This window comes from Clostridium zhoujianii, from assembly GCF_051590805.1.
Classification (GTDB): domain Bacteria; phylum Bacillota; class Clostridia; order Clostridiales; family Clostridiaceae; genus Clostridium.
In genome coordinates this window covers 57672-115342 of record NZ_JBPUTF010000004.1, presented here as the reverse complement: position 1 = coordinate 115342, position 57671 = coordinate 57672, and the positions used below count along the sequence as shown (strand labels likewise).

49 protein-coding genes, 1 riboswitch and 2 other annotated features (1 of these 52 only partly in view) are annotated in these 57671 nt (G+C 31.4%); of the genes, 11 read left to right on the top strand and 38 right to left on the bottom strand.

Features of this window, described 5'->3' with window-relative positions:
* Window positions 1-124 precede the first annotated feature (124 nt).
* The 3 genes from ACSYT2_RS16450 to metG (ACSYT2_RS16440) form a co-directional block, all read right to left on the bottom strand.
* The gene (locus ACSYT2_RS16450; protein ID WP_438385238.1) at window positions 125-565 is read right to left on the bottom strand and encodes a DUF2383 domain-containing protein; all 441 of its coding nucleotides are present in this window, start codon (window positions 563-565) and stop codon (window positions 125-127) included.
* 488 nt (window positions 566-1053) lie between these two features.
* Window positions 1054-2682, bottom strand: coding sequence for a methionine--tRNA ligase (metG, locus tag ACSYT2_RS16445; protein ID WP_430857886.1), 1629 nt, complete (start codon window positions 2680-2682; stop codon window positions 1054-1056).
* Between the two features lie 54 nt (window positions 2683-2736).
* Complete coding sequence (metG, locus tag ACSYT2_RS16440; protein ID WP_430857887.1) at window positions 2737-4665, bottom strand: methionine--tRNA ligase; 1929 nt, start codon at window positions 4663-4665, stop codon at window positions 2737-2739.
* Between the two features lie 61 nt (window positions 4666-4726).
* Window positions 4727-4975, bottom strand: a binding site (T-box leader).
* Between the two features lie 119 nt (window positions 4976-5094).
* Between metG (ACSYT2_RS16440) and ACSYT2_RS16435 the strand changes: the two genes are divergently transcribed.
* Both ACSYT2_RS16435 and ACSYT2_RS16430 read left to right on the top strand, forming a co-directional pair.
* Window positions 5095-5661, top strand: a complete 567-nt coding sequence (locus ACSYT2_RS16435) for an FUSC family protein (protein ID WP_438385212.1) — start codon at window positions 5095-5097, stop codon at window positions 5659-5661.
* A gap of 112 nt (window positions 5662-5773) precedes the next feature.
* Complete coding sequence (locus ACSYT2_RS16430) at window positions 5774-6229, top strand: DUF5680 domain-containing protein (RefSeq protein WP_430857889.1); 456 nt, start codon at window positions 5774-5776, stop codon at window positions 6227-6229.
* A 70-nt stretch (window positions 6230-6299) separates the two neighbouring features.
* Here ACSYT2_RS16430 and ACSYT2_RS16425 read toward each other — a convergent pair whose 3' ends face one another.
* The 8 genes from ACSYT2_RS16425 to ACSYT2_RS16390 form a co-directional block, all read right to left on the bottom strand.
* Window positions 6300-8012 carry a Na+/H+ antiporter NhaC family protein gene (locus ACSYT2_RS16425; protein ID WP_430857890.1) on the bottom strand — a complete coding sequence of 571 codons (1713 nt, stop codon included), beginning with the start codon at window positions 8010-8012 and terminating at the stop codon, window positions 6300-6302.
* A 138-nt stretch (window positions 8013-8150) separates the two neighbouring features.
* Window positions 8151-8326: riboswitch (Lysine riboswitch) on the bottom strand.
* An 84-nt stretch (window positions 8327-8410) separates the two neighbouring features.
* Window positions 8411-10030, bottom strand: a complete 1620-nt coding sequence (locus tag ACSYT2_RS16420) for an ABC1 kinase family protein (RefSeq protein WP_438385211.1) — start codon at window positions 10028-10030, stop codon at window positions 8411-8413.
* A 67-nt stretch (window positions 10031-10097) separates the two neighbouring features.
* The gene (locus ACSYT2_RS16415; protein WP_438385210.1) at window positions 10098-10424 is read right to left on the bottom strand and encodes a phasin family protein; all 327 of its coding nucleotides are present in this window, start codon (window positions 10422-10424) and stop codon (window positions 10098-10100) included.
* Between the two features lie 72 nt (window positions 10425-10496).
* The gene (locus ACSYT2_RS16410) at window positions 10497-11744 is read right to left on the bottom strand and encodes an aminopeptidase P family protein (RefSeq protein WP_438385209.1); all 1248 of its coding nucleotides are present in this window, start codon (window positions 11742-11744) and stop codon (window positions 10497-10499) included.
* A gap of 290 nt (window positions 11745-12034) precedes the next feature.
* Complete coding sequence (locus ACSYT2_RS16405) at window positions 12035-13666, bottom strand: putative ABC transporter permease subunit (RefSeq protein WP_438385208.1); 1632 nt, start codon at window positions 13664-13666, stop codon at window positions 12035-12037.
* The gene (locus ACSYT2_RS16400; protein ID WP_430857895.1) at window positions 13653-14384 is read right to left on the bottom strand and encodes an ABC transporter ATP-binding protein; all 732 of its coding nucleotides are present in this window, start codon (window positions 14382-14384) and stop codon (window positions 13653-13655) included. The genes ACSYT2_RS16405 and ACSYT2_RS16400 overlap by 14 nt, the downstream gene beginning before the upstream one ends.
* A gap of 61 nt (window positions 14385-14445) precedes the next feature.
* The gene (locus ACSYT2_RS16395) at window positions 14446-14967 is read right to left on the bottom strand and encodes a spore maturation protein (protein ID WP_438385207.1); all 522 of its coding nucleotides are present in this window, start codon (window positions 14965-14967) and stop codon (window positions 14446-14448) included.
* A 12-nt stretch (window positions 14968-14979) separates the two neighbouring features.
* The gene (locus ACSYT2_RS16390; RefSeq protein ID WP_438385206.1) at window positions 14980-15555 is read right to left on the bottom strand and encodes a nucleoside recognition domain-containing protein; all 576 of its coding nucleotides are present in this window, start codon (window positions 15553-15555) and stop codon (window positions 14980-14982) included.
* Between the two features lie 109 nt (window positions 15556-15664).
* On the opposite strand from ACSYT2_RS16390, the gene ACSYT2_RS16385 reads away from it, so the two are divergent.
* Window positions 15665-15850, top strand: a complete 186-nt coding sequence (locus ACSYT2_RS16385; protein WP_430857898.1) for a hypothetical protein — start codon at window positions 15665-15667, stop codon at window positions 15848-15850.
* Window positions 15851-15915: 65 nt separating this feature from the next.
* Here ACSYT2_RS16385 and ACSYT2_RS16380 read toward each other — a convergent pair whose 3' ends face one another.
* The 4 genes from ACSYT2_RS16380 to ileS all read right to left on the bottom strand — a co-directional run bounded on the left by ACSYT2_RS16380 (window position 15916) and on the right by ileS (window position 22214).
* Window positions 15916-17298 carry an MATE family efflux transporter gene (locus tag ACSYT2_RS16380; RefSeq protein WP_430857899.1) on the bottom strand — a complete coding sequence of 461 codons (1383 nt, stop codon included), beginning with the start codon at window positions 17296-17298 and terminating at the stop codon, window positions 15916-15918.
* A gap of 3 nt (window positions 17299-17301) precedes the next feature.
* Window positions 17302-17745 (bottom strand): MarR family winged helix-turn-helix transcriptional regulator, encoded by a 444-nt coding sequence (locus ACSYT2_RS16375; protein ID WP_430857900.1) that lies wholly within the window; start codon window positions 17743-17745, stop codon window positions 17302-17304.
* A 189-nt stretch (window positions 17746-17934) separates the two neighbouring features.
* Window positions 17935-18933, bottom strand: coding sequence for a LacI family DNA-binding transcriptional regulator (locus ACSYT2_RS16370; protein ID WP_430857901.1), 999 nt, complete (start codon window positions 18931-18933; stop codon window positions 17935-17937).
* 167 nt (window positions 18934-19100) lie between these two features.
* Window positions 19101-22214: an isoleucine--tRNA ligase gene (ileS, locus tag ACSYT2_RS16365; RefSeq protein ID WP_438385205.1), complete on the bottom strand. Its 3114-nt coding sequence runs from the start codon at window positions 22212-22214 to the stop codon at window positions 19101-19103.
* 101 nt (window positions 22215-22315) lie between these two features.
* Window positions 22316-22564 (bottom strand) — a binding site (T-box leader).
* A 306-nt stretch (window positions 22565-22870) separates the two neighbouring features.
* Here ileS and ACSYT2_RS16360 point away from each other — a divergent pair.
* Window positions 22871-23410 carry a 50S ribosomal protein L25 gene (locus ACSYT2_RS16360; protein WP_430857903.1) on the top strand — a complete coding sequence of 180 codons (540 nt, stop codon included), beginning with the start codon at window positions 22871-22873 and terminating at the stop codon, window positions 23408-23410.
* Window positions 23411-23660: 250 nt separating this feature from the next.
* Window positions 23661-23876, top strand: a complete 216-nt coding sequence (locus ACSYT2_RS16355; protein WP_430857904.1) for a (2Fe-2S)-binding protein — start codon at window positions 23661-23663, stop codon at window positions 23874-23876.
* A gap of 128 nt (window positions 23877-24004) precedes the next feature.
* Here the strand turns inward: ACSYT2_RS16355 and ACSYT2_RS16350 are convergent, their stop codons facing one another.
* Both ACSYT2_RS16350 and ACSYT2_RS16345 read right to left on the bottom strand, forming a co-directional pair.
* On the bottom strand, window positions 24005-25399 hold the full coding sequence (locus ACSYT2_RS16350; RefSeq protein WP_438385204.1) for a methyl-accepting chemotaxis protein: 1395 nt from the start codon (window positions 25397-25399) through the stop codon (window positions 24005-24007).
* 222 nt (window positions 25400-25621) lie between these two features.
* The gene (locus tag ACSYT2_RS16345) at window positions 25622-26932 is read right to left on the bottom strand and encodes an aspartate kinase (RefSeq protein WP_438385203.1); all 1311 of its coding nucleotides are present in this window, start codon (window positions 26930-26932) and stop codon (window positions 25622-25624) included.
* A 185-nt stretch (window positions 26933-27117) separates the two neighbouring features.
* On the opposite strand from ACSYT2_RS16345, the gene ACSYT2_RS16340 reads away from it, so the two are divergent.
* Window positions 27118-28293: a class I SAM-dependent rRNA methyltransferase gene (locus ACSYT2_RS16340; RefSeq protein ID WP_438385202.1), complete on the top strand. Its 1176-nt coding sequence runs from the start codon at window positions 27118-27120 to the stop codon at window positions 28291-28293.
* A 40-nt stretch (window positions 28294-28333) separates the two neighbouring features.
* On the opposite strand, the gene ACSYT2_RS16335 is transcribed toward ACSYT2_RS16340, so the two are convergent.
* The 6 genes from ACSYT2_RS16335 to ACSYT2_RS16310 all read right to left on the bottom strand — a co-directional run bounded on the left by ACSYT2_RS16335 (window position 28334) and on the right by ACSYT2_RS16310 (window position 33002).
* Complete coding sequence (locus tag ACSYT2_RS16335; protein WP_438385201.1) at window positions 28334-28669, bottom strand: hypothetical protein; 336 nt, start codon at window positions 28667-28669, stop codon at window positions 28334-28336.
* A gap of 101 nt (window positions 28670-28770) precedes the next feature.
* On the bottom strand, window positions 28771-29217 hold the full coding sequence (locus ACSYT2_RS16330) for a hypothetical protein (protein ID WP_430857909.1): 447 nt from the start codon (window positions 29215-29217) through the stop codon (window positions 28771-28773).
* 153 nt (window positions 29218-29370) lie between these two features.
* Complete coding sequence (locus tag ACSYT2_RS16325) at window positions 29371-29967, bottom strand: DUF1643 domain-containing protein (protein WP_430857910.1); 597 nt, start codon at window positions 29965-29967, stop codon at window positions 29371-29373.
* A gap of 231 nt (window positions 29968-30198) precedes the next feature.
* Window positions 30199-30912, bottom strand: coding sequence for a 2-phosphosulfolactate phosphatase family protein (locus ACSYT2_RS16320; protein WP_430857911.1), 714 nt, complete (start codon window positions 30910-30912; stop codon window positions 30199-30201).
* 20 nt (window positions 30913-30932) lie between these two features.
* Window positions 30933-31859 carry a tRNA modification radical SAM protein MnmL/YtqA gene (gene mnmL, locus ACSYT2_RS16315; protein ID WP_430857912.1) on the bottom strand — a complete coding sequence of 309 codons (927 nt, stop codon included), beginning with the start codon at window positions 31857-31859 and terminating at the stop codon, window positions 30933-30935.
* Between the two features lie 78 nt (window positions 31860-31937).
* Window positions 31938-33002, bottom strand: a complete 1065-nt coding sequence (locus ACSYT2_RS16310) for a hypothetical protein (RefSeq protein WP_438385200.1) — start codon at window positions 33000-33002, stop codon at window positions 31938-31940.
* A 132-nt stretch (window positions 33003-33134) separates the two neighbouring features.
* Here ACSYT2_RS16310 and ACSYT2_RS16305 point away from each other — a divergent pair, with 132 nt between their 5' ends.
* Window positions 33135-34196 (top strand): YkvI family membrane protein, encoded by a 1062-nt coding sequence (locus ACSYT2_RS16305; protein WP_430857914.1) that lies wholly within the window; start codon window positions 33135-33137, stop codon window positions 34194-34196.
* A 62-nt stretch (window positions 34197-34258) separates the two neighbouring features.
* Window positions 34259-35170: a radical SAM protein gene (locus ACSYT2_RS16300; protein WP_438385199.1), complete on the top strand. Its 912-nt coding sequence runs from the start codon at window positions 34259-34261 to the stop codon at window positions 35168-35170.
* 95 nt (window positions 35171-35265) lie between these two features.
* On the opposite strand, the gene ACSYT2_RS16295 is transcribed toward ACSYT2_RS16300, so the two are convergent.
* From ACSYT2_RS16295 to murI, 7 genes are all read right to left on the bottom strand, one after another.
* Window positions 35266-36588 (bottom strand): peptidoglycan-binding domain-containing protein, encoded by a 1323-nt coding sequence (locus ACSYT2_RS16295; RefSeq protein WP_438385198.1) that lies wholly within the window; start codon window positions 36586-36588, stop codon window positions 35266-35268.
* Window positions 36589-36655: 67 nt separating this feature from the next.
* On the bottom strand, window positions 36656-40234 hold the full coding sequence (locus ACSYT2_RS16290; RefSeq protein WP_438385197.1) for a S8 family serine peptidase: 3579 nt from the start codon (window positions 40232-40234) through the stop codon (window positions 36656-36658).
* A 91-nt stretch (window positions 40235-40325) separates the two neighbouring features.
* Window positions 40326-41015 (bottom strand): helix-turn-helix domain-containing protein, encoded by a 690-nt coding sequence (locus ACSYT2_RS16285; RefSeq protein WP_438385196.1) that lies wholly within the window; start codon window positions 41013-41015, stop codon window positions 40326-40328.
* A gap of 3 nt (window positions 41016-41018) precedes the next feature.
* Window positions 41019-41384 carry a DUF3783 domain-containing protein gene (locus tag ACSYT2_RS16280; RefSeq protein WP_430857918.1) on the bottom strand — a complete coding sequence of 122 codons (366 nt, stop codon included), beginning with the start codon at window positions 41382-41384 and terminating at the stop codon, window positions 41019-41021.
* A gap of 14 nt (window positions 41385-41398) precedes the next feature.
* The gene (locus ACSYT2_RS16275; RefSeq protein WP_430857919.1) at window positions 41399-41920 is read right to left on the bottom strand and encodes a peptidylprolyl isomerase; all 522 of its coding nucleotides are present in this window, start codon (window positions 41918-41920) and stop codon (window positions 41399-41401) included.
* 246 nt (window positions 41921-42166) lie between these two features.
* Entirely contained in the window at window positions 42167-42439 is a 273-nt protein-coding gene (locus ACSYT2_RS16270; protein ID WP_430857920.1) for an STAS-like domain-containing protein, read from the bottom strand.
* 165 nt (window positions 42440-42604) lie between these two features.
* Entirely contained in the window at window positions 42605-43387 is a 783-nt protein-coding gene (gene murI / locus ACSYT2_RS16265; protein WP_438385195.1) for a glutamate racemase, read from the bottom strand.
* 282 nt (window positions 43388-43669) lie between these two features.
* Here murI and ACSYT2_RS16260 point away from each other — a divergent pair, with 282 nt between their 5' ends.
* Both ACSYT2_RS16260 and ACSYT2_RS16255 read left to right on the top strand, forming a co-directional pair.
* Window positions 43670-45571, top strand: coding sequence for a type I glutamate--ammonia ligase (locus ACSYT2_RS16260; RefSeq protein ID WP_438385194.1), 1902 nt, complete (start codon window positions 43670-43672; stop codon window positions 45569-45571).
* A gap of 132 nt (window positions 45572-45703) precedes the next feature.
* Window positions 45704-46813, top strand: a complete 1110-nt coding sequence (locus ACSYT2_RS16255; RefSeq protein WP_438385193.1) for an HD-GYP domain-containing protein — start codon at window positions 45704-45706, stop codon at window positions 46811-46813.
* A 26-nt stretch (window positions 46814-46839) separates the two neighbouring features.
* Here ACSYT2_RS16255 and ACSYT2_RS16250 read toward each other — a convergent pair whose 3' ends face one another.
* From ACSYT2_RS16250 to ACSYT2_RS16240, 3 genes are all read right to left on the bottom strand, one after another.
* The gene (locus tag ACSYT2_RS16250) at window positions 46840-47094 is read right to left on the bottom strand and encodes a hypothetical protein (protein WP_430857924.1); all 255 of its coding nucleotides are present in this window, start codon (window positions 47092-47094) and stop codon (window positions 46840-46842) included.
* A 207-nt stretch (window positions 47095-47301) separates the two neighbouring features.
* Window positions 47302-50505 (bottom strand): carbamoyl-phosphate synthase large subunit, encoded by a 3204-nt coding sequence (carB, locus tag ACSYT2_RS16245; protein ID WP_430857925.1) that lies wholly within the window; start codon window positions 50503-50505, stop codon window positions 47302-47304.
* A gap of 12 nt (window positions 50506-50517) precedes the next feature.
* Complete coding sequence (locus tag ACSYT2_RS16240) at window positions 50518-51567, bottom strand: carbamoyl phosphate synthase small subunit (protein ID WP_438385192.1); 1050 nt, start codon at window positions 51565-51567, stop codon at window positions 50518-50520.
* Window positions 51568-51984: 417 nt separating this feature from the next.
* Here ACSYT2_RS16240 and ACSYT2_RS16235 point away from each other — a divergent pair, with 417 nt between their 5' ends.
* Window positions 51985-52713, top strand: coding sequence for a phosphatase (locus tag ACSYT2_RS16235; protein WP_438385191.1), 729 nt, complete (start codon window positions 51985-51987; stop codon window positions 52711-52713).
* A 50-nt stretch (window positions 52714-52763) separates the two neighbouring features.
* Here ACSYT2_RS16235 and ACSYT2_RS16230 read toward each other — a convergent pair whose 3' ends face one another.
* The 5 genes from ACSYT2_RS16230 to feoB all read right to left on the bottom strand — a co-directional run.
* Window positions 52764-53369 carry a peptidoglycan-binding domain-containing protein gene (locus ACSYT2_RS16230; RefSeq protein ID WP_430857928.1) on the bottom strand — a complete coding sequence of 202 codons (606 nt, stop codon included), beginning with the start codon at window positions 53367-53369 and terminating at the stop codon, window positions 52764-52766.
* 142 nt (window positions 53370-53511) lie between these two features.
* Complete coding sequence (locus ACSYT2_RS16225; RefSeq protein WP_438385190.1) at window positions 53512-54051, bottom strand: putative ABC transporter permease; 540 nt, start codon at window positions 54049-54051, stop codon at window positions 53512-53514.
* 113 nt (window positions 54052-54164) lie between these two features.
* The gene (locus ACSYT2_RS16220) at window positions 54165-54989 is read right to left on the bottom strand and encodes a Cof-type HAD-IIB family hydrolase (protein ID WP_438385189.1); all 825 of its coding nucleotides are present in this window, start codon (window positions 54987-54989) and stop codon (window positions 54165-54167) included.
* 11 nt (window positions 54990-55000) lie between these two features.
* Complete coding sequence (locus tag ACSYT2_RS16215) at window positions 55001-55783, bottom strand: SDR family NAD(P)-dependent oxidoreductase (RefSeq protein WP_430857983.1); 783 nt, start codon at window positions 55781-55783, stop codon at window positions 55001-55003.
* A gap of 115 nt (window positions 55784-55898) precedes the next feature.
* Window positions 55899-57671, bottom strand: partial view of a ferrous iron transport protein B gene (gene feoB / locus ACSYT2_RS16210; RefSeq protein WP_438385188.1) — the 3' portion only. It continues 360 nt past the right edge of the window; 1773 of the gene's 2133 nt are visible here — the last part of the coding sequence; the start codon falls outside the window, past its right edge; its stop codon occupies window positions 55899-55901.

Here is a 57671-nt window from a genome sequence, read left to right as displayed (position 1 = left end):
AATATTATACACTAGGTTATTACTAATTCAAAAAAGCAGAATTGATATTTAACCACCAATTCTGCCTATCTCAAGATTATAATGCTAGTTTAAATACTATATTCTTTATTGATTACTGATATTTTTACATCTCTTTAAGCTTTCTTAAATGATTATCGTAATCTTTAACAACACCTTCTATATCTTTAATTAAACTCGGCTCTAAGTCCTTGTGCTCTTCTAAGAACTTATTTGCATTTTCAATTCCCATATCCATTGCATTTATCCCATGTTCTAAGACCTCTTTGTCCGTATCTACAGGAATCATTTTTATCTTTTCAAAAAATTCGCCCATCATTCCCATTATACCTACTGAATCTGCTGCATTTCCTCCTAAAGCTTCAATTCTATGGGTAATTGCCTCTTCATGTCTTTTAAATGACTCCACTATTAATCTTAATTCTTCCTTTAAACTTTGGGATTGTGCTTTTTCTAGATAATCCTTAAAGGTTGTTCCTCCCATATGTATACCCTTTAAAAACTTATTTACCTCTTCAATAGTTTCCTCTTTAAGTTTCATAAAAATCACCTCTAGTTTAGTCTTTTAAACTATAGTAAATTTTATACAAACTTATTACGAAGATATTAAGAAAACCTGCATTATACACATACTATACTTTTTGTCACAAAAATGACATAAAACAGTTTTATATTAGTAATTGTAAAGTAGTTAAAGCATTATTATTTACCCCTTACAACCATTAAAATATAATGGTTACCCGGAACATCTCGTCCCCCTATTGTAGATGTTCCGGGCTTTTTTTATTTTATCCCAGCATTACCACTTGTAATGCCCTCACTTTAAATTGGAGTTTAGTATCAGTTTATGTATATAAATTTATACTTATCTTTCATATAAATTAACTTTGCCATCAATTTGTCACATTAGTAATATAATATTAAACTTGTAAAGTAGTTAAAGCATTATTATTTACCCCTTATAACCATCTTAAACAAGAATGGTTTCCTAGAACATCTCGATCCCCTATTGTAGATGTTCTAGGTTTTTTTTATCTAAATCCTCTCATCTTTTATTCTTTTAACTTCTTCTCCGATGTTCTTCTTATCTATTTTCTCAAAAAGTACATTAACATCCTTTATCTTTCCAGATTTCTTTTCACAATAACTCCAAGCTGCTTCATCTATCCCTAAGAACTCTCTTATTTCTTTAGATGACTTAGGCATAAATGGATCTAATAAATTCGATAAATTTGCTATAATTTGTACGCATATATACAAACTATTTGCACACTTTTTCCTATTCTTTTCTAATGTTATCCAAGGCTTTTCATCATCAAAGAACTTATTTGCCTTCTTTATCATCTTAAGTATATCTTGAATCCCTTCCTTGAACTTACCGTCTTCAATATTATCTCCAACATTAAAGTATAATTGGAAGAACTCATCTTTTAAATCTTTTGGCATTTCTCCAACAGGTATTTGTCCATTAAAGTTTCTCTTAATAAATATCAAAGTTCTATTAACAAAGTTTCCATATAACCCCACTAATTCGCTATTAGTAGTATTGATAAAATCTCTCCAAGTAAAATCTGAATCTCTATTTTCAGGTCCATTCATCATTAAATAATATCTAACTGCATCTGCATTATAATTATCTATTATATGGTCCACCCAAATAGCCCAGTTCTTAACAGCTGAGAACTTTTTCCCTTCAAGTTTTAGATACTCGCTAGAGATTTCTCTTATACTTGGATTTTTCAGACCTAATCCTGCTAATATCGCTGGGAATATTACAGTGTGAAATGGTATATTATCTTTACCATGAACAAAATAAACTCTACTATCTTCTCCATCCCAGTATTCTCTATAATCTTCGCCTCTTTCATCTAGGCACTTCATACTAGCTGTTAAATATCCCATAACCGCTTCTATCCACACATATATCTTCTTATCCTCATAGCCATCAAGAGGAACATCAACTCCCCAATCAAAATCCCTTGTTACTGCCCTGTCTCTTAATCCTTCATCAAGGTATCTCTTAGTTATAGTTTCGGCGTTTTCTCTCCACCCTTGCTGTCTTATAAATATTCTTCTAACATCCTTCTCAAATTCTGATAATGAAAAGAATAAATGTTTAGTCTCTTTTATTATAGGTTCAGATTTGCATACTTTGCATCTTCTTTCTAAAAGATCTTCTGATTCAATTATTTCCGAGCATTCTTCACATTGATCTCCTAATGCATATCCTCCACAATGTGGGCATTTTCCTTCTATATATTTATCTAGTCTAAATTCTCCACATTCTTCACAATAAGACTGTTCTACTACCTTTTCATAAATATATCCTTTATTATATAGGTCTAAAATAAATTCTTGCACTTTTTTGCTATGGTATTCTGTATGAGTCTTTGTAAAAACATCAAAAGAAAACTCTAGCTTATTGAAACATCTTACAAAATCTTCATGATATTTTTCTGATGCCTCTAATGGCGTTAACCCTTCTTCTTTAGCTTTCATAGTTACAGGGGTTCCATGAGAGTCACTACCTGACACAAATACTACATCATCGCCCATTAATCTATGATATCTTGCTAGGACATCTCCAGGTAATAATACCGCTATTCTTCCTAAATGAAGTGGCCCATTAGCATATGGCCACGCATTACCTATAATTACATTCACAATAAAGCCCCCCTTAATCTAATTGAGGAGTTCAGCAAGCTGAACTCCCCATTATTATCTTACTATACTTCCAGTTGGTAATTCTCCTGGATTCACTAATGATAAAATGCTATCATCATCAGTAGATGCTGCAAGAATCATCCCTTGTGATAGTTCTCCTCTTAGCTTAACTGGTTTTAAGTTAGCTACAAGTACAACATACTTTCCAACCAATTCTTCTGGTTTATAGTTTTTAGCTATTCCTGAAATCACTTGTCTCTCTTCTCCACCTAAATCAACTTTTAATTTAAGTAGCTTCTTTGCTCCCTTCACAGGTTCACAATCTATTACTTTAACAACTCTTAAGTCTAACTTTTCAAAATCATCTATTGTTATTTCTTCTTTAATAGGGGTGATTTCTCTTTTAGCAGGCTTTTGAGCTGCTGTAATTGCTTCTAATTCTGCAAGCTTAGCTTCTACATCTATTCTTGGGAATAAATTTTCTCCCTTCTTAACAGTAGATCCAGCTGCTGTTCCATCAAAGCTTACTACTGAAGCCCAATCTGTTGCTGTAACATTTAATTGTTCATTTATCTTCTTAGCTGTATCTGGTAAGAATGCTGATAATAATACAGATGTAATTCTTAAACTTTCAGCTAAGTTATATAAAACTGTTCCTAATCTTTCCTTCTTTGCTTCGTCCTTAGCTAATATCCAAGGTGTTGTCTCATCTATATATTTATTTGCCCTTCCTACAAGCTCAAATATATCTTCTAAAGCCTCTGGAATTCTTAATTCTTCAATTGCCTTTTCTACCTTTTTAGGAGTTTCTAATGCAAGACTTATTAATTCCTCATCAATAGCTTCCTTTTCTGTTGGCACTGGAATTATTCCATCAAAATATTTTTCTACCATTGCAACTGTTCTTGATAATAAGTTTCCAAGATCGTTACATAAATCAGAATTGATCTTCTTTATAAAAATCTCATTGTTAAATAGTCCATCTGCTCCAAATGGTATTTCTCTTAATAAGTAGTATCTAACTGGATCTACCCCAAAGTTTTCTACTAATGTTACTGGATCTACAACGTTCCCCTTAGATTTAGACATCTTACCACCATCAACAAGTAACCATCCATGACCAAATACTTGCTTAGGTAATGGTAAATCTAAAGCCATTAACATAATTGGCCAATATATAGTATGGAATCTTAAGATATCCTTACCTATTAAATGAACATCTGCTGGCCAGTATTTTTTATATAATTCATCATTACCACTGCCATACCCTAATGCAGTTATATAGTTTGATAATGCATCTATCCAAACATAAACAACATGATCTTCATCAAAAGTTACAGGAATTCCCCAGTCAAAGCTTGTTCTTGAAACACAAAGATCTTGTAATCCAGGTCTTAAGAAGTTATTTAACATTTCATTTTTTCTTGATTCAGGTTGGATGAAATGAGGATTTTCTTCTATATATTTAATTAATCTATCTGCATATTTGCTCATTTGGAAGAAGTAAGCTTCTTCTTTTGATTTTTCAACTGCTCTTCCACAATCTGGGCACTTTCCATCTACTAATTGAGTTTCAGTCCAGAAAGATTCACATGGTGTACAGTATAGCCCTTCATAAGAACTCTTATAAATATCACCTTTATCATAAAGTTTCTTAAATATGTCTTGAACAGCCTTAATATGATAATCATCAGTTGTTCTAATGAACTTATCATAACTTATATTCATCATGCTCCAAAGATCCTTGATTCCCGCTACTATTTCATCTACATGCTCAATTGGTGTTATTCCTTTTTCTTCTGCAACCCTTTGAATCTTTTGACCATGTTCATCTGTTCCAGTTAAGAACATTACATCATGTCCTGTTAATCTCTTAAATCTTGCTATAGCATCTGCTGCAACTGTTGTATAGGTATTTCCTATATGTAGTTTTGTTGATGGATAATAAATTGGTGTAGTTATATAATATGGTTTTTTACACATACTAAAATGCCTCCTTTTATTTTATGGAAATAAAAAAGTCTCTATATAGGTATTGTGCCTATATAGAGACGTAATAAACTTACTTTACGTGTTACCACTCTATTTCTCTCCTATCTCACGATAAGAAACTCATTAGGTGACTATCATCACCATGCAATATAACGGTTGCTACCGTAACCATCTAACTAAAAACTAGCTCAAAGGTCATGCTCCAAGACCATCTTCATAAAGCTTCTTGACGTTAACTTTCACCAATTGTTAACTCTCTTTAGACTGCCCACTTCATTACTCTTCTCTTCTTAGCCTTTATCTATTTTATGATAAATCAAAACAAATTATATGTCAAATTTTTTAAATTTTCATAAGCAACGGTATTATACTACCTAATATAGTCTATGATATAATATTGTCAAATGGAGGTGATGTGAAATGAATAAAATTGAGTTGCCTAAAATTGGATTAAGAAATATAAAGACCGCTCTAGCGGTTTTCATTTGTATGATACTCTTTCAATTAAGTGGTGGCAAGAATCCATTCTACGCATGTATTGCTGCTGTTATCTGTATGAAAGATACTGTGGAGAGCACATTCACCATGGGTAAAAACAGATTAATAGGGACTTTGCTTGGTGGATTGCTTGGAGTAATTGCTATCTACTTAATAGGCTTAATACCAATTTTACATGCTGCAAACCCACTTCTAACTGCCATTGGAATCGTACTAGCTATATATTGTTGCAACTTAATTAATAAGCCTGGTGCTGTTACAATTTGTTGTATTGTATTTATTGGTATTATGATAAATTATGATGGTCCTACATCTTATTCCTATGCAATCGGACGAAGTATTGATACTTCTATAGGAATTATTATAGCTATACTTATTAATAAATACATTAACCCACCTGAAGAAAATAATATAAAAGAAGAAGTTATTGAAGAATTAACTACTATGGATAATGAAATCAATGATGATGATAAGAAAACTAGTGTTTAGACACTAGTTTTCTTAGTTTATAATTATCTTCACTAAATATTCTGAATTTTCTTGATTGGAAAAGTTTTGTAATATATAATTTAATTATCACAACTTTTGAAGGGGGATATTTATGAGAGATTTTTCTTTATTAAAACAATTCATAGTAGAAGCTAAACAAAATTCATATGCTGGTAAAGTTAAGAGGGTAGAATCTTCAAGGCCTGATTCTAAAGATTATACCTTTAAAAAATATGATTATTATTATCTAGATAGCCACATTGGCAAACAAAAATTCATAGGACAAGAAATCATCTGGAAAGATGAAAAATCCTTTTGGGGTATGAATTATGTAGGTAAGCTATTAACTAATGAAGTCCCTAGTGGCTTCACAGCTTTTTTAACAGATGCTCTATCAAAAGTAAACGTTGATTCACCATATAGAGGGCCTAAAAGTTATAGAGCCTCAGACTTTGAATATCAATGTAGTTGGACAGGCGAAGTTGATTCCTTTAAAGGTGAAGAAGTTATTTCTTACAAAGGAAGTGTAGTATTCAAGTTAGATTTTCATGGTGGAACCCTTGGGTAACTAATTATTTATTATATAAACTAAAGCGCTATGCTTAAATAATTGCATAGCGCTTTTCTTTTAAATATACTTAATTTCCTACTTCAACAGGTTTTCCCAGGAAATATGTTATTATGCCAAGACCTATTATTGATAAAGGTAGAACAATATACACTGGCAGCCCTAATCCTACTGGAATATATCCAAATAGAACTGTAAGCACAGCTACAAATATTGCATACCACATTTGTGTCTTAACGTGTTCTATATGGTCACATCCTGATCCCATTGATGACATAATTGTTGTATCTGATATCGGTGAACAGTGATCCCCAAATATAGCACCAGTCAATACCGCACTTGTGCTCATAACAATGTAAGTCATATCTGGTGATATTGCATTAGCTAATGGAATTGCAAGTGGCATTAATATACCCATAGTTCCATAAGCTGTTCCTGTGGCGAATGATATAATAGATCCCAATATAAATATAACGCTTGGTAATAAGAATTTAGGTAGAGAGTCTGACAATAATGTTACTAAGAATTGAGCTGTTCCTAATTCCTTTATAACAGAACTTAACGACCAGGCTAGTATTAAAATAACACCAGTTATAATTAATCCCTTCATACCATCAATCCAAATTTCAATAGCTTCAGACACCGTGAATATCTTCTTACATACTGCAAGAGCTATAGCCACTATACTAGCAAATAATGCTGATTGGAATAATGCTATTGATGCATCTGCGTTACTGAAAGCTTGTTGTATTGCATTAAAAGAAAATGGTGCATCTGTAAATACCGCTTGAAGTACTGTATCTTCACCAGCCATTACTGATTGATATCCACTATAATAGAAACTAGCTAAAGCTGATACTATTAATGTACCTATAGGGATTATAGCATTCCATATACTTAACTTTACCCCTGTCTTTGCTTCAAACTCTTCTGCTGTCTCTTTGTCTACTTCAATATCCTTTAATACTTGTTCCCCTTTTCTTGCTCTAATTTCAGCCTTTCTCATTGGTCCAAATTCTCTTAATAAAACAGCAGTAATTACTACAAAAGCAAGTATTAATATATTATAAAATCTATATGGTATAGTTTGTAGAAATACACCAAAACCATCTACATTTTGACCAATCCCTTCAAATCCATCCTTTATTAATCCAACCTCAAGACCTATCCATGTTGATATAATTGCAAGTCCTGCAATTGGCGCTGCTGTTGCATCTATTATAAATGCTAATCTTTCTCTTGATACTTTCATTTTATCTGCTACTGGCTTCATTATAGGTCCTACTATAAGTGCATTAGCATAGTCATCAAAGAATACTAATATTCCTAAAAGCCACGTAACAACTTGTGCACTTCTTGGTGTTTTTGCTCTCTTTGCAAGAGCTTCAGCTACCGCTCTTGCTCCACCCATTTTAGAAACAAGGTTTATTACACCACCAATAACTAAAACTTGAAGTATTATACCTGCATTCCATGGATCCGCAAGTGAAGTAAGTGCTCTTTGAACAAAATCTAAAAATGCTTGAACTGTTGCTCCTATAATATTAAATCCTGTAAGTTGTAACATAAAACATCCTGACAATGTTCCAACAAACAATGAAATAACAACATTTTTAGTTATAAAAGCTAATATAATTGCAACTAGTGGCGGTATTAATGTCCACCATCCAAATTTTACTGAGTTAGTTACTGCTGGCTCAACTTCTGCAGCTAAAACGGCAGTAGATGATAATACTAGTAACATTAAAGTTGAGATAAAAATCATTAATCTTCTGTTCTTCATTTTATTATTCCCCCTATATTTTTTTGTGAAAAGAATTAGAGGTCCATCATTTTATAAGACATTATTTTTTGAATATGTCTAAAATAAAAAAGAGCCTTGAGTTAACACTCAAGGCTTTATATACACAATAAAAAAATCCTGAATGATAGCTCACCACAAAATGACTTTGTGACAGTCTTATACATATTCTATATAAGCCCAGCGTTAGGATATTTAAGCTTTAATCCTTCACTTCGGCGATATTTCCTTTCTTATTGCTTCATCCTGCTTAAGTCTGCAATAATACTCTTAAGTACCGCGCCTCTACCTCTTGTCTTATTCACTTCTTATAATTTAGGTTAATTATACATTTCATTCATTAATAATTCAAGAACTTTTTTAACATTTATTCATAAATACTATTTTTTCCCTTTAGCTTTGAAGTGACCAGCTTTAACTATAGATACTAATAGTATTATTGCAAAGACAGCAGATATGATATACCCCACAATGCCTAACATTGATAATCCCTTATAATCGGGACCTACCTTATTACTTATAATTAGTGAAGATCCTAATATTAAAGAAGATATTAATAATGTTGCAACTATTCTATTAACCATATTACTTATCTGAGATATAGTTTCATCTAAATTGGTTATATTTAAATTAATTCTTGTTCTACCATCGGAAATAGTATTAAGAACCTCCAATGTCTTGCTAGGTATTCTAATTGTATCTCTTGCAAACGCATATGCTGATAACACTAACTGCTCTTGATTCAATTCTTTTAATAAATCAAATTTCCCTTTGGATTTTGCAAAAGAAGTTACAACAGAAATTATATCCAAATCAGGATCTACTTCAGCCACTACACCTTCCAATATTACTAATCCTCTTACTAGAACCACTAATTCTCTAGGAAACTGAATTCTATTTTTTCTAGCCAATGTAAATATTTCCCTAAGCAATATCTCCATCTTTATATTTTTCAAACTTGTAGCTAAGTATGTATCAAACAAATATGATACATCTTCATAAATTGTTCCTTTATCTATTTTTCCCCGCTTAATTCCCACTGCTAATATGAAATCTACTAACTTCTTCTTATCACCTGTTGCCACAGATAACAGCGCAATATTTAGCCAACTTCTTAAGCCTTCATCTAATATTCCTGTAATACCAAAATCTATAAAGCATATACGATTATTAGATATTAATATATTTCCTGGATGAGGATCCCCATGAAAAAATCCATCATCAAAAATTTGTTTACAGTAACAAAGAGCTAATTTTCTCGCTATATCCTTGTTGTCATAACCCTCATTTCTTATCATCTTTAAGTCATTTATTTTAAACCCTTGAATATTTTCAAGAGTTAACACCTTTGAACTCCAAAGTTCCTCAATTATATCCGGAGCATATACAGAGGCTATATTTTTATTATTATTCTTAAATATTAATATACTTTCTCCCTCTGCTATAAAGTCCAATTCTCTTTCTGTACTTGCTTCTAATTCATTTAAAACCTCTATTGGATCCACAACTTCTATATTTATCTTTGCCTTGGTGAATTTAACTATTCTTTTTAAAATAGATATATCCATTTTCATAGTTTCTTGCACATCAGGTCTTTGAATTTTAACTATAACTCCTCTGCCATCTTTTAATATCCCATTATGAACCTGTGCTATAGACGCAGACGCCATTGGCTCTTCATCAAAAAACAAAAAGCACTCCCGTAGTCTTTTGTTTAAAGAACTTTCAAATACCATTTTTACATCTTCAAAACTCTCCATATAGGCTGAGTCCTGTAACTTTATCAGTTCATCTATGTACGCCTCTGGTAATATATCTGATCTTGTACTCAATATTTGTCCTATCTTAACAAAGGTAGGACCTAATTCTTCGAAAGCTTTTCTTAAGTTTGCTGGAGATTTTTTATGATTCTTTAATTTACTATCTACTATATATCCAAATCCGTAGGAAACAAAAACCCTAACTATCTCTTGAAATCTTTCCCTAGATCTCTTCCTCATAAATTCAACTCCCTAAAGAAAATCCCTTACTTAAATCACATTATTAAGCAAGGGGTTTAACATATTATTAAGTAATCTTTTCCTCTAATTTCTCTATTGCTCTCTTAAGTTGCACAAACTCTGCTTTGGTTACATAATTCATTTCATCTAAAACATTTTTCAATTCTTCTTTTGTAAGTGGCTTTATACTTCCCATCTTCTCCACTACCGCATCTTTAGTTTCATTAGCTGTAGTCTTTACATCTCTCTTAAGTTCCTCAGACAACTCTCTTCCCTCTTCTACTGTTAGCTTACCTCGCTGTACCAGTTGAGATATAACGCTACTAGCCTTCTCATATGTTAAAGCTGCTGCTCCAACTCCAGCCAAAAATAAATTTTTAGCATCATTGACCATGAAACCATCTCCTAATCTTACTCAAAATTACTATATAATCTTAATTTACCCATAATACCTTTGTTTATACTATTACTTCGCCATATAGTTTTCTATTTCTTCAACCCTCTTTATCATATCTTTTGTTAGGATTTCTACCCCATTAGCAGTAACTAAAACATCATCTTCTATTCTTATACCTATTCCCTCTTCTTCTATATAAATTCCCGGCTCAACTGTCCATACCATACCTTCTTTAAACACAGTATCTCTAGTTGGAGAATCTATGTCGTGAGTATCTAGTCCAAGACTATGCCCTATACTATGCCAATAATAATTAGATACTTCCTCTTCTTTTTTTATTAAACCAAGTTTCATACACTCCTCTGCGAGCCACGTTCTTGATTTTTTGTTTATATCTAAGAACTTCACACCTGGCTTAATCTCATTTATTACTCTCTCATTTACTCTTAATACAGCATTGTAAACTTCTTTTTGTCTTTCAGTAAACTTTCCGCTAACAGGGATTGTTCTTGAAATATCTCCGTTATAATAATTATATTGAGCACCTAAGTCAAATAGAATTAAATCTCCATTCTTTATTTCAGAGTTATTATCAACATAATGTAGTATTGTTGCATTTTTCCCTGATGCTGCTATAGTTTTAAAAGCATAATCCTTAACCCCATTACTCTTACAAGTAAATTCAAAATATGCCTCCAACTCATATTCCTTCATTCCTGCCTTAGCATTTCTCATAAGGCTATTTACACCTTTAATTGTTATATCAATAGCTTTCTGAATCTCCTCTACTTCTTCTTTACACTTAACCAATCTTAAAGGAACAACCTTTGGATATACATTTTTTATAGCTACAAATGGATATCTACTCTTTACTTTAACTGCAAAATTTCCTACTTTCCCTTTTAAGCTATCAAAGCTATCTCTTTCCATATCTAAATAAAGATTAATTTCAACCGCTCCACTAAACTTTTTATTTAAAAATCCTTCGAATTCATTTAGGTAGTTAACAGTACTTATACCTGATACCTCAATTGCTTTATCTTTTCTTAAAGTCTTCCCATTCCACTTCTCCTCAATTTCATCTATTTCCTTAATAAATAATATTTCATCTACTTTATTATTTATCTTAGTAAGGACAACAATATGATTCTCTTCACTTACTCCAGTGAAATAATAGAAATTTCTATTTGGTGTAAACTGATACCTTTCATCTGCACTCTTTTTAGGTGCATTTCCTGCAAATAATATAACAATTGAATTATCTTCAATACTCTCCATTAAATTTTCTCTATTTCTTTTAAATACTTTATTATTCATAAATTCATTCCTTTCACATACCTATATTATTTTTTATTGTACCATTAATACCCTTATTTTCTCAAAGGTTACTACATATTACCTTTCTAAAATCATCCTTAAATCTTATTCTTTAAGTATCTTCTTGGCCTATATTCTAAATTAATTAAAATATTAGCTCCTATTTATTATCTACTAATTTAATATATTTAGAAGGATTTTCTCTAAACCTTATTTACTCTAATTCTTAGCTATAAAAAGTAAGGAGAAGAAAAAGCAAATTAACCCTTGCCTCTTCTTCTCCCTTATTTTTAATTTTCATTATATACCCTGTCTGCTAGCTCAACTAACTTCTTATACATAATAAAGCTACCACCTGCTACTATTAACATAATAATAATGAATACTATAATATAGCTTTTCACAATAAATGATATTCCAGCAATGATTAGCCCCAATATCATTATAATAATTGTAATTAAAAGTGGCATAAAGTTACCTTTATACATAGCCTTTTCATCTTCCCATTCTAGCTTAGGAGAATTGAAATCTATAACTATACAAATTAATGTGATTAATACTATTGCTCCTATTGCAGATACTGTTCCCAAAATTAATAGTATTGGACTTGCCTTTACCAATAGTAATCCCACTACTACCATTATTGCTGCAAATTCATTTATACATAAGGAAGATATAATCTTTGAATGCATCTGTGTTTTAAAATCAATAGGAATGTATTTTGAAATCATAAAATCTCTACCTTCCCTTGAAAGAGCAGTAAGACCTGCTCCGCCACCTGCAATACTTAAAGTTGCTATAACAAATGATATTACTATGGCCATTCCATACCATTCTGTAGTACCGCTTAAGAATTCTGCAAATTTACTTAATTGATCACCTCTAAAAATACCCACACACATTATTGCTGGAATATAAAATAACATTGCTATACAATTTATAAAAAATTGAGGTGTTCTTAAAACAACCCTGATATCCTTTATTACCAATGCCTTTAAAGGAGAGCTAGTTTTTGTTAACTTCCCTGCTTTTTCTCCTCCTAAAACATTTTCTCTCTTGCCATATCCTTCTGAAATCCCTATTACTCCTTTAAGGTATAGCTTACCCCCAATAAAGTAGTATGCTGTAAAGATAGCTATACTTACACCTAATGATAGTAGTATAAATAAAAGTCCTTTAATCTCTTTGTTGTATAGTAGTCCATAAGCTGAAAACTTATTAGTAATAAATATACTAGTCAACATATTCATTAAGCTATTATTACCCTTTGCTATAGTTTCCATAATTGCTTCTGGATTTCCCGAATTACCAGATTGGGTATATACATTAAATACAACAACTAATACAAGGGCCAAACATCCAGTTGCCATCTTAAAAGCATCCTTATGTTTAGATAAGCCAGTGAACCTCATAAGAACCATGCATATTAGTGATGCTAATATCATAGGTAATATAGGCGTTATAACTAAAGCAATAAAAGCATATAAGTAATATATTATATTTGCTTTTGATACAACCCCATATACAACAAGTGGTAATACAATTATTGCAGAATATATATACATATTGATTAAAACTGAAATAAATTTCCCAAATACTATTTCACTACTTTTAAAAGGTAATGGGAGCATCTGTTCTATATCATTTGAATAATAAAATACATTCATTATTGTAAATATTCCGAATAAAAATGTAACAGTTGCTCCAACAAATAAAATTAATGCTAGAAGATACCCTTCTTGTCCCATTGAATGGAAAGCATTGTATCCCAATCCTACAAGTGCCCCAAAAGGAAGTGATATAAATCCTATAACTAGCATCATTAGTAATATTATTACACCTGGTTTCATCTTACCACTTGCAAACATCTCTTCAAGGGCGTTTCTTGTGAAATATTTGGTGATAACCTTAAGCCTTTTCATTTTCAGTCATCTCCAAGAACATTTCTTCTAATGATTCATTTGCTTTAAATTCATCTCTCATATTGCTTAAGGTTCCATTAAATATTAATTGCCCTTTATTAATTATTGCTACCTTATCACATATTTTTTCTGCTACTTCTAATACATGGGTAGAAAAAAGTACAGTATTCCCTGCATCAGCATGTTCCCTCATCATCTCTTTTAAAACAAAGGCGGATTTTGGATCTAATCCAGTCATAGGTTCATCTAATATCCATACCTTTGGCCTATGAATCATTACCCCCATCAAAACAATCTTTTGTCTCATTCCATGAGAATATGTTTGTATCTTATCACCTAGCGCTGACCCCATCTCAAATCTCTCTGATAAATCTTTTATTCTTTCAATCCTGTCTGGTGTTTGAACACCATAAACATCTGCCATGAAATTTAAATATTCTATTCCCTTTAACCTTAAAAACATATCTGGACTATCTGGAACATAGCCAAACTGTTCTTTAGCCTTAACTGGATCTTTAATTATACTTACACCATTAACTTCTATGCTCCCTATTGTCGGAGATATCACACCAGTAATCATCTTTATAGTAGTCGTTTTACCTGCTCCATTAGGTCCTAAAAGTCCAAATATCTCTCCATCATTCATTTCTAAATTTAAGTTGTCTACAGCTTTATACTTACCATTATAACTTTTGGTTATGTTCTGAATACTTATCATAATTCTCATCCCCCTTAAAAACATTATACCAAATTATGCCTTATATTCACTTAAATTTATCTTAAAAAAGTGAGTTAACCATAAATATAGCCATAATTATAGCTGCAAGATCAGCTAAAATTGCTGCCCATACAGTATGCCTTACTTTTTTCACTTTAACTGCACCAAAATATACAGTTACAGTATAAAATATTGTCTCTGTAGTTCCCATAATTACAGATGCCATTAATCCTATTGTTGTATCAGGTCCATATGCTTGAAGAATATTAGCAAATATTCCTTGGGCTCCGCTACCCGACAGAGGTTTTATTAATACTAATGGAATTATTTCCTTCGGTAATCCTACAGCTCCAGCAATTGGTGATAACAGATTATTTAAAATGTCTAATAGATTGGCAGCCTTAAATATATTCACAGCCACAATCATTGCTAGTAAATATGGAAATATCCTAACACAAACATTGAGTCCATCCTTAGCACCTTCTATAAACCATTCATAAACTTTTCCACCTTTTATCATTCCATAGCCAATAATAATAACTACTATAATTCCAATAATACTTTTTGTTATATATTCTCCCATATTAAATACCTCCTAAAAATACCTTTGTAGTATTTTACAACATACTATTCCAACAATAGCTGCTGTTGCTGTTGATATAATTGCCGGAAGTATTATCACTCCTGGATTACTCGATCCCGCAGCTGCTCTTATAGATATGATAGTAGATGGTACTAGCTGAATACAGGCTGCATTCATAACTAAAAAAAGAGCCATATCATTACTAGCTCTGCCCTTTTTTTGGTTTAGCCTGTCCATTTCTTCCATAGCCTTTATTCCAAATGGAGTTGCTGCGTTAGATAATCCCATCATATTTGCAGTTAAATTCATTACTATTGCTCCAAGAGCCTTCTCATCTTTTCCTGCTTCTTTAAATAGAAATTTTAATAGTGGCCTCATTATTTTCGCTAGCTTCTCAGTTAATCCACTTTTCTCTGCTACCTTCATAACTCCACACCAAAAACACATTATCCCTACTAAACCTACAACAAATTCTACTGTACTTCCTGATGAATCTACTATAGTCTTGGATATATCCGATCCATGACCTGTAAAAATAGCTACTAATATTCCAAAAAATATTAAAATAAACCAAATATAATTAATCATCCTATCCTCCTCAACATAATTATTCCTTTAAATATATGCCTTGCACATAGTATTTAGTAGTGATAGGATTAATATATAAATCTTTATTTTATTTGAAGGAGAATGACACATGAAAGAGGCCAACTTAAAAATCGCTCAACAAGATATTGAAGATGCATTGAAGACAGTAGAGGACTTAGAAAAGGTTATTACTGAAAATGACCTATCAAAGGATCTAATTAAAGAGAAGTTTGAATCATTAAATGAGAAGGTTAAAAAGTTAGAAGATATATTAAAGGTTGAAGGTATCCTATAAAATACATAAAAAAATCACTGTATAGACAGTGATTTTTTTATACCCATATTTAGGCTATTAACTTTTTATACAATTTCTCTTTCACTTAAAAGTTCAGTATTTCCTTCTTTTAATGTTTTAACAGATTTATAGAATATAATACCTGTGATTAATGAAGCTAATCCATCAGATACAGGTCCTGCTAACCATATTCCTGTTAACCCTAAGCCACCTATCATTGGTAATATAATTAAACATGGAATTAAAAGTAATACTTGCCTTAAAAGACTCAAAAACATTGAAATTTTTGCCTTACCTACAGATTGAAAATAATTCGAACTGATTACTTGGAATCCTACAACTGGTAACATAAATAAGTATATCCTCATTCCATGACTTGCAATTCCAATAAGAGCTGGATCATCATTAAATATCTTAATAAGTAATTCCGGTGCAAATTGTGTAACTCCCCAACCTAGCACTACCATTATTGTAGCAGCAACGGCTGAATATTTAACTGCTTCTTTTACTCTATGGTACTTTTTAGCTCCATAATTATATCCAATTATAGGCTGAGATCCTTGATTTAATCCGAATATAGGCATCATAAATATCATTGCAATACTATTTATTATAGTCATCGCTCCTATTGCTAAATCTCCACCATATGCCTTTAGTGAATTATTAGCTAATACTTGAACTATACTTTGAGCAACTTGCATACTAAATGGACTCATTCCTATAGAAAATATACTTAAAATAATTGCTTTTTCTAATACTAAGTTTTTCTTTCTTATTTTTATAATACTCTTTCCTTTTGTGAAATAGTATACGATCCATACTGCTGAAACTATTTGGGATATAACAGTAGCTATAGCTCCACCTCTTACTCCCATTCCTAATCCAAATATAAATATTGGGTCTAATATTATATTTGTTCCTGCACCAATTAACATTGATAACATAGCCACCTTTGGATTACCATCACTTCTAATTGAATGGTTTAATCCAAAACCCATCATATTGAATATAGTACCAATAAAAATAATCTCCATATATTGTCTAGCATAAATCTCTGTATCTACACTAGTTCCAAATATTCTTAATATATCATCCATAAATATTAGTCCAATAACTGTTATAAGAACACTGGCTATCAATATAAGAGTAACAGCATTACCTATATGTTTTTCCGCCTCTTCTTTCTTATGTTCTCCAAGTTTCAATGAAATTCTAGCACCTGTACCTATTCCTATAAGCATACCAAATGCCATTATTATAGTCATTATTGGCATAGTAATTCCTACACCTGTTAATGCTAAACTCCCTATTTCAGGTATATTCCCTATATACATTCTATCAACTATGTTATATAAAGTGTTAACTAACATCCCTATAATTGCTGGTACTGAAAACTTAATTAAAAGTTTCGATATTTTTTCTTCTCCTAATATATTTTGTCTATTCATATATTACTCCTTTCTTAAAATATTATTTGTTGCTATTTTTTTTAATAACTTTAGCGCTAAAGCCTTCTCGCTATCATCTAAATACTCTGTAATCTTTTTTTCCCAAAGTCTATGTACTTCAAAAAACTCTTCTTTTATATTTAAGGCTTTCTGAGTTAATTCAATTACATTCGCCCTTTTATCATCCTCAGATTTCTCTCTATAAATATAACCTTCATCTTCTAGCTTTTTTAAAGCCCTAGCTGTAGTTGCCTTATCTATGTTTAAAATATTGCTTAAATACTCTTGTGTAGGTCTCTCTTCCTTATATAAAACTCTTAAAAACAGGTACTGTCCTGCTCCTATATTATACTTTGCATAAGCCTTTGAAAAAAACTTATTTCCATCTCTATATATTTCAGAGACGTACTTTCCTATATATTCATGATTCTCTACTTCTTTGTCCATAACTTCCCCCAAACTCAGATAGTTGCAACAACAACTATTTTATCACCTCTTAGTTGCAAGTGCAACTATATAAATATATCCATTCTAATCTTATATATTAATCTAGTAACTCCTCTTATAAGTGATTCTACTCAAAAAAATAGAGTAGATAATTAGGTTACTCCTATTTATCTACTCTATTGAAGTCTTCTATTTTGTACTTTCTCTCTTAATTAGTTCATAGTCAAGCACGTAATGCCCTTGCTCTAATTCCTTTTTATTAAGCATTTTAATTAGCATTCTCATAGCAACAGATCCCATATCATAACTTGGTTGAGATATAGTTGTTATTTTAGGATAGAATATTGAAGAAATATAGTTATTGTTAAATCCAATAACACTTACATCCTCTGGAACCTTAATTCCATTATCCCTTAGTTCATTAATAGCTCCGATAGCAATCTCATCAGATGCACAAATTATTGCATTAAACTTCTTTTTGCTTTCAATAAACTTTGCAGCGCCTTCACATCCTGATTTAACTCTTAAAGTATCAAAATAAACTAAATCTCCATCTACTGATAATTTAGCTTCATCTATAGCTTTTTCAAATCCAAGATATCTTTCCCCCCAAGCATTCATAGTATCTTCCTTTACACCAATAAATGCTAATTCTTTTAATCCTTTTTCTATTAAATACTTCGTTCCTTCATATGCTGCACTAATGTTATCTATAGTAACACTTGGTAAAGTACCTTCTTTATCCTTAGTTTCAACTAGAATAGTCTTAAGATTTAATTCGTTTATTAAATCTAAAATTTCTTCATTAAGTGAACTACTCATGTAGATAACACCATCTACCATTTTTTCTCTAAGAACTCTTAAGTATTCTTTTTCCTTTTCTACATCAAAATCAGAGTTACATAAAATAACGTTATAATCATATATATTAGCAACGTCTTCTGCACCTCTTACGATTTCAGGATAAAATTGGCTTGATATATCTGGAATTAATATTCCTATTGTCTTTGTTCTTTGTGTCTTTAAACTTCTAGCTACAATATTAGGTCTATATCCTAACATTTTGATGGCATCTAAAACCTTTTTCTTTGTGTCCTCGTTTACAACATCGATATCGTTTAACACTCTTGAAACGGTTGCAATAGATACGCCAGCCTCTCTAGCTACGTCTTTAATAGAAGTTGCCATAAATTTATCACTCCCATTTTTATAATCTAATTATTTAATTATACCTATATATTATCCCAAAAACAAGCAATTATCTGCTTTATTTATACTTTTTCTCAAAAAGCTGCGAAAATACACAAAGTTTATAAATTAAATGTGGGTGCATATGCACCCACATTTAATTTTAGTTATTTAATAACCTTAACAGCCATATCAAGCTTCTCTCCATTAATTGTAGTTTCAGTATACTCAACATCACTTTCTCCATATACAACTTCTACAGTTAATGTTTCTTTCTTGATTGTATCTTCAAATTTCTTGATAACATTTGTTAACATATTGTTATTAGCAACATATAGTTTAATCTTATCAGCAACTTCAAATCCACTTTCTTTTCTCATATTTTGAATCTTAGAAATCATTTCTCTTACGTGTCCTTCTTCTCTTAACTCTTCTGATATATGAGTATCAAGAACAACTCCGATTTCTCCTTCTCCTGCAAAGGCATATCCCTCAAGACCTTGCATTGTTACAAGAAGCTTTTCTCCATCTAATTCAATTTCAGTCCCATCAACATTAATTAACTCTGTACCACCATTCTTAATTTTTTGAGCTAATTCCATTTGATTTCTAGCAGCTATTTCCTTCTTTATTCCTGGAATCATCTTACCGTAAGCTCTTCCAAGTACAGGTAGGTTAGGCTTAATTTCAAAGTTAACATGTTCTGAAAGATCTGCCCCAAATTCTACTGCTTTTATGTTTAATTCGTCTTTAACAATCTCACCATAGTATTCTGGAAGTGATGCTATTGATATTAACATCTTAGATAATGGCTGCCTATTCTTAATATTTGCACCATTTCTAGCACTTCTTCCAAGCTTAACTATTGTATAAGCTAAATCCATTTCCTTCTCAAGATCCTTATTTATAGCCTTTTCATCAACTTCTGGCCAATTACATAAGTGTAAACTTTCAGCTGCTGAAGGGTCTAAATTAACAACTAAGTTTTGGTATATTTCCTCAGTTATAAATGGTACAAATGGTGCTGCAACCTTTGATAATGTTACAAGTACTCTGTATAGAGTTACATATGCCCCAATTTTGTCATTAGTTAGTTCTTCTGACCAATATCTAGCTCTGTTTCTTCTTACATACCAATTTGATAAATTATCAGTAAAATCTTCTATTTGAAGTGCTGCACTTGTTATATCATAAGCTTCAAGCTTAGAATCTACATCCTTAATTAGTGTGTTTAACTTAGACATGATCCATTTATCCATTACATTATCTAACTTGAAATCAGAATAATTTAATGGGTTGAATCCATCTATATCTGCATAAAGTACGTAGAATGAGTATACATTCCATAAAGTGCTTAAGAACTTCCTTTGTGCTTCTCCAACATCATCAACTGAGAATCTAGTTGGTAACCATGGAGCACTTGCAGTATAGAAGTGCCATCTTGTAGCATCTGCACCTTGTGCATCTAATACTTCAAATGGATCTACTACATTACCCTTAGATTTTGACATCTTTAAGCCTTTCTTATCAAGTACATGACCCAAAACTATACAATTTTCAAATGGAGCCTTATCAAATATAGCAGTTGAAATTGCTAATAATGTATAGAACCATCCTCTTGTTTGGTCAACAGCTTCTGATATAAATTGAGCTGGGTAATTTTGTTCAAATAGCTCTTTATTTTCGAATGGATAATGTAATTGTGCAAATGGCATTGATCCTGAATCAAACCAGCAATCAATAACTTCTTTAGTTCTTATCATTTCCTTACCACATTTGTCACAATTTAAATGTACTTCATCTATATAAGGTTTGTGTAATTCTATACCTTCTGGTACATTAATACCCTTATTCTTTAACTCTTCAATACTTCCAATACATTCCTTATGGCCACATTCACATTCCCAAATTGGAAGTGGAGTTCCCCAATATCTATCTCTTGAAATACCCCAATCGATAACATTTTCTAAGAACTTACCAAATCTACCTGTTCTAATGTTATCTGGTAACCAGTTTATGCTGTTGTTGTTCTCTAAAAGCTTATCTCTTAGAGTAGTCATTGCAACGAACCAACTTTCCTTTGGATAGTAAAGTAATGGAGTGTCACATCTCCAGCAGTGTGGATATGAGTGAAGGTGCTTTTCAGCCTTAAATAACTTATTATTTTCTTCTAAGTATTTAGTTATGCTTTCATCACATTTCTTAACAAACTTACCTGCCCATGGAGTAACTTCTTCTACAAACTTACCTTCTTTATCAACTAAGTTTATAAATGTAATTCCATTAGCTTTAGCTACCATACTATCATCTTCACCGTAAGCTGGAGCTATATGAACGATACCTGTACCATCTGATAGGGTTACGTAATCACCATGAATTACTTCAAATGCTTTTCCTTCTACTTTTCCGAAAGGCATTAATTGCTCATACTTAGTTCCAAGTAACTCAGAGCCTTTGAATTCTTTAACTATTTCATATTCTTCTCCAAGAACCTTATTAGCTAAGTCCTTAGCAAGAACATATACTTCTTCCCCAACTTTTGCTTCAATATATGTATAAGCCTTGTTTATACATAAAGCTAAGTTTGATGGTAATGTCCAAGGAGTTGTTGTCCAAGCTAAAATATACTTATTCTCTTCTCCTTCAACCTTGAACTTCGCAATACAAGTTAAGTCTTTAACATCCTTATATCCCTGTGCAACTTCATGTGATGAAAGAGCTGTTCCACATCTTGGACAGTAAGGCATTACCTTGTGTCCTTCATATAAAAGTCCCTTATCCCACATTTGTTTTAAAGCCCACCATACTGATTCAATATATGGATTATGATAAGTTACATATGGATCATCCATATCAACCCAATATCCTATCTTTTCAGTCATTTCTTCCCACATAGAAACATACTTAAATACGCTATCTTTACATTCAGTTACGAATTTTTCAACACCATATTCTTCGATTTGTTCCTTACCTGAAATTCCAAGCTTCTTTTCTATTTCAAGTTCAACTGGTAATCCGTGAGTATCCCAACCAGCCTTTCTTATTACCTTATACCCCTTCATAACCTTATATCTTGGGATTATATCCTTCATAACTCTTGTTAGAATATGACCTACATGTGGTCTACCATTTGCAGTTGGAGGCCCATCATAGAAAGTAAAATACTCACCATCTTGATTCATATCAAAGTTCTTTTGAATAACATTCTTTTCTTTCCAAAGGCTAGCCACTTCTTTTTCCATGCCTACAAAACCTTTTGGAAGTTCAACTTTTTTGTACATTTTAAGATGCTCCTTTCTCACTCTGTATAATTAACTTATTTTAATTATTTGCTTTTTATATAGTCATAACTAAACTGTCATAAAAATAAAAAAACTCCATCCAAAAGGACGAAGTTAAATTCGCAATACCACCTATGGCAATACACACCCTATATATTTTCTTGGATGCTTCTCTCAAGCACTATCATGCTCTATCCCTTAACGCAGGCCAACGGGAAAACCTACTAAGCAACAGCTTTTCAATTTCCAACTCCTAGGTGATTTTCTTTAAACTCCTCTATAGCTTTACACCAACCAGCTACTCTCTTAAAGAAGGAAGTTTAATTACTTTTCCTAATCATAGTCTTTATTTAATTCATTATATAACACTAATTATTTTTTTGTCAATTAATAGATTTGAAATAAATACTTAGGGTAAAGCCTCTACTACAGACTAAGAACCATTGTAATATGCTTACCACCTATGGAAATATTTTTCAACACGTGCTATAATAGAAATAATATACTTAAGGAGGCTTGATGCATATGTGGAAATTAACCTACATGCTTTATAGAAGGTAGGTTGCTTTATCCCAATAATGTAATCAGTTGTTTAAAGCACCTTAGTTTGCTATAGAGCTTAATATATCTAAAATTAATGAAATGAGGGATTTATTATGACAAATTTAGCATATAAGGTATCAAATAGAACTATGACGGAAAATATTAAGCAATTAAGAAGAGATGGACAACTTCCAGGTATAATATACGGAGAATTCTTGCAAGAATCTATCCCAGTAAAAATGCCAAGACTTAGTTTAGTTAATTTATTAAAAAATAATTCTAAAGGATCAATAATACCTATAGATGTTGATAATAAAATTAAGAATTGTGTCGTTAAGGAAGTTCAGAAAAATAATATTGGTGAAATTATTCATATCGATTTTCAATATGTTAAAGATAATGAAATTATTAAGATGAATATTCCAGTAAAATTTATAGGACAAGAAAACTTAGAGTCTAGAAGGTTAGTTTTACAAACTCAAATACCAACCCTAGAATTCCAAGGTCCTGTAGAAAAAATTCCTGAATACATTCAAATAGATGTTTCTACATTGAACTTTGAAGATAAGGTACTAGCTAAAGATATTAAGATATCTGATGAAATAGTCCTTATTACAGATGAAAATGCACTATTAGCAGTTGTTAATGCATAGTAGTATATAAATACTATATTTATATACTTATAAAATAGGAGGCTATTGGAAATCCAATAGCCTCCTATTGTTTTGAATTAAGACTTAGGGCTTTATCTATAAAATTTAAAACTTTTATTTTTTAATCGATAAATGTTATTAACTAGTATTGACTTTTATTTGTTCATATGGTTTAATATATATAAGGATAGATAATACAACTATCCAATCCCCTTATTTTCCTTAGTAATCTACATTAGGAGGTAACTAAATGGAAAATAACATCAATGAAAAAATCCTTGACAAACTAACAAAAACTTGTGTTTGCAAGGTAATACCAAGATCCAAAATTAAAGAATCTATCGAAGCTGGAGCAAAAACTGTAGAGGACGTAATGAAAGCTACAGGCGCCGGAACAGGCGGTTGCAAAGGTTGTAGATGTATCCCTAAAATTCAAGAGTTAATCGACACACATTCGAATCAATAATATCTTCCCTAAAGTATTATTGATGAGCGATTATATCTCCCCAACCAACCTGTCTCCCCACAGGTTGGTTTTTTTGTATAAAAATAGGTTATAGATTCTTTCTAGAATTTATAACCTATTTTCATTAGCTATTTGATATTTTTATTCCTATCTTTTACTCCATTAGAATCAGTTAACTTAAATTTAGATGTAGTCTCTAATGAAATCTTTGATAATTCCTTTAAATTTTTTGCAGAGTCTAACACAGTCTCACTTGAACTTTTTAATATTTCTGTAGATAAATTTATATCCCCAGCTAAATTTGCTATAGTTTCTGATGATAATGATACCCTTGTTATTTTGCTGATTATATTATCGTTACCTTTAACTATGTTATTCGAAGAATCTTGCAACTTCTTCACCTTAGGCGATACTTTACCTACAGACTCTGAAATATCATTAAATGCTGATATTGAATTATTTATTATAGACTTCTGATTATTTATAGTATCAGATAAAGTTGAAGTCTTATTAAACAGCTCGTTGGAGCTAGTAAGCACTGAACCTATTAAACTATTAATATTAATGGAAGATTCCTTAGTTTGTATTGATAAATTTCTTATTTCATTTGATACAACTGAGAATCCCTTACCTGCCTCTCCAGCTCTAGCTGCCTCTATTGCTGCATTTAGAGCAAGAAGGTTAGTCTGCTCAGCTATTTGGTTTATTATTTCAGTAATTTCTGTTACTTTTTTTATATCACTTTTCATTTCAATTATTACATCTAAAAACTCTCCAAATTTTTTATTAAGTTCATTAAATGATAGATTAAGAGAATCCATTTCTTTGTAACTATTTGTTGCCTTAGTATCAATTTTATTAATCATAGTTGAAATCTCATTAACATTACTTATGTTATCACTAAGCTGTCCTTTAAAATCTCCAAACTCTGATACTACCGATAAAACATCATTCTTTTCATTATTTATACTATCAGTAATATTAGATACCAATGTTGATATTCTTTCTGTTAAATCCCTAAGCTCTTCTGAGAAATTTGTTAATGTTTGAGATTCATCTGTTAATGAATTTGAATTTTCAACCATTTCTTCTACTATGGTTATAACCTTAACCTGCATACTATCAGCGGCTTGAGCAATTGGACCTAATTCATCCCTTCTTGCAAAGTGCTTTTCCTTTATTCTATAGAAGTAATCTCCTTCCGCAAGCATTTCAAAATGAATTCTAAAATTATTCAACAAACGTGCTAGTGGGGATAATAACTTATATGTAACTAATATTGATATTACAACACTAACTATTCCTATAACTATGGCAAGTAATGCCAATTTTCCTGATATTTTATTAAAAATATCATTATAACCTACCCCTAATAAATCTAATTCCTTAACAATAGCTCCTTTAAAAGCTATAGAATATAAAATAAAACTTATTGCTGTGGTAAAGATAAAAATAACTGCAAGTTTATTTGTTATTCTAGTCTTTATACTATTCTTCCTACTAAAATCAAAGTTTACACTCATAAACTCCCCCCCTAACTTTACTTTACTTTACAAACAAGTTTATAACGTTTTCATAATTTTAACAACATAATTCGATCAAAGTTGGACTTTTTTACCATTTTCTCATTTAAATCGACCTCAAATTAACTTTTATACTAAATTTAATACTAATTTCTAATAAATTCTTATTGTACAAAAAACACCAAGTTTCTTATTAAGAAACTTGGTGAATATATTCAAAATTTAATTGAATGCTTTATATATTGCTCTTATGGTCCTTTCAAAGTCATCATTCTCTGTTCCAACTAAAATATTCATTTCTGATGATCCTTGATCTATCATTCTTATATTTACATCAGCTTCTGCTAATGCACCAAATACCTTAGCCGCAACCCCTCTATTTTTAGCCATCCCTTTACCAACTGTTGCAATTAGGGCCATATTAGGGTGAACTACTATTGTATCAGGATTACATGACCTTTTTATTTCCTCTACAATCCTATCTCTTTTATTTTTCAACTCAGAATCAGAAATAACTACACAAACTGTATCAATCCCTGAAGGCATGTTTTCAAAAGATACACTATTCATTTCAAGTACTGAAAGTACCTTTCTACAGAATCCAAGTTCTTGATTCATCATAGCCTTTTCAATTGAAATTACAGTAAAATCCTTCTTACCTGCAATACCTGTTATTGTTTTGCATTCATGACCCTCTGTAGTTTGTACTATAAATGTGCCCTTATCTTCTGGTTTATTTGTATTCTTAATATTTATTGGTATTCCTGCTTCTCTAACTGGGAATATAGCATCTTCATGAAGAACTGATGCCCCCATATAGGAAAGCTCTCGTAACTCTTTGTATGTTATATGACTAATAGCCTTAGGATTCTCAACTATTCTTGGATCTGCCATTAAAAATCCTGAAACGTCTGTCCAATTTTCATATAACTCCGCTTCAATACTTGCTGCAACCAATGCCCCTGTTACATCTGATCCACCTCTGCTAAAAGTAACAATATTACCTTCTCTATCAGAACCATAAAAACCTGGGATTACAGCCTTTTCCGATTTTTTTAATCTATCCTTTAATCTATTCTTTGTTCCTTCACTATCTAATGACCCATCATTATCAAATAATATAACTTCCTTAGCATCTATAAAGTCATATCCTAAATAATTAGCTAATATTAATCCATTTAGATATTCTCCTCTACTAGCTGCATAGTCCTTTGAAGCACCTTCTTCAATGTCTTTCTTAACAATATCTAAATGTTTTTGAATGTCAAAGTTTAACCCCAAATCTTTAACAATTCCTGTATATCTTTCTTCAACATGCTTAAACACATCATCTAATGATATTCCTGTTTCTACATGTATTTGGCTAAGATAAAGTAAATCTGTAATTTTTGTATCTTTACCATGTCTTTTTCCTGGTGCCGATGGCACTACATACTTTCTTGCCTCATCTGAAAGGACTATATCCCTAACTTTTCTGAACTGAGAAGCCTCAGCTAATGAGCTTCCCCCAAACTTTGTAACTACTGTATTCATTTTTATTGCCCCCAATTTTTCATATATTATATATATAGATTTTATTCTACCAATTTTTCCGATATTTTCAATAGTTATTTTGATATATTTTCTACACTCTTACATTAAAACTCTTATTATCCCTATAAAAAAATCATTATTATTGTTATAATCTTATAAGAGTTTTTATCGAAGGGAGATAAATTATGATTAGTAAGTTTTATTTACATAAAGGAAAGCATAAAAGAGCTGAGGGTGGACGTCCTTGGATTTATATTGATGAAATAAATGAATATGATGGTGACTATGAAAATGGGGATATAGTTGAAGTATACAACCCAAAAGGATACTTTATAGGTAAGGGATACATAAATGATAGAAGTAAGATAACTATAAGAATAATGACCAGGGATCAAAATGAAGAAATTAATAAGGATTTCTTTAGAAAAAGGCTTGAAGCCGCTTGGGAGTATAGAAAAACCGTAATTGATACTTCTTCATGTAGATTTGTTTTTGGAGAAGCTGATTTATTGCCTGGATTAACTATCGATAAATTTGAGGACTATTATGTAATTCAAATTTCAACTTTAGGTATGGATAAATATAGAGAAACTATAGTTGATGTTCTTGTTGAAGACTTTGGTGCTAAGGGAGTTTATGAAAGAAGCGACCTTGCTACTAGAGAAATTGAGGGGCTTGAACAAAGAAAAGGATTCTTGACAGAAGCCTTTGATACTAACGTTCAAATTACTGAAAATGGTGTTAAGTACATAGTTGATTTACAAAATGGTCAAAAAACTGGATTCTTTCTTGACCAAAAAGAAAATAGGGCTGCTATACACAGGGTATGTAAAGGCAAGGATGTTTTAGATTGCTTTACACATACTGGATCATTTGCTTTAAATGCTGGTATAGCTGGAGCTAAATCAGTACTAGGTATTGATGTATCTCAACATGCTGTTGATTGTGCCACAAGAAATGCTGAACTTAATAACTTGCAAGATATAGTTAAGTTTGAATGCCATAATGCCTTCGATGTTCTTAATTCTTGGTCTAAAGAAGGTAAGCAATTTGATGTAGTTATACTTGATCCACCAGCATTTACTAAGTCAAGAAACACAATAAATGGTGCTAAGAGAGGCTATAAAGAAATTAACCTTCGTGGCTTAAAAATGGTTAAATCAGGTGGCTACTTTATTACTTGTTCTTGCTCTCATTATATGAGTGAAGATTTGTTAAAGGCTACTATCAATGAGGCTGCACATGATGCTCGTAAAATCTTAAGACAAGTAGAGTTTAGAACTCAGTCTGCAGACCATCCAATATTATGGAGCTCTGATGAAAGTTACTACTTAAAGTTCTTTGTATTCCAAGTAGTATAATATTATATTTAAAAACTCGGAAAATTAACTTTCCGAGTTTTTATATCATTTCAACATCATTAGTAACAAACTCTATAGTCTTTACACCCCTATTCACCATTACTAATCGCACCCTATATTCATCTCTTGATAACTTAAATAAATAGGCTTCTCTTATTCCATCATTAAACTCATTATTATCAAGCTCCTTATGAACTTTCTTAACATTCTTAAAAACAATTGTCTTATATCCTATCTCTGGTTCTGATTTAATATATCCAGGCTGCCTCCAATTACATATTTCAATTCCCATTAGTAAATCTTTTTCTTTATTAATTATACTTTTAATATTACAATCTTGAAAATCATAGATATCAAAAAAATCTTTTATATTCATAATCAAACACATCCCCTTAAAATAGTATTTCTGCAAGATATGAACCCTTCACATTTTTATTCTAATAAATGTATATGATTACAATCATAAGTGTTATTCATCTATTTTTCCATTAGTCCTTGTGTAATTATATATTCTCTTATCTTATCTATTTCTATCTTCTCTAGCTTTCCTAAATAGAACTTTTTATCAATTTCTATGATTACATTTTCTCCACTACTTCTATCTTCAAGTAAAAAATAAATATTCATATTATCATAAGAAAGAACAATATACTTTTCAGGTAAGTCCTCTCCCTCACTAACTACCTTTATATCACCAATAATCTTATTTATAAGTTTATTCTGTTCATCAATTGCTGAATCGATCCAATGTACTTTTAAGTTATAGGGTTGCAAGCTTGTTTTTGTTCCTATGTTTCCCTTTATTTTTCCCTCTATCTTCTCAAACTTCTCCCCTTCAACTACAGCTTTATTATTGCTACATCCAATCAATCCCCCTAGGATTATTATAGATAATAACATCAATACTATAGTTCTTATCTTCATATTTACTCACCCCTTAAAATTATTAACATTTTTATATTTAAATTAATAATTATCAAGAATTAATTAATATTAATACTATAATAATTATATTCATATTTACTCCAAATAGGATTACAGAATAATAACAAAAAGAGCCGATTAACTTATCAGCCCTTATTCCCACAAACTATTTAATTCATCCCTATATGACCAAGCTAAACAATGCCTAGGATAACCCCTTTTACTTCTTTCACCTACCATTAAAGCAGACTTCTTCTCAGCGCTATTCATTATTTCTTCTCGTATATCCTTTAACATTAACTCTACTCTTCTCCTATAGACATCATCTAATCCTTCTAAAGGTTCCCCCCATGCAGCAATTATATAATCAGCATTATGAATTTCCTCAGCAATTATTTTATCGTTATTTATTTCTCCATCATTCCCTTCTATATACTCCTTGCCCTTTAAAAGATACTCTTCGTATAAATCTCCTCTAGTAGTTTCATATAAAGTAAATAAACTAACTATTGTTACTTTTTGTATACCTTCAAATTCATCCTTGTTCATATCTAAGAATTTTATTACTCTTTTATATACACTGTTAAAACTATCCTCTTCCATAGCCTTTGGAGCTCTAACTATTACTAAAATATTGCTACCTTTCTTACCTAAAAGTAAAGAAACCTTATAGCATCTTTCTCTTTTTTCATCCTCAATAATGCTTACCCCTTTTTTATTTATTGCTTTAGGATATTTACATCTACACATAACCATTCCCCTTTTATATAACCAATTATTTTATTAATACTTTGTAAATGTTTAACTTATACCTATAATATGCCCTTCATTATATTTTGGAACAATTTCATCTAATTTCTTCTTAATATGGTAAATAAAAATTATGACTTAGAACAATCATAATAAAATAATTTTTCAATATAAATCAACAATAAAGGGATTACTTCGCACTTTATGTCACGAAATAATCCCTTTATATTCTTAATTTTTGATATATCCATTCTTGTACTCAGGCACAATATCAGTTATATCTTTCTGAATACAATATTCTATATCTTTTTCTAATCCAAGATCCATCATTACATTGTAGTGTCTTGCATCTTTAATATAATCAATAACCCCTGGATATTCTTCGTATATTTTAACAGATGTTTTGGCTATGTCTGTTAAGTCCAACTTAGAGCTACCTTCTAGCATTTTATATATTATAAATCCAGTACATATATAATCATCCATAGAAAATTGCCCATTAGTTCCTGAATTCACTATTACAACATCCTTATTTATATCTAACAATCTTTTTGCTACTGCCGAGGCATTTAGCATACATCCTATAAATACTTCTTCAGATGATTTACAACTTGTCAATGTTCTAGTTCCATTTGTTGTAGTTATAATTAGAGTTTTATTTTCTACTATCTTCCTTGTATATTCTAAAGGTGAATTTGAAAAATCAAAACCTTCTATTTTAACTGCTCTTCTTTCTCCACCTAAAACACAAGAATCATTAGGAAACTCCTTTTTCTTTTCAAAAGCTTCTTCCACTGTTAACAATGGAAGAACTTCTTTACAACCATTCATCATAGCAGTTGTAATTACAGATGTTGCCCTAAGTATATCTATTACTACCACTACCTTGTCCTTGATAATGTCATCTCTTACATAATCAGCGGAAATAATAACATCTATTTTCATAATACCATCCCCATTTCCCTTTATTTAAAATCCCTTCCCTGATAAACATCATTATCTTCCATAGCTTTATCTATAGCATTTAATACTTCCCATTTCTTTAAACTCCACATAGGACCTATAAGTAAATCCCTTGGTGCATCACCTGTTAGTCTATGAATTACCATGTTTTCTGGCAACATAGCAACTGACTTACATAGTAAATCTATATAATCTTCTTGAGATAAAAATTCTAATTGCCCACTCTCATAAAGTTTAACTAAAGGTGTGCCTTTCATTAAATGAAGTAAGTGGAATTTCACCCCAGCTGCTCCTGAATGAGCTATATAATCTACAGTATTAAGCATATCTTCTTTTGTTTCCCCTGGTAATCCAAATATAGAATGTACAACAAAATCTATATTTCTCTCCTTAAGTCTCTCTATAGCCTCTTGAAATACTGATAAATTATACCCCCTATTGATTTTTCTAGCTGCTTCATCATTTGATGTTTGTAATCCAAGTTCAATCCATACATAAAATTTTTTATTAATCTCTTCTAATAAATCTAAGACCTCATCCCCTAAACAATCTGGTCTTGTTGCAATAGCAAGGGCTACTACACCTTCTTGCCTTAATGCTTCATCATACTTCTTTTTTAATTCATCTACAGGTCCATATGTATTTGTGTAGGCCTGGAAATATGCTATATACTTTCCTTCCTTCCACTTCTTATTCATCATCCCTTTTATATCTATAAATTGCCTTTCAATAGAAAAATCCCTATCTCCAGCAAAATCCCCAGATCCTCTTTCACTACAAAATAGACATCCACCTTTACTTATGGTGCCGTCTCTATTTGGACAAGAAAAACCCCCATCTAGTGAAATTTTAAATACTTTCTCCCCGAACTTATTCCTTAGGAAATAATTTAAATTATGATATCTCTTCCCATTCCACTCTTTCGTCATGGTCATCCTCCTCCTTAAAATAAATATCATACTTATCATAACAGATTGACCTAAAAAGAACAAAATGGGTATACCTTACTAAAGTTTATTTACTTTCATAGCTTTAAGATCAACTTTATATTCTCCTTCAGCTTCTTTTTCCTCCCCAATGCCTGTTACTTCAATAAACACATTCTTTTCATTTACCCTTTTTATATTTACATTATACTTATCATTAGGGAATAACTTCATTAACTGAAACTTAAGTAGCTCCCCAGTTGGATTTCTATATATTCTTACACTGCTCCCCTTGCCTTCCTCTCTTACTTGAACCATTAATTCTCCATCATCACCAGAAAATATTAACTTTTCTATTTCTGATCCCTCTATTAAATCATACCCTGTTAATTTATCTATAATTGGTTTCTCTAATGCATCATCTATAGCCTTATCTATATCTTCCGTTGACGCTCCTTCAGCATTTGCTTCTGATCCTGCTGTAGGCTTAGATTCTTCTACCATTGCTAATGCAATAAAAGTTTTACTTCCATCAGTTGTTGTAACTCCAATCTTATTTCCACCAAAGCTTATACTAATCTTATTAAAATTCCCTTCCGGTACTGTCTCTTTATTTAGCACTACATTTTCTTTCTTAGGATAGACCTCCCTTGGCAAATCTTTTTTTCTTATAAGAACTTCACTTTTTCCTGATTCCTCATCTCTTATTCTTAAAACTCCATTTGCTTCATATACTTGTTTATTACTCTTGGCTTTTACTTCATCTACAAGATAGTTATCATCTTTCTTAATTACTTTTACAACTATTGTATCTAAATCTGTTCTTAGTTCTCTAGCACTATCCCTTATAACTAAATAATTAAGATAAGCAAAATTAGCTCCTTCAGCCACCTCATCTAGTTTATATCCATTTATTCTATTTTCTTTTAATTTGCTAAATTGATCCTGATCTATTACCTTATTGCTAGCAAATTTATTAGCCTCCTCATTATTACCTAAGGATAGTTCCTTCATATAATCCATTGCTACCTTAGTTGCTTCCTGTATTTCAAAGAAATTCACCTTACCATCCTCATGACTTTTATTACATCCAACTATTAGAAATATTAATAAAATTATCAATATATAAGATATCTTTTTTCTCACGATAACCCTCCTTTCATAACTCTTCTTGTTTTAGTTTCCCTAAGAAAGTTTCCCTTATACACCAGTATTAGAATAATTGTCATTCCTTACTTATATATTAGTTATTAGAAAGATTTTTAAAGGAGGTACACCGTGAAAAAAGAAGTCCTTAAAATATTTCAAGTTGCAGTAGTATTCATAGGAACAATAGTAGGTGCTGGACTTGCATCCGGAAAAGAGATAACTAATTTTTTCACCTCATTTGGGCCTAAGAGTTTCATAGGTATTATTCTGTGTGGACTACTCTACATCACTATGGGAATAATAATTTCTAAAATCAGTATTAGGTATAAGCTTAATTCCTATAGCGAAGTAATGAAGATTATTAGTCCTAACATTTTAGGTAAGCTTACTGGGGTAATAACTACTTTATACTTTATAGCAAGTGCATCAATAATACTTGCTGGTAGCGGCGCATTAATTAACCAATTCTTTGGTATTCCTAAGATTATTGGTTCCTTAATAATGCTTTCCATATCATTATTCTTCCTACTAAGAGGAACAGATGGGCTTATAGAGGTGAATAGCTTTATAGTTCCTGGATTAATAATAACTATAATAACTTTAACTGCTCTTTATTTTATATTCTGTGGAGATATGATAACAGTAGAGAATATTACTAGCTTTGCTCCTAAGAAATCTGGTATTGGTATCTCAACCATACTTTATGCAGGATATAATATACTTTGTAGCTCTGGTGTACTAGTACCACTTAGTACACAAATGAAAAATTCTAAAACAATGATTACCGGAATAATCTTTGGTGCTTTAGGACTAACTATTCTTTGTACTATGATTAATCTTTTACTTACAGTTAATCAACCATATATTTATGAGTATGAAATTCCATTATTATTTATCGCTCAACGTTTCGGTCCAATTGTTCAGGCTGTACTATTAATAATAATATTACTTGAAATGTTTTCAACAGAAGTTTCTGATGTTTACTCAATTAGCAAAACTCTTGAACAAGCTTTACACATTAAATTTAAAGTAGGTATATTTATTGTTTTAGCTGTCGCTTTACCTATTTCTCTATTAGGTTTTGGTAACTTAATTTCTACCCTTTATCCTCTCTTTGGTTTATTAAGCTTAGTATTCATAACCCAATGTATAATATTTTATTTTAAAAGTAGAAAAGAAATGGTAGATTAATAAGTTGATACCTTATGCCCTTAGACTTATAATTTAATAAGTATTATGTAAGAGGTGTTTTTATGAAGTATGGTGACCTATTGAATAGTTGTATGTTATGTAAAAGAGAATGTGGGGTGGATAGATTAAGTGGAAAAATAGGTGTTTGCGCTGCTAATGATAAATTGAAAATAGCTAGAGCAGAACTACATCTTTGGGAAGAACCACCTATTTCTGGAGAAAAGGGATCAGGAACAGTATTCTTTTCACACTGTAATTTAAAATGTGTATTTTGCCAAAATCACGAAATAAGCCAAGAATATGGGGGCGCTTATATAACAATAGAAAGATTAAGTGAAATTTTTCTCGAATTACAAGCTAAAGGGGCTAATAATATAAATTTAGTAACCCCTACTCACTATGTACCACAGCTAATGGAAGCTCTTGATATAGCTAAAAGTAATGGACTTAGCCTTCCTATTTTGTATAATACAAATGGCTATGATAGATTAGAAACCATCAAGTTATTAGATGGTTACATAGATGTCTATTTACCAGATTTTAAATACTTTAATGATAAATTTGCTGTTAAGTATTCAAAAGCTGATAAGTACCTAGAAAACATATTGCCATTATTAAAAGAAATGGTAAGACAAACAGGATCGGCTACCTTTAATGATAAAGGAACAATAAAAAAAGGGGTCATTATACGACACCTTATGCTTCCTGGATTACTATTTGATTCAAAAAAAGTAATCGATAAAATTTATGATGCCTTTGGTGATGATGTATATATCAGCATAATGAATCAATATACACCAATGAATAAAGCATCTGACTATCCTGAAATAAATAAACACCTTAATCCTAAACATTACGATTCATTAATAAACTATGCTGCCGAAATTGGTGTTACTAATGGTTTTATCCAAGACGAAGGTGCTAATACTGAAGAATTCGTTCCTAGTTTCAAACTAGAAGGAGTTTTTAAATAATAAAAGGAGAATCATATAGTTTTTAAGGTTATATACCCTATAAATACTAAACCTTATAATCTATATGATCCTCCTTATTTGGGTTAATATAATTTTTAATTAATAGGATAACTAAAATTTGGAATCTCAATTCCACCCCTAGTTCCATTTGTCATAGGTGGATAAAATATATTATCCCCCCTTAATTCGGCTATTCTTGTTACTCCAACATATACATCTGATACTTTATACCATGTTGCATAATCAACAACTCCTGTTTTAGGTAAGTTAAATATTCCTTGGAATACCTTAACCGATTCTGCTGTTGTTGGTCCAAAATTTCCATCTACTGCCACCTTTGGGATTAGTGGATAGTTTTGTGCAATTCTATTTAAAAAATCCTGAATCATTCTAACTGGCTCTCCATTAGATCCTATAGTTAAATCATATCCTGGATATGATGAAGGACTTCCTTTAACCTGCTCTGCTGTTACTAATTCAATATCATTTCCATAATAGTAAGTTAATATTTCATAGGGAACCTTTCCTTGATCTCCTAAGTATTTGCTTCCCCATTGACTTAGCCACTCTGGACAAGTAACATTTTTCCCATCACAATATTGAGTTAATAAAGGTTGCTTCCTGCCAAATCTTCTTACATAAGTAGAAAATATCTCATCTACTACTTCACTTATACTATCATAAATATTTCTTCCATAATTAAAGGCATGATCATAAGCTGTAGAGCTTGTTATATCAAAATTTTTACCTTTTCCTCTATACCATTCTGTATATATTCTATTTAAGGTAAATGATATTATACAAAATATATTAGCCCTTATTGTACTATCAGGCCAAGTAGAATAAATCTCACAGGATGCTACATTCTTTATATACTCTTTATATGGCACTCTATAATTAGGTGCAGATGGATCATTAGGACTTCCTTGATGTACTGTAATAAACTCAGGTACTACAGGCTTTGGAAGAACTACCCCACTTGATGGTGGAGGCAATGGTTTATCTGGATCTTCAGGTATTTTAGCCGGAAAAGTTCCTCCTAAAGTATTTGGTAATATTATTATTATATCTGCCCTACTTGATCTGTTCCCCATCTCTATTAAATTTACTGTTTGTAATGCTGTTCTCTCAGCAAATATCTGTGTTCCTCTTATGGTTGCTGGATTAAAACCACTTCTCTCAACCTTTATATCATAAGTACTATATGGAATAATGTTAGATGGCTCTTGAGAATAAGCAAATGGTGGTGCAACCAAATCTACCACTGGTGTTTGGCCTGATGAATCCGTAGTTAACTCTGCATTCGTATTAGCTCTGCTCTCTCCCTCAGTAGGTGTTACAGTAACTTTACATCCATCTACAGGGATAGTACTATTTCCATTAAAGCATTGAACTTTTAATCTTCCTATATCAGCCATTATTATCTCCTAATATATTGTTTCAACTATATTTTATGCAATTAACATTATATTAGTGATATTCTTTTTATAATGGGCTTCTAATAAATAACCTACCAACATTATATTCCTCATACTTATCTTCTAAATCATCTTTATCCCCTCTACTATTAACATTAAAATTACCCCTCATAGCATTGAAAATTCCTGTTACATCAATAGTCCCATAGCCCCATTCAGGATTTGGGTAAATATCCCCACTTCTCATTTTTGCACCTCTAGTAATGTAGGATATTACCTCTTGGGCATATATAATAGGAAAATTACCATCTATTATTGCCCATTGAAGGATCATAGCACATACTCCAGCTACTATTGAAGTTGCCACTGAAGAACCACTGGCTATTCCTATACTTCCTCCTGGTCTTATTATCTTTGCATTTATACCTCCTGCAGCTATATCAGGTTTAATCCTTCCATCCCTTGTGTATCCTCTTCCGGATGCCCCAACAGTAGAATTATTATTTTGATTATAGTATGCAACTGAAACTGTACCATTCGCACCTGATGGTATAGTTAGGGTAGTACTTTGAGTTGGTGATAAAAATTTTGTGTCTGGTGCTAGTAAACTTCTTTGAGGCAACCAAGACCAATACTTACCACCAACTACGTGCTCACCATATAACCTAAATCTCCATATTCCCTCTTTTAAATTAAGGCATCTTATAATAATCTGCTCATCTCCATTAGTCCTCTCTGGCAAGTAATAATTAATTGCCATAGATGTGCCTTCATATATGAATTTCACATTTGTTTTATCCTTAAATTTAGGAGATATATTGTCTATTACCTCCCCTGATGGCGATATTATTGAAAGTAAAAACATATCCGGCCTTGGCACCCATATCTCAAAATTAAGATTTCCTTGATTCTTTCCAACTCTTAATTCTATAGTATTAGAGTCTCCTGTCTTTTCAATAGTTCCTTCTGTATGAGTATCTGTATCTCCTTCATTACCAGTTCCAGCAACAAAAACAGAACCTATTTGCCTTGAAAATTCATTAATAGACCCATCTAAAGTTCCTAAACCATCATGTGGCCCAGTATTACTTCCTAAAGGAAATAATATAACTAGTGGTATTTTTAGCTCTGTACTTAATTTAGATAAGTATCTTATAGCTGTAAGAATATCCACTACTCCATATCTATTAGATCCAGGCGTTGTAACTCCAGCTTCTTCTAAAACAACATTGCTAACCTCTTTCAACTTAACAACTGCAAGACTACATCCTGGAGCTACTCCAACTAAATCTGGATTTTTCCCTCTTGCTGCTGCTAATCCAGCTGCCATTGTCCCATGCCCATTTGTATCTTTACTTGGAACTATCGTATATGGGTCTCCACCAGATTTTTGAAGCTTTATTGCTTCATTAATATCCTCTTCCCTATACTCTGTTCCAAGTTTAAGGCCATATATATCCTTACCTGAATCTATGGTCTGATCCCATAACCTTATAATTCTTGTTGTATCATCTTCTTTTTGGAATTCTGTATTCAAATAATCTATTCCTGTATCTATAATACCAATAAGAACACCCTTCCCATCTAGTGATAAGTATGGGTTATTATGATAATTTAGAGCATTACTTGCCTCAGCTGGTGACATATCATTTAATGTAAATATTTGTGGATTTATATCAGCTACTCTATCCTTTATATACTCGCTTATCTTTTCAAGTTCATTAACAGGCAAATATACTATTCCAAAAGATTCATTTAATGCAATTGCTGATATATTAGGTAAATTATTTAACTCTAGAAATTTTGCTCTGTTTGTATACTCAACAAGTGTACCCACCTGTTCTGATGAACTTGAAAATTGATTTAAATACTCATCAATATCACCAATCTCCCTATACATCTTATCCTCCCTACTCACAAAATTTTCTGCTCCAATAATATTTAAAACCCTAATCAATTCCTCCATGCTATCATAAGCACATACCTCACCATATCCCCAACTTGGATCTGGGTAAACTATATCTGTCCGTTCCTTCTTTGATCCAATAATCAAATAATATTTCAGTCTATCTCCATAAAGAAATGGGTCATTTCCTCTAACAATTCCCCATTCCATTAGCAATCCACATATTCCTGAAACATGTGGTGCTGCCATAGATGTTCCTGTCTTTGTATCAAAAGAGCCATTTGGTGCTGCAGATGTAATCCCCTCTCCTGGCGCTACTAATTCCGGTTTTGCACTAGAATATATTACATTTCTTCCTCTTCCACTAAAGGATGAAATATTTCTAGTTATATAGTTATAACTTCCTACTGATATAACATTAGATACTGTAGCTGGAATTCCCAATGTATTATTAACCGTAGGTTGTAAAAATTTGGTTTTTTGATTTAATCCCTCTGATATAGGTAGCCACATATCATATATTCCTTCATATTTATTTACTATCCTTAATATGACCTTCCATTCTCCAGAAAGTATATAATTACTCCCACTTATCAAAGAAATTCCTATCTCTCCACTCATGTCAAATGGTTTTGGTCCAGTATTAAATATCCTATATCTATTCCTAGATATTACTCCCTCGCTTAACCCTTCTTCTACTACTATCTCACCACTACTAACCCCATTAGGAGTAATTAGTTCTAGCGTAATCTTTGGTAATACTGATTTATATAAATTAATAACAACAGCTGTTTCGTCTTCTGCAACATTAAATCTTATCTCATTTATATCTTCTAAATTTCCTCCTACATGATGTGCCGCATCTCCTTCATTTCCTGCAGCTATTACTATAGTTATCCTTTCAAGAATTGCAATTGTATTTATATACTGTTCTAATAGGCTAGTTCCATTATGGGCTCCATCATTTGTACTAAGACTTATATTTACTACAAGGGGCATTCCTAGTTCTCTACCTTTATCAACTAAGAATTTTAAACCTCTCATAATCTGAGTACTTAATGAAAATAATCCCCTTCCACTCTTAACCATCATAATAGAACTTTTAGGAGCTACGCCGTAATACCTGGAATTAATTCTTCCTCCTCCACATGCTATTCCAGCCACATGTGTTCCATGCTCAGTAACATCAATTACAGGAACTACAGAATAGGGATCTGGTGCCTTTAAGGCTTCATTAATTTGCTGCTTACTATAAGTACTACCTCCTGTGCTTAAATCATAAATATATTCTATCCTTGTTGTTCCATCATCATTTCTAAAAGCAGGATGTGTAAAATCTATGCCTGAATCTATAAATCCTATCACAGTTCCTTGCCCTTGCAACCCAAATGTACTTTGGGTTCTTTGCACACAAGCAGCCCTATTGCTTCCTTCATCAGTGAAATAAAGACTTTTTGGTAGTTCTATATACTGTATATTAGGATTTGCTGCAAGCTTTCCCAATTGTTCAATAGGTATATTGACTATCCCATATCCATAACCCAAATCATCTAACTTCCCGCCTATACTATTAACATAGTTATTTACATCTGAATAAGCGGTTCCATATAAAATTATTACTTCTATATCTCCATTTCCATCTATAATTGTCGATTGTGTTATGTTTAATTTTCCTAAAAGAGATTCAGGTATAGATTTTAATAAATTGATAGAGTTATTTATATTTTCTATATTAATCACTCCAAAATATTAATACTGCACTAAAAATGCCTATTTCAGTATATGAAAAAATAGGTGCCATATGTTACACCACATATGACACCTATTAACACTATAGAGCTATTTCTACTCTTTCTAATTTTGCAATTACTTTTATATTATTTAAATCTACAGTTTCAGTAATAACGGAACCACCATTACTTATAAGAAGAACTCTTGAATTACCTAATGATTTAATCTGTCTTAATACTCTTTCTCCTTTATATTCCACCAAGAAAATCCCGTTATTGCTTATTTCTTTAACTAAATGAGCAAAAGCTAAATCACCCTTCATTATTCTAAATCCAGCCATATCGTTATCCTGTATCTTTATATACATCACTTTATCTGCAGGATACCCTTCTACTTTGTTGGAATAATTAGGAGGTTCCTTCCCCCCTAGTTCTCTATTTAAACTATAATCATAAATACTTACCTTTTTAAGTACTGAAGAAAAAGCATCTGTCCATACTGCTGAAGTTTCTCCAAGAGTTCTTGGATTAACCTTAGATTCCTTTGTTATAGCCTTTTCTTTTTTTCTCTCTTCCATAAGTACTTCATCAGTAACTACCATACTTATATCATTAAGATCGGTATTTAAAATTTTTGCAGCTCTATCTATGAAGCTCTCCTGAGCAACCTTTCTTCCAGTTTCAACTTCATTTATATACTTATCAGAAACCCCTAATTTTTTACCTAAGGCTTTTTGAGTAATTCCCGCTTTTAATCTTGCGTCCTTTATTTTTTCCCCTACTCTGCTCACGTCTTATCTTCCTTTCTCTCTACTTCTCATCCATTCTCTTTCTTCAATCAGATGCTCTAAAAGATATTCAAAAGTCCACTCACTTGAAGTAGGTGTTACTATAGCTAATACTCCTCCAGTAACAACAGTCCTTACTAATTTAATAGTATCTCTAATCTCATCATCTTCATAACTATTAAATAATATTGCCTTTTCCTCTGGAAGTTTATTATCATACTTTAATATCATTAATCCATTAATTATGTCTTGTATTTTCATACTTGCCATTTCATCTGTTATTCTTAAAGTTTTAAGGTTTGCCTTCTTTAGTCCATCCAATTCTTCATCAGTAAGTCCATAAACTAAAATACACTTATTATTTTCTAGCATACCCATCACTCCTATTATTCAATTATTTCTGGCTCTTTATAGTCTTCCCCAAAAGTTTCAACTGTTACAGTCTTCATTACTTGATCTTCGTATGGTCTGTCATCATAATCTCTCTTTGTATTTACTATTTCATCTGCTACTTCTATTCCTTCAATAACTTTACCAAATGAAGCATATTGATCATCTAAATGTGGTGAATCTTTTACCATTATAAAGAATTGACTACCAGCTGAATTCGGACTCATTGCTCTAGCCATTGATAGTACCCCTCTAGTATGCTTCAACTCATTCTTAAATCCATTACGTGAAAATTCTCCCTTAATTCCATATCCAGGGCCACCCATTCCATTACCATCTGGGCAACCGCCTTGAATCATGAAACCTGGGATTACTCTATGAAATATTAGGCCATCATAAAATCCTCTATTTATTAGATCAATAAAGTTATTTACTGTGTTTGGTGCTACTTCTGGATAAAGTTCAGCTTTAATTACTCCTCCATTTTCCATAGTTATAGTTACAATTGGGTTTTTCATATTATATTCCTACCTTTCCTAGTTATATTAACTATTATTATCATTTTTATCCTTTAAAATTCATTGTATCCATTATAGCTTATTTGTTTAGTTTTATAAAGTTATTCTTATCTTTCATTTGAGTTTTCTTAAAGCATAACTATGCTATTTTAAAAAACAAAAAATCACTATCTAGAATTATCTAAACAGTGATTTCCTTTTATACTTATTTAATTCACCCATCCTATTTTCCTTTCTTCATTCTAATTAGCAAGCAAAAGCTGTCCCAAGTACTACTCTTGAATAATCATTATAGTTTGTCAAATTTTTCACACCAACTTTGTTAAAAATAGTATCTCTCCCTGATTCGTTTATAAGTTCTCCAAATAAGCAATTAAGAAAAGTGGAAGGAACGTTTCCTAATCCTGCAAAATCTAATGTAATACCTTCATTTACATATTCCTTTATAGTTTCCCTTAGTACTATTGCATCTTCTGCGCTAATTTGTTCTCCTAGATACTCCTTAACATTAATATTCACAAAATCAACCCTTTCTATTATTTAAATTTTCAGAATATTTACTTTGTACTATTATAATACCAGCTCATTATTAAATTGTCAACTATTTAACAAAGTTCTTTTGAAAAATTTTCTATTCATCTTATATTTCTTAAAATATATAAGAAGAATAGAAATTAATTCACTTTATTCTCTTTCACTAAACAATAACTCTTCACTAAGTTTAATAATCTTTTCTTCATTTGATGAATTATAGATTTTAACCCTTCCTTTTACTTCTGATGAAGTAAGAAGTCCTTTCAAATCTATCCTTCTCATAATTTCTTTTGAAGTACCAAAGCCTCCATCTATTATTGGAACATCATCTCCAACAATCTTCCTAACTTTATCCTTTATAAATGGATAATGAGTACACCCAAGTACTACTGCTCCAATTTTCTTTCCTTTATAAGGCTTAAACTTTTCTTCTAAATATTCTTGTAATTCTGCTGTATCTAACTTACCTGCTTCAATGAATTCCATAAGTCCTGCACAAGGCATAGGATCTATTTCTGCTTCCTCTTTATAGTTAGCCATTAAGTTTTTAAACTTTCTCTCCTGTAATGTCATTGGGGTAGCCATTATTATAATTGGCCCATCCCTATTCAATTTTACTGCTGGCTTTACAGCAGGCTCTATTCCAACTATAGGCATATCAGGATAAGTTATTCTCAAAGCCGCTACTGCGGCACTAGTAGCTGTATTACATGCTATTACTACAGCCTTAGCTCCCTTATCTATTAAAAACTCTACAGCTTTATATGTAAGTTCCTTAACCTCTGCTACATCTCTTACTCCATAAGGTGCATTTTTAGAATCCCCAAAATATATATAGTTTTCATTTGGCATAAGTTTAATAGCTTCCTTTAAAACGCTTAGTCCACCTACTCCCGAATCAAAAAAACCGATGGGCATATTTCTCTTATCCAAGATATATCACTCCAATTTCTACTTTATCTATAACTATTTTATTACTTTCCTACAAATAAATCTATATATAATAATAAGTTGATTATATATGATTAAAATTCCCATTTTTGCCTCTAAATATATTGACAGTAACTCTTTGTTATAATAGAATTTCTTTATAGTAAAGATTCACGAATGTTGTTGTAAATTTATTATTTTTTATTCGACCTATACATGAAAGGATGTGAAGAAATTCTTGCATATCTTTCAGTTTTTAACTGAATTATTGCAGAATTAAAGCTTATGATTGATAACTTAATTTATACTATCCCAAAGGAAAAACATAGCAAGGAAAACATAACAGCTATTCTATTAAACCATCCTGAAATTAAATTCGTATCTTTTGTTGGTATCGACTTATCTGGTAATGATACCGATGAAAAAATTCCTGTTAAACTATTTCTAGATGATTTAGATTCATTCCTATACGGTGTTGCCGTTCAGACAGATGGTTCATCAGTTGTTTTACCTGGTATAGCAACACTTAACAACGCTAAAGTTGATATGGTTACTGATTTAAACTGTAAATGGTTTGTTGATTATAACTATGATTACATAGACAATGCTACTCAAAAACCTATAGGAACATTAAGAATTCCATGTTTCCTATATCATGATAACAAAGCTGTCGATTCAAGACACATCCTAAGTTCTGCCGTTAAAACATTTAAGGATAGTCTTTGGGATATCTTCACTAATAAACCTGAAATTTTAAAGGCTTATGGAATTACTAAAGAAGATATAGAAGAAATTGTAATTACTTCTGCAACAGAATTAGAGTTCTGGGTTAAGACACCTAATGATAAAGCAGAAGTGGAAGAACTTTATACTTCTGAAGTTCTTCATGAACACTACTGGACCAGAACTAAGGGATCTGTTAGAACTGCCCTTGAAGAAACTCTTCTTCTTATGGAAGAGTATGATTTCGAACCTGAAATGGGTCATAAAGAAGTTGGTGGAGTTAAGGCCAAGCTTGATAACTCAGGTAACTTCAATCACATAATGGAACAATTGGAAGTGGATTGGAAGTTCGCTGACGCTGTGCAAGCTGCTGATAATGAACTATTTATGAAAATTCTTATTCAAGAAACCTTTAGAAGAAATGGACTTGAAGTTACATTTATGGCTAAACCTCTTGATGGTGTAGCAGGCTCAGGTATGCATGTCCATTTAGGGGTAAGTTTAAAGCTTAAGAACGGAAAAAGAGTAAACTTATTCCACGCTACTAAAGAAGATTTCTTAAGTATTATTGGATATGGTGCTTTAATGGGTATTCTTAAAAACTATGAAGTTATGAATCCATTTATTTCATCAACTAACAACTCTCTTAAGAGATTAAAGCCTGGATTCGAAGCCCCAATATGTACAGTTACTTCTCTTGGGTTAAGTCCTACTAATCCATCAAGAAACAGAACTATACTTGTTGGTTTAATTAGAGATTTATCAACCCCTGTGGCTACAAGATTTGAATTAAGATCACCAAATCCTCATTCAAATGCTTATATTACCATGGCTGTTTCTTACTTATCTATGCTTGACGGTATATTATATGCTGTTGATAATAACAAGAAAGAAGAAGAATTGCTTGCAGAACTATCCAAAAAAGCAGGGGATGATGCAGAGTATTTAGAGAAGGATAGAGCTTACAGAAGTGAAGAAGATGTATTCGAACATTATACTGAAGATGAGAGAAACAGATACTATGGAAAGGCTCCTGCTACAGTTTATGAAAACCTAGTAGCTCTTGATAAATATCCTGAAAAAGTAAATGTTCTAAAGAAAAATAATGTCCTTGACGATGCACTAATTAACAGTTTCAAAATGGCTACTATTCAAAGATGGTCAACTGAAATTGGTAATAGAGTTATTAATAAATTCATGTATGAAATTAGATCCTTTAAACCACTTCATTCATTAGAAAGAGCTTTAGACCTTGATATTTCTAACTGGATGAAAATAAATGATTTAAGACATTATATAATGAAAGATACTTATACTAATAAAAGTTTATTTACACGCATCAAGGAAGCTTTCGCTGCCGAAGATTACTCTGAAGCTTCAAAGCTTTATTTAGAATTAGAAGATAAAATGGATACCTTAAGAAACCTTTACTCTTCATATAAGAAAAACTTGTTAGATATCTAATTATTATAAGTAGCTACTTCGGTGGCTACTTTTTTTGTGATGAATTTTGTCGGATTTTAAAACTTACTATGTAAATATAAGTCAAAATGTTATATACTTATGATTATACATTACAATTAGTGGGGGGTAATTATGAGGCATGTTCCCATAGAGTGCGTACGCAATGGTTCATATCTTGGTAAGACTATTTATGATAATACTGGTAGAGTTTTATTAAAATCAGGAGTACGCTTGACAGAGAGTTTAATTAAAAGAATAAAAGCTTCAGGTATTTTTTCAATATATATTGTTGATGAGTACAGTGAAGGTGAAATAGAGGATATAATCAAGCCTGAACTACGGCAAAAATCTATTCTCTTAATTAAAGAAACCTTCAATAATATTGAACGCTTAAATCAATTGACAGATTGTATCAACACATCAGGATCTACAGTAATTAAAATGAATCATGAATATCTTGAATCAATAACTGAGGTATCAGAAGAATTGCTTGATAATATACTTGCAAATAAAAATCTCTTAGTTAGCTTAGTGGATATAAAAAGTATGGATAATTATACATATCAACATTCCGTTAATGTTGCTGTTATCTCTATAGTTCTTGGAATAAGTTTGAAACTTCCTAAACAGGATTTACTTGATTTATGCATGGGTGCATTATTGCATGATATAGGTAAAGTATTTGTTCCTGGAGGTATTATAACAAAAGAAGGACCTCTTACGCCTGATGAATATGAGTTAATTAAAAAGCATCCCCAAAATGGATATGAATACTTATCTAATCAGTATTCTATTAAGTCTTCTAGTAAGGTTGCTATTCTTCAACATCATGAACGAGTAGACGGCTTAGGATACCCTGACGGTCTAGAGGGAAGTAAAATAAATAAGCTAGCAAAAATAGTTGCAATAGCAGATGTATATGATGCATTAACCTCAGATAGGTGCTATAGACGTGCTCTATGTGCAAGTGATGCCTTAGAGTATATTATGGCTAATGCTGGTAGTATATTTGATTTTGAAATGGCTGCGGTCTTTTCTAGAGTTATTGTACCTTTCCCATCAGGAACAATTGTAAAACTAAGCAATGGTAATATAGCCATTGTCAAAGAAACTCTACCTAATTATCCATTAAGACCAACAGTTAAAATACTAAAAAGTTCAGATAAATCCTCAGAAGGTAAATTAATCAACTTAATTGATGAGTTATCTCTGGTAATTTCATCTGTAGAATATAACGTATAATTAAGAGTGATTAGTTCACTCTTTTTTTAACATACAATAGCTTTATTATTTATCATTAAATTTGCCCTCATTCTCATAGGGGTATTTTCTATGATGTATTCTGCTTCTTTATAATCCTTTGCCTTAAATACAATAGTCCAGCCGTTCTTATCATACTTTCCAGCGCACATTAAATATTTTTCCTTATGATAATCAACTAAACCATCCTTATCTACTATAAGACTTCTAACTTCCCCTATATTTTTAAGATTTAATTTCACAAAAACATCATTATTATTCATATAACCCTCCATGCGAACATTTGTTTGATAAATTAATTATACTGAACAAATGTTCGTATGTCAATATTTTCTTTTACTAACTATAACTAAATAATTTATATGCTAATATAAACAGTATTCTTGCAAGTATTAAAAGATAATTTAACATAGCTCACAATAAAAAAATCAGGCTATGACTTAAAATATCATAGCCTGATTTTTTATTTTTTATTTAGCTAAGTTATAAACTTCTAAATCCTTATTAGATTCTAACCCATCAGCCTTAACATCAACTATAGCTCTAAATGTATCTAGTGCTGTTATTACACCTATGTTTCTTTCAACAGCTGCTCTTCTCATTAAGAAACCATCTCTCTTAGAATCATTTGCCTTAGTTGGAGTATTTATAACTAAATCAACTTCTTGATTCTTTATAACATCTAATATATTAGGTCTTGCTTCATCTAGTCTTCTTACTTCCTTAGCCTCTACTCCAGCTTCTCTTAACATCTTACAAGTACCTTCTGTAGCTACAAACTTGTATCCTAACTCTGAAAGCTTAATTGCCATTGGTAAGAATTCTTCTTTATTATGCTTATTTATTGTTGCAAGTATATCACCCTTACCTGGGAACATTCCTGCTGCAACAAAGCCTTTATATAGTGCTTCATTAAGAGTTGTTCCTACACCTAAAACTTCTCCTGTAGATCTCATTTCAGGTCCTAATGATACTTCTACATTTGGTAACTTTTGAGTTGAGAATACTGGAACCTTTACTGATATTAATTTTGGTTCTGGGTAAACATCCACACCATAACCTAACTCTGTAAGCTTACCACCTAACATTACTCTTGTAGCTATATCTACTATTGGAACTCCACTTACTTTACTTATATAAGGTACAGTTCTTGAAGCTCTTGGATTAACCTCAATTACATATAGTTGCCCTTCAAACTCTATGAATTGAATATTTATCATTCCTTTTATTCCTATTGCTAAAGCCAACTTCTTAGTGTAATCTAAAACCTTTGCCTTTATTTCATCACATATGTTTTGGCTTGGGTACATAGTTACGCTATCCCCTGAATGAACTCCTGCTCTTTCTAAATGTTCCATTATACCTGGTATTAATACATTTTCTCCATCTGAAATTGCATCTACTTCTATTTCTCTACCCATTAGGTATTTATCTATTAATATTGGATTCTTTGTATCTTTTTCGAAAGCATGCTCTAAGTAGAATGTTAACTCCTGTTCATCATGAGTTATTTCCATACCTTGACCACCAATTACATATGAAGGTCTAACAAGTACTGGGAACCCTAATCTTTCTGCTTCCTCTAATCCTTCTTTAACAGACCATATTCCTTTACCCTTTGGTCTTGATATTCCTAACTTTTCTAATAGTGCATCAAACTTTTCTCTATCTTCGGCCATATCTATTTGATCTGCAGTTGTTCCTAAAGTCGCTATATTCTTTTCCTTTAAGAAGTTTGCAAGCTTAATAGCTGTTTGACCACCAAATTGAAGTATTACTCCATCTGGATTTTCCTTTTCAATGATATTTAATACATCCTCTTCAGTTAATGGTTCAAAGTATAGCTTATCTGATATATTAAAGTCTGTACTTACTGTTTCTGGGTTATTATTTACTATTATAGTTTCAATTCCAAGCTTCTTTAATGCAATTACACAGTGAACTGAAGCATAATCAAATTCGATACCTTGACCAATTCTAATTGGACCTGATCCTATAACTATAACCTTTTTCTTATCTGATACTTCTACTTCATCGTATTGCTCATAAGTTGAATAATAGTATGGTGATAATGCTTCGAATTCTCCTCCACAGGTATCAACCATCTTATAAGAAGGTTTTATGTTCCATATATCTCTTAATCTATTTATATCCTCTGGAGATACTTTTAACATATCTGCTATTGCCTTATCTGAGAATCCTTTTCTCTTTAAGTTGTGTAACCACTCTTTATCTAAATCTTCTATATTACTTAACTTTAACCTTTGTTCTTCTTCAACAATCCACTTGAATTTTTCTATGAAGAATATATCTATTCCAGTAATCTTAGCTACTCTATCAATTCTGTAATCTCTTCTTAACATTTCTGCTAAGGCGAATAGTCTTTCATCGTCTGGAGCCATTACTCTTTCTTTTAACTCTTGCATACTTAATTCTCTAAACTTCTTATGTTCTAAAGAATATTTCCCTATTTCTAAGCTTCTTATCCCCTTAAGTAAAGCTGCCTCAAGGTTAGCACCTATAGCCATGATTTCACCAGTTGCCATCATCTTAGTTCCTAGCTCCCTATCAGCACCATAGAACTTATCAAATGGCCATTTTGGAATCTTACATACTACATAATCTAATGTTGGTTCGAAACATGCGTAAGTCTTTTGAGTAACTGCATTCTTTATTTCATCTAATCCATATCCTAAAGCAATCTTTGCTGCAAGCTTCGCTATTGGATATCCTGTAGCCTTAGATGCTAGAGCTGATGATCTTGAAACTCTTGGATTAATTTCTATTACTGCATATTCAAATGAGTTAGGATTTAATGCGAATTGTACGTTACATCCACCTTCTATTCCTACTGCATTTATAATGTTTATTGATGCAGTTCTTAGCATTTGATATTCCTTATCTGATAATGTTTGTGAAGGCGCTACAACTATACTATCTCCTGTATGTATTCCAACTGGGTCTATATTCTCCATATTACATACAGTTATACAGTTTCCGTAAGAGTCTCTCATTACTTCGTACTCTACTTCTTTCCAACCCTTAACTGATTTTTCAAGAAGTACTTGTCCTATTGTACTTAATTGTAATCCTGATTCAAGAGTTTCTCTTAACTCTTCTTCATTATCAGCTATTCCTCCACCAGTTCCACCTAATGTGTAAGCTGGTCTAACTATAACTGGATATCCTATTTTATTTGCATAATCTATTCCAGCTTCTAGGTCAGTTATTATTTCAGATTGAATAACAGGTTCATTTATTCTGTTCATCATATTTCTGAATAATTCCCTATCTTCACCTTCTTTAATAGAAGCTATTGAAGTACCTATTACTCTAACTCCGTATTTTTCAAGTATTCCTGAATCATGAAGATCAACTGCTATATTAAGACCTGTTTGTCCACCCATTCCAGCAATTACACTATCTGGTCTTTCCTTAGCAATTACCTTTTCTACAAATTCTAATGTTAGTGGTTCTATATAAACTTTATCTGCAACTTCTTTATCGGTCATTATTGTTGCAGGGTTAGAGTTTACTAATACAACTTCTACGCCTTCTTCTTTAAGCGCTTGACATGCTTGAGTTCCTGAATAATCGAACTCTGCTGCTTGACCTATTATTATTGGACCTGACCCTATAACTAAAACCTTTTTTATATCTTTATTTAATGGCATATCTTCAACCTCCTATAGTGCGTATTCCATGAATTTATCAAATATATATTCGCTATCTTGTGGCCCAGCTGATGCTTCTGGATGGAATTGAACTGAGAATATTGGTAAACTTTTATGTTTCATTCCTTCAATTGTTCCATCATTAATATTTATATGTGTTGCTTCCACATCTTCTGGTAAAGTTTGAACCACATATCCATGGTTTTGTGAAGTTATTGCAACCCTGTTTGTTTCTAAATCTTTAACCGGATGGTTACATCCTCTATGTCCGAACTTTAACTTGCTTGTCTTACCACCAAGTGTTAATCCTAAAAGTTGATGTCCTAAACAGATTCCTACTATTGGTTTCTTGCCAACTAACATCTTGATATTTTCAATTACTTCTGGTAAATCTTCTGGATCCCCAGGACCATTTGATAAGAATACTAGGTCGGGATTAACAGCTAGTACTTCTTCTGCCTTCGTATCTGCTGGGAATACAGTTAACTTGCATCCTCTCTTTTGGAAACATCTTATAATGTTTTGCTTTATACCAAAATCCATTATAGCTACATGCTTCCCTGTGCCTTCTACTGTATAAGACTTTTTAGTAGTTACAGTCTTAACTGCGTTTGTATTTGAAAATGCATTAATTTTTTCATCTATATCACTTTGCTCTAATTCATCAACTACTATGATTCCTCTCATAGTACCATTATTTCTTAGAACCTTAGTTAATGCTCTTGTATCTATACCTTCTAATCCAACTATCTTATTTTGCTTTAAGAAATCTTCTAATTCTAACTCACATCTGAAATTGTTTGGTAAATTACATTTTTCTCTTACGATAAACCCTTTTACCTTTGGACTATCTGATTCCATATCTTCTAAATTTATCCCGTAATTTCCTATTAGGGGATATGTCATTGTTACTATTTGTCCATAGTATGATGGGTCAGTTAAAACTTCTTGATATCCTGTCATACCTGTTGTGAAAACTACTTCTCCAACGCTATCTTTTAGGTGTCCAAAGGCCTTACCTTCAAAAACCATTCCATTTTCTAAAATTAGCTTTGCTTTCATGCTTAGCCCTCCCTTAATTTTATGTTGTAAATAATACACTCCAAGGAATAATTATGTATAAATATAAACAAAAGGATAATAAAGAGACTACAGAAAGACAGGTCTCCTCATTATCCTAATATATCTATAATTAGCTATTTTTGATGCCCCTAAAGACAAAGCTATACAGTTATCCTTTTTAAGATTCTGAAATAACATAGTTGCAGACTCCTTTCTGGTCTCACAGGACCAATTTAAAGTGTATCTATACTTTTTATACGATTTAATCTTTTATACTATTCTAGTTTATAGTCTTTTTCCTGTCAAGGATATTTAAGCCTATTTTAAAGAAATTTTACTTATGCTAAATGGATTAATTCTTGCATTTGCTCTATACTATTAATATAAACTAAAGTTAAAATTTAAGGAGGACTCCCTATGAACTATTCATCAGACTTACATACTCACACAATTGTAAGTGGTCATGCTTATACAACATTACTTGAAAATGTAGCTTTCTGTGCTGAAAATGGCATAAAAGTATTAGGTACATCAGATCATGGTCCAACCATGCCTAACGCTCCGCACCCATGGTACTTTGGTAACCTTAAGGTTGTACCTAGAACTATTAATGGTGTTATTATTTTAAAAGGTATAGAAGCAAATATAATGGATATAAGTGGCTCTATAGATTTAGAACCTAGTGAAAGTAAGGCTTTAGACTATATGATTGCTTCTTTCCATGAACCTATTTTTAAGCCAATGTCATTAGCTGAGAATACTACGGCTATGATAAATGCTATTGAAAATAATGATAAGGTTGAAGTAGTAGGACACCTTGGAAATCCAAATTATGAATTAGATTACGAAGCTATTGTTAAGAAGGCTAAAGAAAAAAATGTAATGGTTGAAATAAATAACTGCTCTATAATTGGAAGTTCAAGAAATGGTAGTAAAGATAACTGTAAGAGAATAGCAGAACTATGTAAAGAACATAGTACTAAAATAATTCTTTCATCAGATTCTCATATATCTTTTACTATAGGAAAATTTGATCAATCTATTGAGATGCTTAAATCTATTGATTTCCCTGAAGAATTAATAATGAATGATCCTGATAAATTAATCCCTCACCTTAAAAGTAAGGGAAGGCTATCAGATTTATAATTAACTATAAAAACCTTTCTAGTAAGTTACTAGAAAGGTTTTTATTTATATTACATTCCTAAATATGCTAAATATGTATCATATGTTCTTGATCCAGAAATACCATCAACAGACAGTCCTTTACTTTCTTGATAAGTACATAGTAGGGACTGTGTACCTTGTCCAAATATTCCATCTACTATTATATGTGAATATCCTTTATACCTATTTAACATAAGTTGTACAACAACTACACTTTCCCCTCTATTAATATGATTATAACCTACAAATTGTCCTCTACCTAATACAGACTCCCTACCACTACCAAGGTCATAAGCCACAAGACTACTACCACTATTAGTAGTATATACTCTAAAGCTATCACTATAGTATCTAGATGCTGTACTTACTCCATACTTACCAAATGCCTCCTTTGGTATAAATATAGGATCAGATGGTGATGGTTCTATACCAACGAACCTACAATTCTCCTCATGTTCTAACCTAGCTGCTTCCGGTGCATTCTCATAAGTAAAATTACGCCCTTCTATAATAATTGAACCTCCCATATCTACTAATACAGGATTAACATTAGCATATGTAACTAATGGACCTCCAAACAAAACAAAACATAGACCTAAAATAATTAACCTACCTCTCCTCCTTAACTTATACATAATTGTTTCCCCCTTTATTAATTAATATATAAAAAACATGTAATATTCCTTTGATACTACATGCTATTTTATCCTTAATTAAAATACCTATATTCACTCTGACTAAAGCTTTATAATTATTTATCGTATATTTATAAATTTACTATATATCACTAGCTTGTTTTTTAATCTTACCTTTGAATCCCCTTAATAGCTTTATAGTTATTAAACAATCCGCAATAATATATAAAATAAATATTGGTGTTATTAAATCAAATACCCCCATATATCTAAAGAATATGTAATCTACAACAGGTTGCACTATAAAAATAACAAAAGCAGTTAATATACCCCAGTACACTGAAAATCGCATACATACTAATCCTTTATAGTTAAACTTAATATGGCTATAATTCCAATAATCCTTGTTAAATATCTTCCTTAATCCATAGCCACTTATATATTCTATTAAGGTAGGAACCACTATAAATAAGGCTAATAATGCAAAACCACTTGTCCTCAGTACATTAACTGCATAAACTAAAATTGCAATAACAAATCCATACATAGGTTTAAATGGTCCAAATAAAAAACCATCCTCCTTAAAATGTTTTGTTATAACTAAGCAATATACTTCTTCTAATACCCATCCCAAAAAAGAATATAAAACAAATACATAGGCCAAATATAAAACTAAATCCATACTAAAACTCCCTTATACTTTTGAAATTAGTATTAGTTGAATTTAGATAAATAATTCTCTTTTTAACCTATATCTTTATTTTTTATATAAGAAAAGCTAGGTCTATAATAAACCTAACTTCTCTTAACTTTTATAATTTTATTTTCTAACCATCCTATAATATATTTTATAGGATTATTATCATTAGATGGTGCTATTAGCTTTGCTCTCTCTAATCCCCTTTTTGCCCCTCCCTCTATATAAAAACCATACTCTGCTACCTCTAACATTTCTATGTCATTCATGTTGTCTCCAACAGCTATGACCTTAGTTTTATCAAAATTATACCTCTCTATTAACTCTTCAAGTGCTATTCCTTTAGAGATGCCATTTGCCACTATATCAAAATAGTTTGCTCCACTTCTGAAAGCATTCCCATTATCATAATGCTCTTTATACTCTATTTCTAACTTATCTAAGTCCTTTTCATCACCTATTAATAATACCTTTACCCACGGCTTGTCCCAAACTTCATTAGGTAGATCATAAACAATATTGTAATTATATTTATTATATCTCTTAGTTAACTCACATCTTTGATAAATATAAACAATCTCATCTGCAAAAACTTCTATTCCTATATTAGGATAATCCCTCTTAACTTTCTTTATTACTTCCTTCCTATGCTCTTCAATTGAATGTTCTGCTATTATCTTATCTTCCATGAAATCATAAATCTTTGCACCATTATGTAAAATTGTAGGCAATTTAATCCTAATCTCATCAACAAAATTTCCTACTGATTGAACCATCCTTCCGGTGGCTACAGTAAATTTGCCCCCATTATCAACAAAGTATTTTATAGCCTCTAAGTTTCCTTTTGAAATCTTCTTCTCACTATTTAATAAAGTACCATCCATATCAGATACCATAAGATATCCATCAAATATTTTATCCATTCTTATTCCCCCTATCCTTTGTTGCTCATTAATACTATCTTTCTACTTATTGCCCTTGGTATAAATTTATTTCCTATAACTAAAATTTTATTTTTAAATCCTGGAACTATTATAGCCTTACCTTCTATAAACCCAGTATATCCTTCTTCTGCTACCTTTGATGCCTCCATTAAATATTTTTTAGCACCTTCTGATTTTTTTATCCCTGCCTTCTCCTGGAATCTAGTCTTTACAGGGCCAGGACATAAACAACTTACTCTTACCCCAAAATCTTTGACCTCATCATGCAATGCTTCTGTTAATGATAATACATAAGCCTTTGTTGAATAATACATAGCCATTTTAGGACCTCCAACAAAAGCAGCTGTTGATGCTACATTTAATATTCCACCAGTCTTTCTCTCTATCATTCCCTTTAGAAAATATTTAGTTAACTTAGTTAGAGTTACAATATTTAAATCTATTATTCTCTCCTCAAAACCATCTTCAGACTCATTAAATAATCCAAAGGATCCTACTCCTGCATTATTAATTAAGTTATCCACAATTAAATTATTTTCTTCCACAAAGTTAAATACTTTTTCACAAGAGTTATCCACCGACAAATCTATTGCAACTGTTAATACTTTGATTTTGTAACCCTCTTCTAAAAATCTTTTAACCTTTTCTAGTTTATCTCCATTCCTAGCAACTATAAGTAAATCATTTTTATTCTTAGCAAAAATCTTTGCTAACTCTAAACCAATTCCTTCGCTTCCACCTGTTATTAATGTGAATTTATTTGAATTATACATAAAATCATTCCCTTTATAATTAATAACTATAATTATATCATAGGGTTCTCTATCTAAAATTTTTATCAATATAAAATAAATGAGCTATCAGATAAATCTTATAGCTCATTTATTCTTATCCAAATAATCTCCAAACTTGTGTTGTTATAAAGCATAATGCTATTCCAGCTACAGTTGGAATCAAAAATGATAATATAGTCCATTTCCAACTCTTCGTTTCTTTCTTAATGGTCCATAGCGTAGTTCCACAAGGATAATGCATTAAACATATAATCATCATATTAATAGCTGTTAATAAAGTCCATCCATTAGCAACTAATAATTCTTTTAATTCTAGCATACTATCCATCTCTAGAAGTGTACTAGCTCTTACATAACTCATTATAATAATAGGCATAACTATCTCGTTTGCTGGAAGCCCTAATATAAATGCCATTAAAATATATCCATCTAACCCAATTTCATTTGCAAAGGGATTTAAAAAATCAGCACAATAAGTTAGTAAACTTATCTCACCAACTGGCACATTTGCAAATATCCATATAACTACTCCTGCTGGTGCTGCAACTGCAATTGCTCTCCCCAATACATATAATGTTCTATCTAAAATAGATCTAATTAATACCTTTCCTATCTGAGGTTTTCTATAGGGTGGTAATTCAAGTATAAAATTCGAAGGTATTCCTTTTAGTACAGTCTTAGATAAAATTCTAGATACTATTAAGGTCATGAATACACCAAGTATAATTATTACTGTAACTGCTAAAGCTGCTTTAAAGCTTCCTCCAATCCCACCAACTAGGCTACCACCTATAAATATAGTTGCTATAGTTATTAATGTTGGAAATCTTCCATTACAGGGCATAAATACATTAGTTAATATAGCTATCAACCTTTCTCTTGGAGAATTTATTATTCTACAACCTATTACTCCCGCTGCATTACAGCCAAGACCCATACACATTGTTAATGCTTGCTTTCCACAAGAACAGCACCTTTTAAAACATTTATCAAGGTTAAATGCTATCCTTGGTAAATATCCCAAATCCTCTAACAAAGTAAACATAGGAAAAAATATTGCCATAGGTGGAAGCATAACAGATATTACCCAGGCTAAAGTCACATATATTCCATCTATTAATATCCCTCCAACCCATGTAGGCAATGAAGTAGACGTAAATAATCCCCTAATCCAATCCTCTAATATTCCAAAGCCACTTGCTAGTAATTGAGATGGATAATTAGCTAAGGTTATAGTTATCCAAAGTATAACTAATAAAAGGATTATCATTATAGGAATTCCTGTTCCCTTTGAAACTAATAGCTTATCTACTTTTCTATGAAAGGAATCATACTTTCCCTCAACCTTTACAACCTTTTCTGATACTTCCTCTGCTTTTTTTACTAGAGTCTTAACTATTGCATCCTCAATATTTTTCTCTATATTTCTATTATCTATATCTTTCTTTATTTCATTAATCTTACTAATTATTTCATCATTTATTTCAAATTTATCTATTATTGATTTTATTATTCCTTCATTGCCTTCTAATAACCTAAGGGAAGCCCATCTAAGTTTTTTTTCATCAATAAGTATATTGGCATTATTTTGTATAAGCTCTTTAATTCTGATTATGCCTTCTTCTATGTTATCATCATATCTAATTTCTTTAGTTCTACTTACCCTATTCTCAACTTCTTTAATAACACTTTTCTTTAAATCCTCTATCCCTTCATTTTGTCGTGCTGCAGCCATTACTACAGAAGCCCCTATTTCATTGCTCAACCTTTTTTCATCTATAACTATTCCTTTTTTCTTAGCTTCATCAATTAAATTCACACAAAGTACTACCTTCTCTGTCATTTCAGAAATTTGAAAAAACAGATT

Bases quoted from the DNA above. Each gene is read 5' to 3' on its own strand.
- ACSYT2_RS16340 (WP_438385202.1), top strand. From the start codon at position 27,118: ATGATTAGTAAGTTTTATTTACATAAAGGAAAGCATAAAAGAGCTGAG.
- ACSYT2_RS16405 (WP_438385208.1), bottom strand. From the start codon at position 13,666: ATGAAAAGGCTTAAGGTTATCACCAAATATTTCACAAGAAACGCCCTT.
- mnmL (WP_430857912.1), bottom strand. From the start codon at position 31,859: ATGACGAAAGAGTGGAATGGGAAGAGATATCATAATTTAAATTATTTC.
- ACSYT2_RS16375 (WP_430857900.1), bottom strand. From the start codon at position 17,745: ATGGACAAAGAAGTAGAGAATCATGAATATATAGGAAAGTACGTCTCT.
- ACSYT2_RS16350 (WP_438385204.1), bottom strand. From the start codon at position 25,399: ATGAGTGTAAACTTTGATTTTAGTAGGAAGAATAGTATAAAGACTAGA.
- ACSYT2_RS16390 (WP_438385206.1), bottom strand. From the start codon at position 15,555: ATGATTAATTATATTTGGTTTATTTTAATATTTTTTGGAATATTAGTA.
- metG (WP_430857887.1), bottom strand. From the start codon at position 4,665: ATGTGTAAAAAACCATATTATATAACTACACCAATTTATTATCCATCA.
- ACSYT2_RS16335 (WP_438385201.1), bottom strand. From the start codon at position 28,669: ATGAATATAAAAGATTTTTTTGATATCTATGATTTTCAAGATTGTAAT.
- ACSYT2_RS16380 (WP_430857899.1), bottom strand. From the start codon at position 17,298: ATGAATAGACAAAATATATTAGGAGAAGAAAAAATATCGAAACTTTTA.
- ACSYT2_RS16250 (WP_430857924.1), bottom strand. From the start codon at position 47,094: ATGAATAATAATGATGTTTTTGTGAAATTAAATCTTAAAAATATAGGG.
- ACSYT2_RS16355 (WP_430857904.1), top strand. From the start codon at position 23,661: ATGGAAAATAACATCAATGAAAAAATCCTTGACAAACTAACAAAAACT.
- ACSYT2_RS16230 (WP_430857928.1), bottom strand. From the start codon at position 53,369: ATGTATAAGTTAAGGAGGAGAGGTAGGTTAATTATTTTAGGTCTATGT.
- ileS (WP_438385205.1), bottom strand. From the start codon at position 22,214: ATGTACAAAAAAGTTGAACTTCCAAAAGGTTTTGTAGGCATGGAAAAA.
- ACSYT2_RS16295 (WP_438385198.1), bottom strand. From the start codon at position 36,588: ATGGCTGATATAGGAAGATTAAAAGTTCAATGCTTTAATGGAAATAGT.
- ACSYT2_RS16300 (WP_438385199.1), top strand. From the start codon at position 34,259: ATGAAGTATGGTGACCTATTGAATAGTTGTATGTTATGTAAAAGAGAA.
- ACSYT2_RS16360 (WP_430857903.1), top strand. From the start codon at position 22,871: ATGACAAATTTAGCATATAAGGTATCAAATAGAACTATGACGGAAAAT.
- ACSYT2_RS16330 (WP_430857909.1), bottom strand. From the start codon at position 29,217: ATGAAGATAAGAACTATAGTATTGATGTTATTATCTATAATAATCCTA.
- ACSYT2_RS16280 (WP_430857918.1), bottom strand. From the start codon at position 41,384: ATGCTAGAAAATAATAAGTGTATTTTAGTTTATGGACTTACTGATGAA.
- ACSYT2_RS16225 (WP_438385190.1), bottom strand. From the start codon at position 54,051: ATGGATTTAGTTTTATATTTGGCCTATGTATTTGTTTTATATTCTTTT.
- ACSYT2_RS16395 (WP_438385207.1), bottom strand. From the start codon at position 14,967: ATGGGAGAATATATAACAAAAAGTATTATTGGAATTATAGTAGTTATT.
- ACSYT2_RS16325 (WP_430857910.1), bottom strand. From the start codon at position 29,967: ATGTGTAGATGTAAATATCCTAAAGCAATAAATAAAAAAGGGGTAAGC.
- ACSYT2_RS16345 (WP_438385203.1), bottom strand. From the start codon at position 26,932: ATGAATACAGTAGTTACAAAGTTTGGGGGAAGCTCATTAGCTGAGGCT.
- ACSYT2_RS16255 (WP_438385193.1), top strand. From the start codon at position 45,704: ATGAGGCATGTTCCCATAGAGTGCGTACGCAATGGTTCATATCTTGGT.
- ACSYT2_RS16415 (WP_438385210.1), bottom strand. From the start codon at position 10,424: ATGGTCAATGATGCTAAAAATTTATTTTTGGCTGGAGTTGGAGCAGCA.
- ACSYT2_RS16385 (WP_430857898.1), top strand. From the start codon at position 15,665: ATGAAAGAGGCCAACTTAAAAATCGCTCAACAAGATATTGAAGATGCA.
- ACSYT2_RS16320 (WP_430857911.1), bottom strand. From the start codon at position 30,912: ATGAAAATAGATGTTATTATTTCCGCTGATTATGTAAGAGATGACATT.
- ACSYT2_RS16235 (WP_438385191.1), top strand. From the start codon at position 51,985: ATGAACTATTCATCAGACTTACATACTCACACAATTGTAAGTGGTCAT.
- carB (WP_430857925.1), bottom strand. From the start codon at position 50,505: ATGCCATTAAATAAAGATATAAAAAAGGTTTTAGTTATAGGGTCAGGT.
- ACSYT2_RS16435 (WP_438385212.1), top strand. From the start codon at position 5,095: ATGAATAAAATTGAGTTGCCTAAAATTGGATTAAGAAATATAAAGACC.
- ACSYT2_RS16425 (WP_430857890.1), bottom strand. From the start codon at position 8,012: ATGAAGAACAGAAGATTAATGATTTTTATCTCAACTTTAATGTTACTA.
- ACSYT2_RS16240 (WP_438385192.1), bottom strand. From the start codon at position 51,567: ATGAAAGCAAAGCTAATTTTAGAAAATGGAATGGTTTTTGAAGGTAAG.
- ACSYT2_RS16400 (WP_430857895.1), bottom strand. From the start codon at position 14,384: ATGATAAGTATTCAGAACATAACCAAAAGTTATAATGGTAAGTATAAA.
- ACSYT2_RS16370 (WP_430857901.1), bottom strand. From the start codon at position 18,933: ATGGCAACTTCTATTAAAGACGTAGCTAGAGAGGCTGGCGTATCTATT.
- ACSYT2_RS16410 (WP_438385209.1), bottom strand. From the start codon at position 11,744: ATGAATAATAAAGTATTTAAAAGAAATAGAGAAAATTTAATGGAGAGT.
- ACSYT2_RS16220 (WP_438385189.1), bottom strand. From the start codon at position 54,989: ATGGATAAAATATTTGATGGATATCTTATGGTATCTGATATGGATGGT.
- ACSYT2_RS16430 (WP_430857889.1), top strand. From the start codon at position 5,774: ATGAGAGATTTTTCTTTATTAAAACAATTCATAGTAGAAGCTAAACAA.
- ACSYT2_RS16260 (WP_438385194.1), top strand. From the start codon at position 43,670: ATGATTGATAACTTAATTTATACTATCCCAAAGGAAAAACATAGCAAG.
- ACSYT2_RS16275 (WP_430857919.1), bottom strand. From the start codon at position 41,920: ATGAAAAACCCAATTGTAACTATAACTATGGAAAATGGAGGAGTAATT.
- ACSYT2_RS16215 (WP_430857983.1), bottom strand. From the start codon at position 55,783: ATGTATAATTCAAATAAATTCACATTAATAACAGGTGGAAGCGAAGGA.
- ACSYT2_RS16420 (WP_438385211.1), bottom strand. From the start codon at position 10,030: ATGAGGAAGAGATCTAGGGAAAGATTTCAAGAGATAGTTAGGGTTTTT.